The 57,671-nt window shown below is 45.1% G+C and carries 57 protein-coding genes (2 of these 57 cut by a window edge); 9 read left to right on the forward strand and 48 right to left on the reverse strand.

The annotated features are described in order from the left end of the window. Both tagD and SFC25_RS15460 read left to right on the forward strand, forming a co-directional pair. Positions 1 to 391, forward strand: partial view of a glycerol-3-phosphate cytidylyltransferase gene (gene tagD, locus SFC25_RS15455; RefSeq protein WP_095220892.1) — the 3' portion only. It extends 8 nt beyond the left edge of the window; the window shows 391 of its 399 coding nt (coding positions 9-399); its start codon lies beyond the left edge, outside the window; its stop codon occupies positions 389 to 391. Between the two features lie 112 nt (positions 392 to 503). Continuing rightward, the gene (locus tag SFC25_RS15460; RefSeq protein WP_411216151.1) at positions 504 to 1,583 is read left to right on the forward strand and encodes a CDP-glycerol glycerophosphotransferase family protein; all 1,080 of its coding nucleotides are present in this window, start codon (positions 504 to 506) and stop codon (positions 1,581 to 1,583) included. A 60-nt stretch (positions 1,584 to 1,643) separates the two neighbouring features. Here the strand turns inward: SFC25_RS15460 and SFC25_RS15465 are convergent, their stop codons facing one another. From SFC25_RS15465 to murJ, 5 genes are all read right to left on the reverse strand, one after another. Continuing rightward, positions 1,644 to 2,735, reverse strand: coding sequence for a glycosyltransferase family 4 protein (locus tag SFC25_RS15465; RefSeq protein ID WP_411216152.1), 1,092 nt, complete (start codon positions 2,733 to 2,735; stop codon positions 1,644 to 1,646). A 196-nt stretch (positions 2,736 to 2,931) separates the two neighbouring features. Then, positions 2,932 to 3,411, reverse strand: coding sequence for a PssE/Cps14G family polysaccharide biosynthesis glycosyltransferase (gene pssE, locus SFC25_RS15470; protein ID WP_411216153.1), 480 nt, complete (start codon positions 3,409 to 3,411; stop codon positions 2,932 to 2,934). After that, on the reverse strand, positions 3,408 to 3,884 hold the full coding sequence (gene pssD / locus SFC25_RS15475; RefSeq protein WP_038564163.1) for a PssD/Cps14F family polysaccharide biosynthesis glycosyltransferase: 477 nt from the start codon (positions 3,882 to 3,884) through the stop codon (positions 3,408 to 3,410). The genes pssE and pssD overlap by 4 nt, the downstream gene beginning before the upstream one ends. A gap of 34 nt (positions 3,885 to 3,918) precedes the next feature. Further along, entirely contained in the window at positions 3,919 to 5,304 is a 1,386-nt protein-coding gene (locus SFC25_RS15480) for an O-antigen ligase family protein (RefSeq protein WP_411216154.1), read from the reverse strand. 33 nt (positions 5,305 to 5,337) lie between these two features. Then, positions 5,338 to 6,849, reverse strand: coding sequence for a murein biosynthesis integral membrane protein MurJ (murJ, locus tag SFC25_RS15485; protein ID WP_411216155.1), 1,512 nt, complete (start codon positions 6,847 to 6,849; stop codon positions 5,338 to 5,340). Between the two features lie 292 nt (positions 6,850 to 7,141). On the opposite strand from murJ, the gene SFC25_RS15490 reads away from it, so the two are divergent. Genes SFC25_RS15490 through SFC25_RS15505 form a run of 4 tightly spaced genes read left to right on the forward strand, consistent with a single transcriptional unit; the run spans position 7,142 to position 10,487 of the window. Then, positions 7,142 to 8,110 carry a glycosyltransferase family 2 protein gene (locus tag SFC25_RS15490; protein ID WP_411216156.1) on the forward strand — a complete coding sequence of 323 codons (969 nt, stop codon included), beginning with the start codon at positions 7,142 to 7,144 and terminating at the stop codon, positions 8,108 to 8,110. Then, the gene (locus SFC25_RS15495; RefSeq protein ID WP_411216157.1) at positions 8,110 to 9,858 is read left to right on the forward strand and encodes a DUF6020 family protein; all 1,749 of its coding nucleotides are present in this window, start codon (positions 8,110 to 8,112) and stop codon (positions 9,856 to 9,858) included. The genes SFC25_RS15490 and SFC25_RS15495 overlap by 1 nt, the downstream gene beginning before the upstream one ends. Further along, complete coding sequence (locus SFC25_RS15500) at positions 9,824 to 10,180, forward strand: EamA family transporter (protein ID WP_411216158.1); 357 nt, start codon at positions 9,824 to 9,826, stop codon at positions 10,178 to 10,180. The genes SFC25_RS15495 and SFC25_RS15500 overlap by 35 nt, the downstream gene beginning before the upstream one ends. Before the next feature lie 7 nt (positions 10,181 to 10,187). After that, positions 10,188 to 10,487, forward strand: a complete 300-nt coding sequence (locus SFC25_RS15505; RefSeq protein ID WP_411216159.1) for an EamA family transporter — start codon at positions 10,188 to 10,190, stop codon at positions 10,485 to 10,487. 16 nt (positions 10,488 to 10,503) lie between these two features. Here the strand turns inward: SFC25_RS15505 and SFC25_RS15510 are convergent, their stop codons facing one another. Continuing rightward, positions 10,504 to 11,118, reverse strand: coding sequence for a TetR/AcrR family transcriptional regulator (locus SFC25_RS15510; RefSeq protein WP_411216160.1), 615 nt, complete (start codon positions 11,116 to 11,118; stop codon positions 10,504 to 10,506). Between the two features lie 190 nt (positions 11,119 to 11,308). On the opposite strand from SFC25_RS15510, the gene SFC25_RS15515 reads away from it, so the two are divergent. Continuing rightward, positions 11,309 to 12,079, forward strand: a complete 771-nt coding sequence (locus tag SFC25_RS15515) for an SDR family NAD(P)-dependent oxidoreductase (protein WP_411216161.1) — start codon at positions 11,309 to 11,311, stop codon at positions 12,077 to 12,079. 44 nt (positions 12,080 to 12,123) lie between these two features. On the opposite strand, the gene SFC25_RS15520 is transcribed toward SFC25_RS15515, so the two are convergent. The 10 genes from SFC25_RS15520 to fabZ all read right to left on the reverse strand — a co-directional run bounded on the left by SFC25_RS15520 (position 12,124) and on the right by fabZ (position 26,051). Continuing rightward, positions 12,124 to 12,402 carry an AbrB/MazE/SpoVT family DNA-binding domain-containing protein gene (locus SFC25_RS15520; protein WP_411216162.1) on the reverse strand — a complete coding sequence of 93 codons (279 nt, stop codon included), beginning with the start codon at positions 12,400 to 12,402 and terminating at the stop codon, positions 12,124 to 12,126. Between the two features lie 110 nt (positions 12,403 to 12,512). Then, a complete protein-coding gene (locus tag SFC25_RS15525) occupies positions 12,513 to 14,912 on the reverse strand; it encodes a cell wall-binding repeat-containing protein (protein ID WP_411216163.1) in 2,400 nt (799 codons plus the stop codon). A gap of 179 nt (positions 14,913 to 15,091) precedes the next feature. Next, positions 15,092 to 16,180, reverse strand: coding sequence for a glycosyltransferase family 4 protein (locus tag SFC25_RS15530; RefSeq protein ID WP_411216164.1), 1,089 nt, complete (start codon positions 16,178 to 16,180; stop codon positions 15,092 to 15,094). A gap of 97 nt (positions 16,181 to 16,277) precedes the next feature. Further along, positions 16,278 to 17,522, reverse strand: coding sequence for an efflux RND transporter periplasmic adaptor subunit (locus SFC25_RS15535; RefSeq protein WP_411216165.1), 1,245 nt, complete (start codon positions 17,520 to 17,522; stop codon positions 16,278 to 16,280). 13 nt (positions 17,523 to 17,535) lie between these two features. Then, positions 17,536 to 18,210 carry a hypothetical protein gene (locus SFC25_RS15540; protein WP_411216166.1) on the reverse strand — a complete coding sequence of 225 codons (675 nt, stop codon included), beginning with the start codon at positions 18,208 to 18,210 and terminating at the stop codon, positions 17,536 to 17,538. Between the two features lie 102 nt (positions 18,211 to 18,312). After that, on the reverse strand, positions 18,313 to 22,785 hold the full coding sequence (locus SFC25_RS15545; protein WP_411216167.1) for a PA14 domain-containing protein: 4,473 nt from the start codon (positions 22,783 to 22,785) through the stop codon (positions 18,313 to 18,315). Between the two features lie 217 nt (positions 22,786 to 23,002). After that, positions 23,003 to 24,118 carry an acyltransferase gene (locus SFC25_RS15550; protein ID WP_411216168.1) on the reverse strand — a complete coding sequence of 372 codons (1,116 nt, stop codon included), beginning with the start codon at positions 24,116 to 24,118 and terminating at the stop codon, positions 23,003 to 23,005. Between the two features lie 193 nt (positions 24,119 to 24,311). Further along, positions 24,312 to 24,938, reverse strand: coding sequence for a hypothetical protein (locus SFC25_RS15555; RefSeq protein ID WP_411216169.1), 627 nt, complete (start codon positions 24,936 to 24,938; stop codon positions 24,312 to 24,314). A gap of 88 nt (positions 24,939 to 25,026) precedes the next feature. Then, entirely contained in the window at positions 25,027 to 25,512 is a 486-nt protein-coding gene (locus SFC25_RS15560) for a competence protein ComK (RefSeq protein WP_411216170.1), read from the reverse strand. Between the two features lie 116 nt (positions 25,513 to 25,628). Next, positions 25,629 to 26,051 carry a 3-hydroxyacyl-ACP dehydratase FabZ gene (gene fabZ, locus SFC25_RS15565; RefSeq protein ID WP_411216171.1) on the reverse strand — a complete coding sequence of 141 codons (423 nt, stop codon included), beginning with the start codon at positions 26,049 to 26,051 and terminating at the stop codon, positions 25,629 to 25,631. Positions 26,052 to 26,173: 122 nt separating this feature from the next. On the opposite strand from fabZ, the gene SFC25_RS15570 reads away from it, so the two are divergent. After that, positions 26,174 to 26,332, forward strand: a complete 159-nt coding sequence (locus SFC25_RS15570) for a lmo0937 family membrane protein (RefSeq protein ID WP_286160647.1) — start codon at positions 26,174 to 26,176, stop codon at positions 26,330 to 26,332. Between the two features lie 36 nt (positions 26,333 to 26,368). Here SFC25_RS15570 and SFC25_RS15575 read toward each other — a convergent pair whose 3' ends face one another. The 31 genes from SFC25_RS15575 to upp form a co-directional block, all read right to left on the reverse strand. After that, positions 26,369 to 26,632, reverse strand: coding sequence for a DNA-directed RNA polymerase subunit beta (locus tag SFC25_RS15575; RefSeq protein ID WP_411216172.1), 264 nt, complete (start codon positions 26,630 to 26,632; stop codon positions 26,369 to 26,371). Positions 26,633 to 26,652: 20 nt separating this feature from the next. After that, complete coding sequence (locus SFC25_RS15580) at positions 26,653 to 27,450, reverse strand: flagellar hook-basal body protein (protein ID WP_411216173.1); 798 nt, start codon at positions 27,448 to 27,450, stop codon at positions 26,653 to 26,655. A 12-nt stretch (positions 27,451 to 27,462) separates the two neighbouring features. Continuing rightward, the gene (locus SFC25_RS15585) at positions 27,463 to 28,281 is read right to left on the reverse strand and encodes a flagellar hook-basal body protein (RefSeq protein ID WP_411216174.1); all 819 of its coding nucleotides are present in this window, start codon (positions 28,279 to 28,281) and stop codon (positions 27,463 to 27,465) included. Positions 28,282 to 28,410: 129 nt separating this feature from the next. Further along, positions 28,411 to 29,412 (reverse strand): rod shape-determining protein, encoded by a 1,002-nt coding sequence (gene mreB / locus SFC25_RS15590; protein ID WP_411216316.1) that lies wholly within the window; start codon positions 29,410 to 29,412, stop codon positions 28,411 to 28,413. 180 nt (positions 29,413 to 29,592) lie between these two features. Then, a complete protein-coding gene (spoIIID, locus tag SFC25_RS15595) occupies positions 29,593 to 29,862 on the reverse strand; it encodes a sporulation transcriptional regulator SpoIIID (protein ID WP_038564118.1) in 270 nt (89 codons plus the stop codon). A 215-nt stretch (positions 29,863 to 30,077) separates the two neighbouring features. Continuing rightward, a complete protein-coding gene (locus SFC25_RS15600; RefSeq protein WP_411216175.1) occupies positions 30,078 to 31,145 on the reverse strand; it encodes an AimR family lysis-lysogeny pheromone receptor in 1,068 nt (355 codons plus the stop codon). A 221-nt stretch (positions 31,146 to 31,366) separates the two neighbouring features. Continuing rightward, positions 31,367 to 32,314 carry a stage II sporulation protein SpoIIQ gene (gene spoIIQ / locus SFC25_RS15605; protein ID WP_411216176.1) on the reverse strand — a complete coding sequence of 316 codons (948 nt, stop codon included), beginning with the start codon at positions 32,312 to 32,314 and terminating at the stop codon, positions 31,367 to 31,369. A gap of 75 nt (positions 32,315 to 32,389) precedes the next feature. Next, entirely contained in the window at positions 32,390 to 33,427 is a 1,038-nt protein-coding gene (gene spoIID / locus SFC25_RS15610) for a stage II sporulation protein D (RefSeq protein ID WP_411216177.1), read from the reverse strand. 106 nt (positions 33,428 to 33,533) lie between these two features. Beyond that, a complete protein-coding gene (locus SFC25_RS15615; protein WP_411216178.1) occupies positions 33,534 to 34,421 on the reverse strand; it encodes a C40 family peptidase in 888 nt (295 codons plus the stop codon). Continuing rightward, a complete protein-coding gene (locus SFC25_RS15620; protein WP_411216179.1) occupies positions 34,418 to 35,515 on the reverse strand; it encodes a mandelate racemase/muconate lactonizing enzyme family protein in 1,098 nt (365 codons plus the stop codon). Before SFC25_RS15620 ends, SFC25_RS15615 begins: the two co-directional genes overlap by 4 nt. Next, a complete protein-coding gene (locus SFC25_RS15625) occupies positions 35,512 to 36,435 on the reverse strand; it encodes a S66 peptidase family protein (RefSeq protein WP_411216180.1) in 924 nt (307 codons plus the stop codon). The genes SFC25_RS15620 and SFC25_RS15625 overlap by 4 nt, the downstream gene beginning before the upstream one ends. A 74-nt stretch (positions 36,436 to 36,509) precedes the next feature. Further along, positions 36,510 to 38,135 (reverse strand): peptide ABC transporter substrate-binding protein, encoded by a 1,626-nt coding sequence (locus tag SFC25_RS15630; protein ID WP_411216181.1) that lies wholly within the window; start codon positions 38,133 to 38,135, stop codon positions 36,510 to 36,512. Positions 38,136 to 38,158: 23 nt separating this feature from the next. Continuing rightward, positions 38,159 to 39,148 carry an ABC transporter ATP-binding protein gene (locus tag SFC25_RS15635; protein WP_411216182.1) on the reverse strand — a complete coding sequence of 330 codons (990 nt, stop codon included), beginning with the start codon at positions 39,146 to 39,148 and terminating at the stop codon, positions 38,159 to 38,161. A 4-nt stretch (positions 39,149 to 39,152) separates the two neighbouring features. Next, positions 39,153 to 40,106 carry an ABC transporter permease gene (locus SFC25_RS15640; protein ID WP_411216183.1) on the reverse strand — a complete coding sequence of 318 codons (954 nt, stop codon included), beginning with the start codon at positions 40,104 to 40,106 and terminating at the stop codon, positions 39,153 to 39,155. A 1-nt stretch (position 40,107) separates the two neighbouring features. Next, complete coding sequence (locus tag SFC25_RS15645) at positions 40,108 to 41,043, reverse strand: ABC transporter permease (protein ID WP_038564096.1); 936 nt, start codon at positions 41,041 to 41,043, stop codon at positions 40,108 to 40,110. Positions 41,044 to 41,055: 12 nt separating this feature from the next. Next, positions 41,056 to 41,880, reverse strand: a complete 825-nt coding sequence (locus SFC25_RS15650; RefSeq protein ID WP_411216184.1) for a M55 family metallopeptidase — start codon at positions 41,878 to 41,880, stop codon at positions 41,056 to 41,058. Between the two features lie 165 nt (positions 41,881 to 42,045). Beyond that, positions 42,046 to 43,353 (reverse strand): UDP-N-acetylglucosamine 1-carboxyvinyltransferase, encoded by a 1,308-nt coding sequence (murA, locus tag SFC25_RS15655; RefSeq protein WP_411216185.1) that lies wholly within the window; start codon positions 43,351 to 43,353, stop codon positions 42,046 to 42,048. A 33-nt stretch (positions 43,354 to 43,386) separates the two neighbouring features. Continuing rightward, a complete protein-coding gene (locus SFC25_RS15660; protein ID WP_411216186.1) occupies positions 43,387 to 44,094 on the reverse strand; it encodes a YwmB family TATA-box binding protein in 708 nt (235 codons plus the stop codon). Between the two features lie 78 nt (positions 44,095 to 44,172). After that, entirely contained in the window at positions 44,173 to 44,406 is a 234-nt protein-coding gene (locus SFC25_RS15665; protein ID WP_411216187.1) for a DUF1146 family protein, read from the reverse strand. 192 nt (positions 44,407 to 44,598) lie between these two features. Then, entirely contained in the window at positions 44,599 to 45,003 is a 405-nt protein-coding gene (locus SFC25_RS15670; protein ID WP_411216188.1) for a F0F1 ATP synthase subunit epsilon, read from the reverse strand. A 38-nt stretch (positions 45,004 to 45,041) separates the two neighbouring features. Next, positions 45,042 to 46,436 carry a F0F1 ATP synthase subunit beta gene (gene atpD, locus SFC25_RS15675; protein ID WP_095220932.1) on the reverse strand — a complete coding sequence of 465 codons (1,395 nt, stop codon included), beginning with the start codon at positions 46,434 to 46,436 and terminating at the stop codon, positions 45,042 to 45,044. Positions 46,437 to 46,459: 23 nt separating this feature from the next. Further along, positions 46,460 to 47,326: an ATP synthase F1 subunit gamma gene (atpG, locus tag SFC25_RS15680; protein ID WP_411216189.1), complete on the reverse strand. Its 867-nt coding sequence runs from the start codon at positions 47,324 to 47,326 to the stop codon at positions 46,460 to 46,462. Between the two features lie 59 nt (positions 47,327 to 47,385). Next, the gene (gene atpA, locus SFC25_RS15685) at positions 47,386 to 48,891 is read right to left on the reverse strand and encodes a F0F1 ATP synthase subunit alpha (RefSeq protein ID WP_411216190.1); all 1,506 of its coding nucleotides are present in this window, start codon (positions 48,889 to 48,891) and stop codon (positions 47,386 to 47,388) included. Positions 48,892 to 48,909: 18 nt separating this feature from the next. Next, a complete protein-coding gene (locus SFC25_RS15690; RefSeq protein ID WP_411216191.1) occupies positions 48,910 to 49,455 on the reverse strand; it encodes a F0F1 ATP synthase subunit delta in 546 nt (181 codons plus the stop codon). Positions 49,456 to 49,458: 3 nt separating this feature from the next. Further along, positions 49,459 to 49,917, reverse strand: coding sequence for a F0F1 ATP synthase subunit B (gene atpF, locus SFC25_RS15695; protein WP_411216317.1), 459 nt, complete (start codon positions 49,915 to 49,917; stop codon positions 49,459 to 49,461). Between the two features lie 182 nt (positions 49,918 to 50,099). Further along, positions 50,100 to 50,306, reverse strand: a complete 207-nt coding sequence (atpE, locus tag SFC25_RS15700) for a F0F1 ATP synthase subunit C (RefSeq protein ID WP_077307123.1) — start codon at positions 50,304 to 50,306, stop codon at positions 50,100 to 50,102. A 33-nt stretch (positions 50,307 to 50,339) separates the two neighbouring features. Beyond that, the gene (atpB, locus tag SFC25_RS15705) at positions 50,340 to 51,068 is read right to left on the reverse strand and encodes a F0F1 ATP synthase subunit A (RefSeq protein ID WP_411216192.1); all 729 of its coding nucleotides are present in this window, start codon (positions 51,066 to 51,068) and stop codon (positions 50,340 to 50,342) included. Between the two features lie 21 nt (positions 51,069 to 51,089). Further along, a complete protein-coding gene (locus SFC25_RS15710; RefSeq protein ID WP_411216193.1) occupies positions 51,090 to 51,461 on the reverse strand; it encodes an ATP synthase subunit I in 372 nt (123 codons plus the stop codon). A gap of 446 nt (positions 51,462 to 51,907) precedes the next feature. Then, positions 51,908 to 54,091, reverse strand: a complete 2,184-nt coding sequence (locus SFC25_RS15715; protein WP_411216194.1) for a S8 family serine peptidase — start codon at positions 54,089 to 54,091, stop codon at positions 51,908 to 51,910. 66 nt (positions 54,092 to 54,157) lie between these two features. Beyond that, the gene (wecB, locus tag SFC25_RS15720) at positions 54,158 to 55,318 is read right to left on the reverse strand and encodes a non-hydrolyzing UDP-N-acetylglucosamine 2-epimerase (protein ID WP_411216195.1); all 1,161 of its coding nucleotides are present in this window, start codon (positions 55,316 to 55,318) and stop codon (positions 54,158 to 54,160) included. Continuing rightward, entirely contained in the window at positions 55,305 to 55,934 is a 630-nt protein-coding gene (gene upp, locus SFC25_RS15725; RefSeq protein WP_411216196.1) for a uracil phosphoribosyltransferase, read from the reverse strand. Before upp ends, wecB begins: the two co-directional genes overlap by 14 nt. A 309-nt stretch (positions 55,935 to 56,243) precedes the next feature. Here upp and SFC25_RS15730 point away from each other — a divergent pair, with 309 nt between their 5' ends. Further along, the gene (locus tag SFC25_RS15730; RefSeq protein ID WP_411216197.1) at positions 56,244 to 56,549 is read left to right on the forward strand and encodes a hypothetical protein; all 306 of its coding nucleotides are present in this window, start codon (positions 56,244 to 56,246) and stop codon (positions 56,547 to 56,549) included. A gap of 94 nt (positions 56,550 to 56,643) precedes the next feature. On the opposite strand, the gene SFC25_RS15735 is transcribed toward SFC25_RS15730, so the two are convergent. Then, positions 56,644 to 57,671, reverse strand: the 3' portion of a protein-coding gene (locus SFC25_RS15735; RefSeq protein WP_411216198.1) for a serine hydroxymethyltransferase. It continues 208 nt past the right edge of the window; the window shows 1,028 of its 1,236 coding nt (coding positions 209-1,236); its start codon lies beyond the right edge, outside the window — the gene reads right to left on this strand; the stop codon is at positions 56,644 to 56,646.

The raw sequence follows: 57,671 nt of genomic DNA on the forward strand, positions 1-57,671 counted from the left end.
AGTAATTACGTACGGTACATTTGACTTGTTGCACTGGGGCCATGTGAACTTACTTCGCCGCGCGAAAGAAATGGGTGATTATTTAGTAGTGGCAATTTCTTCTGATGAATTCAACAAGCTGAAAGACAAGAAGTCTTATCACAGCTTTGAAAACCGCAAAATGATCCTTGAAGCGATTCGTTATGTGGATGAAGTTATCGCAGAAGAAAGCTGGGATCAGAAAGTCCACGACGTAGTGGACCACAATATTGATGTATTCGTCATGGGCAGCGACTGGGAAGGCAAATTCGACTTCTTGAAAGAGCATTGTGAAGTCGTTTATCTTCCGCGTACAGTTGGTATCTCCACTTCTAAGATCAAAGACGATCTTTTAGAAGTGAATAATGGTTAGAGAATTTGCTATTTCTCTCTATCTAGCATTCTTTAAAATGCTATTTATATGTTTCAAGCTATTTCCCCAAAAGAACAAAACCACCTTGGTTTCCTCTTTTGGGGATAATGTTTTGTATACGGCAAAATCGCTTGAAAAATGGAATGCGGGAGAAATAGTCATATTAAAAACTTCTTCCTGCCGGGAAGAATTCACTGATCTGGATGCGGAGATTGTACCATTTGCCATGACGAATATCAGTGCTTTTGTAAAAGGCATCTATCATCTGGCCACTTCGCGCGTCGTGATGGTAGATAATTATTTCGGCTTCCTTGCCGTAACGGATTTCAAACCGAATGTCACATGTATTCAGCTATGGCATGCAGCAGGTGCAATGAAGAAGTTCGGCTTGATGGATCCTTCTGTACAGACTAGAAGTGCAAAGGCACAGGAACGATTCAAACAGGTGTACAGCCGTTTCACATATGTTACGGTCGGTTCGGAAAAAATGGCATCCATCTTCCAGCAAAGTTTTGGTCTGTCGAATGCCAATATGCTGCGAACTGGTATGCCGCGAACAGATTTCTTCTTTGACGATAATCAGATCGAACAAATCGAAAAAGAAATTTCTGAGCAATACCCGATCATCAAGAAACGTAAAGTCATCTTGTATGCTCCGACTTACCGAGATGATGAGCTGGCCAAGCCTAAGATTGAACTTGACATCGAACGTCTATACCGTGAACTGGGGCAGGAATACGTATTGTTCCTTCGCCTCCATCCCGCTGTTACATGGGATCTAGCAAACTATTATCCGAATTTCGTAATCGATGTGACGCACTATAAAAACATCAATCCGCTTTTATTAGTGACGGATATCTTGATTACCGATTATTCATCCATACCATTTGAGTATTCGCTGCTCAACCGTCCGATTATCTTCTTCACGTATGATTTGGAGGACTATCAGAAAAAACGCGGTGTGACAGACGAATACCTTGAGTCATTGCCTGGACCAATGGTCAGGGATACAAAGTCAATCATTAAAGTGATTAAAAAGAGTGACTTCCAGCTGGAGAAGGTACAGGCTTTCTCCAAGCAATGGAACCAATATTCAAACGGACATGCCAGTGAGCAGCTTGTACAAGCAATGTATACGTCCAACCCTGCTGTTGCTGCTACTGCCAATCCGTCGACACAGACTACACGCTGATTTTATCAGCGTGTAGTTTTGTACATAAAAAGACCTTCTCCATTGGAGAAGGTCTTTCATTTATTGCTGATGCTCTTTGCGCCGTTCTTCTTCTGTCACTTTCGGGAAACCTACCATATTGAGTAATGGACGATAGCGGTCACTGATCAATCCTGTAATCTCTACGATTAGTTCGATTAGTATTGCCAAGGCAATAATCAGGATAGTCGAGCCCCACATGGTTGCTTCCGTGTAAAGGACACCTGTAATGCTGAAGATTCCGCTGATCGCATAGATGACAATAACAGTCTGGCGATGCGAGAATCCTAGATTCAGAAGACAATGGTGCAAATGCAGCTTATCTGGTGCTGACAAAGGCTTCTTCTGTACAATCCGGCGGATGATGGCAAATGTCGTATCCAGGATCGGTACGCCAAGAATGATGATTGGCACAATCAAGGAGAACAATGCAACGTTCTTAAACAGACCGCTTACGGATAGGACAGCAATCATATATCCGAGGAATAAAGCTCCTGTATCCCCCATGAAAATCTTAGCTGGGTGGAAGTTGAAAACCAGGAAGCCGAGTGTGCTGCCTAAAAGCAGGACGCCCATCATTGCCGAGATGGGGTTACCCATGCTGATGGCGATCATGGCAATGGTGAACAGCGCGATAGCTGAAACTCCTGCTGCCAATCCATCCAACCCGTCGATCAAGTTGATCGCGTTCGTTATGCCGACAATCCACAAGATCGTGATAGGAATTGCCCAAACCCCGAATTCAATCCGGCCAGTGAATGGCAATGTTACAAAGTCGATCTGGATGCCGCCCAAAACTGTTACAGTCGCGGCAGCAATCTGTCCAACTAACTTCACCCTTGCGGATAGCATGAACTTATCGTCCAAAACACCGATTAAGGTGATCATCGTGGCACCAATCAGGATTGGTGCTGTATTCGAATCATGTGGCATGAAAATCAGGTATCCGATGATGAAACTGATGTAAATGGCCAATCCGCCTAGTCGCGGCATGATTTTCTGGTGTACTTTTCTAGCGTTTGGTTTATCCGTTGCTCCGATTGCGAATGCCAGCTTTTTCACCATAGGCGTCAGCGCGATCGAAAGGATGAAACATGCTGCCAACGCTACGATTAAAGGCGTTATGTGTACCATTTGTATCCTCCTAAATAGCTTGCAAATCGTTCCAAAAATTCTTTTATAATCCAAGTATCATAAATTACTAGATTTCGACAGTATTCTGCGTAGGTTCTGTACTATTATAATGTTTCTGTTGACAAAACACAATTACACACAATGTAAATTTTACACCATATCCAGGTCAAGTGCCTTTACATTTCATTAACATTTATCAAGCTTCTTTGATGAAGTTGCTTAGAATCGTGAACATTCTCTCTTTTCCTGATTGGAATGGCTCTGGCTCAAAGCTCTCTGTTTCCTGTATTACCTTGCCCAGGTCTTCCCCTTCTCCCCAGCTGAGGATATGCTTTTGTTCCAGGAAGATTGACAGAAGCTGCAGCTGATGATCATCGTTATGTTCCCCATACTTTTTCAGTCTGGCTGCCGCGATGACCTTTTTACCCTTTTTCAAAGCGGAAATAACCGAACCGGTGCCTGCATGTGTGATGATAAGACGTGCATCCTCCATCAGCTGGTCCATGACCTCGTAATTAACGAACGGTTTAATCGTCAGCAAATCACTTTGAAACTTCGTATGTCCAGCTTGGACGACAACTTCTTCGGTGATGGTTCCTTCCCGTTTCAGCCTTTCCACTTCTTCAAGCAGACGGTTGAACGGAAGCTCGTGCGTACCTAAGACGACCAGTATCAATAGATGGACCCCCCATAGACCGCTTTTGGATAAATCTGTTTCATCGTCTCCCATTGCACGATGAATAGATCGGCAATTGGGTAAATCAGCTTCCCTGAGATGGTCGGCGAAGTGGACTTTGCAAAGCTTTCAATGAAGATGACACGTTTCCCGAACAGCTTCGCGATATAGCACATCGGCACAGATGTATGTGCTCCCGTGGAGATGACAACATCGGGACGATGCTTCAAGAATAAGAAAATGGATTTAATGATGTTATAACTGAACTTGAATATATAACGAAAAGGATAATTACGTGCTCCATAAACAAGGAAGCTCATCGGGTGCTTGCCCTTCATTTGCTCCGTGATCTCGGATTTCTCTGTCACGATATGATAGTCATATTCCTTGAATAGCGGTTCCAGCTGCAAAAGCTGTGTCAAATGTCCGCCAATGGAAGAGATCAGAAGCAATTTTTTCTTTTTCTTTTTCATCACAGATTCGCTCCATTTCAGTTAAGGTGAGATGCTATTGAAAGAACTTCTCCGGCTTCTGCTTGAGCAATCCATACAGGAACCCGAGGAATAACGCCAGATAAAATCCGGATGCCGGTGACGATAAAATGTGGCCGGCAATGAATGCTGCACCAAGACCAATACAAGCTCCAACACCGCTGAACAAAGCAGTTGGGCTTACGGTGCGGAATCGCTGCTTGAAGATGAATACCAGGATACTGCCGGTAACGAACAGCAGCGGCAGCACGAGGATCAAAGTTCCGAGATATCCAAAACCGAAGAACCAATCCAGGATATCCATTTCGATGATCCGTGGTTCTTTCCCGGTGTAGTTTCCGCCGATTCCCATGCCGAAAACTTTTTGAATGACGGGTGCCCGTTCAAAGTAATAAAGTACTGTGCCAAAAAATTCTTCCCGTCCATTCAATGCCATGAGCTGCCAGGAACTCCACTGCCTAACACTGCCAGGAGGCGGAACTTCCCCCTCTTCCGCTTCCTCCGGCAATGGTGGAGCTTCTGCTTGTTCCTGCTGCTGTGCTGCCTTTTCATTTGCCATATCCACTGATAATCCGAGGTTATTGCCGATCGGCATCTCAGGCGAGATAAATATGGTTACTGCTAACAGAACCAGGACGACACCAGCTTGAATGAAGCTATCCCGCTTGATGATCGCTTGGATGAGAAGCAGCAGAAATGCCATGCCCAATACAAGCAGGGCGGCCCCGAATGCGACTTTCGTTCCGATTGTCAGCATCGCCCATATCATGACGGCTATAAGTGCTGTACAAATAATTTGCGCCGCAAGCCCCTTCTTTATGAACAGATAGTAGATGATCGCCCCGCAGAAACCCATACCTAAAATGGCACTGATTTCATTACCGGAAAAGAACCAGCCAGAATGACCTTGCTTTGCCAAGTAATCGTAGCTCCGCTTACCTGTTCCAGTGAGCTCCGCGATGAGCATCACGACACTGACGACACTTGTGTTAATAAATAGATATTTTGGTACAATCACTTTCCATTCCCGATTTTCTCCGATATGCCGGAAAATCATCACATAAACAAGCAAAGCCGTGATGAAGAAGAAAGTCTTCAGAATAAATGTCAGCTCCCCTGCTGCTGACACGGGATCTTTGTAGATCATACTGATGCCGAAGTTGATAGCAAAGTACACAGCAAGCACCAGCATATAAATGAGGGTATTCCTGCTCCAGCGCCGGTTTGGATAACTGAGCATATACAGCGCTCCTGCCGGTATCACAAGCAGGCGGACAGGATTGGAAATGGGAATCCCAAGGTACGACAGCAAATCAAGAAACGGCTGAGCCAGTATGAAGAAAATGAACAGCTTTTCGAATATATGGTGATTATCTTTAAGTTTCTGTATCAAAGCTTGCAAAATGGTTGTCCTCCTTCGTGCCACTCTTGCCAATTACTTAGCAGCGGAGCCGCCTCTTCCCAATAGGATGTAGAATGATTTGATTTTCATCAGGAATACGCAGATCAGAAATACGATGACTCCTGCTGCTGAACAGATAAGAATTGTCAGGATAGGCTGCATGTCGTTCAAATTCTCTTTGATCAAGAGGACAGCGATTCCCATGATAAGTACACTGGCAGTCGTCTTGGCGACATCCGCTAGCATCCCTTTAATAGGTATTCCACCTGTGAGCTTCCGGAATAGTAGGAAGCAGGCGACTGCATAGATGAAGCCAGTCACAGATGAAGAGAGCGGAATACCGATGAAACCGAAGCTTTCTGTAAATAAGTAGTTGAGCAAGAGCTTCAAACCGATAGATAAGAACCCGAGCCGCATCATATAATGTCCCTTTTCCATCGTATAAAAACCATTGTTGACGATGATGACCAGGCTGTAGAACAAGATGGTGCCGAAATAGTAATAAGCTGCGATACTCGTCTCTTCTGCATGCTGTGCAGTAAATTCCCCGTTTACAAAAAGCAGGGTGACAATCTCTGGCATCAGCAGCATCATACCTGTCAGTACTGGCAGCAGAACGAAATACATAATCTGCAAACCGCGTGTGATATTCTCCTTAAAGCTTTCCATGTCCTGCTTCGCATACGCGGCAGCTAGCAGCGGAAATACGATTGTACCGACTGTGACGCCGATGATATTCTGCGGGAATTGCGTTAAATTCTTTGCGATATTTAAGTATGTAACAAAGCTTCTGCCAAGCATATTTGCAAAGGACGTATCAATCAGTAAGGTAATTTGACCGATCATCGCCGTCAGCGCCACTGGTATGAAAATATGGAAGAATCGCTTATTATCTTCCCAATTTATTTTGCCTTTCCATGTAAGTGTCCGTTTTGGCAGTAAGAGCAGAAGCTTGAAGAGCAAGCTCAGGATCACGCCTGCCATGTTACCAAATGCAAAAGCATAAGCCCCGATTTCATCCGCGAAGAGCAAGGCGCTTCCGATTGTTCCTAAGAGCACGATTGCTTGTGCCAGTACCGATAAATAGTATTTGTTCTCGGCATCGAAGTAGGCTTCGAGCACCGCATTGACACCGACGAATAATAACGAGGAAAGGAATATGATCGTCATGATCGTTGCCATCTGCGCTGTATCGCCTGTCAGATTCGGATATAGAAGACGGATATATACCGGCGCGATAAAAATGAAAACAACCGAGATAAGTAAACTGAACAGCAGTGTCCCCTTCCATACATCCTGCAGATGTGAAAGTCCTCTGCTCTTTTCTTTGTATTTGATATAACTTGGAACGAACGCACTCTTCATCCCTGTTGTCAGGAACAAGATAAACATGTTCGGCAGTGCGAATGCCGCGTAGTAGGCATCCGATTCACTGCTGGCTCCGAAATAATTGGTTATGAGCATATCCCGGATCAACCCTGATACCTTCAGCACGAGGGTTACGAGCAGCAGCAGCAGACTGGCGATGCGAAGTTTCGACTTCATGATAGGACCTCTCTCTATTTGCCCATGCAGATATAACTTATGGGATGCGTATTGCTGGCTAAATTATAAGACTGAACAGAAAGCCGTTTCAAGGCAATTTACAGTATCTTAACGTACCGCATAGTATACAACACGCCTTCATCCCTTCCAGTAACTGGGCTCGGGCATAACTTTACAAAATATTCGTATATTCATACTATTTACAATTACTTCACCATTGGTTAACAGTTGCACAATAATCCTTTGCTAGACTTGGTTCGACATATCCTAGAAAAGGAATGGAGTGTACGTATTGAAAATAGCTGTATTGATTCCATGCTATAACGAAGAACAAACAATCGGTGATGTTATCGATGCTTTCCGGAACCAGCTGCCTCAAGCAGATATCTATGTGTTCGACAACAATTCAAAAGACAAGACGAGCGAGGTTGCCCGGAGGCATGGCGCAATCGTCCGCCACGAATACCAGCAAGGCAAAGGACATGTTGTACGTTCCATGTTCCGCAATATAGAAGCCGATTGTTATGTAATGGTCGATGGGGATAATACCTATCCTGCTGAATTCGTCCATGACCTGATTGCACCGATCCAGGAAGGCCGTGCCAATATGGTCATCGGTGACCGCCTGTCGAATGGCACATATGTTAAAGAGAATAAACGCAAGTTCCATAACCTTGGGAACACACTGGTGAAAAATTGCATCAACTTCCTATATAAAAAGAAGCTTAGCGATATCATGACTGGCTACCGCGCCTTTGACCGTCTTTTTGTGAAGACAATGCCCATCATGAGTCCCGGATTCGAGATCGAGACCGAGATGTCCATCCATGCACTCGACAAGCGGCTTGCAATCGTCGAAGTACCTATCGCTTACCGGGACCGCCCGGAAGGAAGCTATTCAAAATTGAACACATTGGCTGATGGCCGCAAAGTGCTGTACAAGATCTTCACCCTGTTCAAGGAATACAAACCAATGCTCTTTTTCACAGCATGGTCCCTTCTGTTTCTCGTACTCGGACTAGCTGTCGGAATTCCGGTCATCGCTGAATATTTCGCGACCGAGTTCATCACGCGGGTTCCATCGGCCATTCTCGCTGTCGGATTGGTTGTCCTGTCGGTGTTGAGCTTCGCTTGCGGCGCCATATTGGATACTGTTGCTTCCAATCAGCGTAAACAGTACGAATTGGAATTGAACCGGATCCAGGCGGAAACGAAACCGAAACCTGTCCAAGGTATGACCAGAACTGGAGGCTCCATGTAATGACGCTTGTTCGAAACCTTTTGATCAGTGTGGCTGCAGGTCTTGCAGCCACTATTTCTGTATTGGCTATTATGCAGGAAAGGCAGGATACATCACTTCTGAAATACGCTGTCCTTTCCGTTATCAGTATCTGTTTCTTTTATGCTTTCCTCTGCTTTCGAAAACAAATTTCCCAGGCAGTCCTGGAGAAGCGCTACATAATGATAGGCATTGCCCTGCTGTCCATTTATACGCTGATCAGCTTGATTGACTGGCCGCTGTTCGTCAATCGACCTTGGTACGAGACGGTGCTTGTGGACCTTATCTCGCTTGCTGCGATCTTCTGCTTCTTTTCCTTCATCGCTTTTCTCCTGCTGCGTGGAGGTTATATGTGGCGGAGGACGATGGTAAGCAGGTGGCAGATCCTGTGGTATATGCTGCCGATGATACTTGTCTGGATGATCTACTTGCTCGCTTTCTTCCCGGGAAATATGAGTCCCGATTCGTTGAATCACTGGCGTCAAGTAGAGAATATGGAATTCAATAACTGGCATCCGTTTGCTTACACAATGGTGATCTTAGTATTGACCATGATTTGGGATTCTCCGGCTATCATCGTCATATTCCAGATACTGCTTATGTCGTTTGTGTATTCCTATGGCATTTATTCTTTCCGCCAATATGGACTCGGAAAAAGGATAGCTTGGATTGCAGCCCTCCTATGGGCAGTTCTGCCGGTCAACGGCATTTTCTCCACCATTCTTTGGAAGGATGTCGTATATAGCACCTTCATCGTGTTCTTGACAATCTTTGTTATGAAGACGGTATTGCAGGAAGGGAGAAACTTGCGGACTTGGAATGGTATTGCGACATTTACGGTTGTGCTTCTCGGCATTGCATTTTTCCGGAATAACGGATTGCCTATCGCCGTATTGACGGCTTTCGGCATGCTCATTGCTTATCGACGGAACTGGAAACAGTTACTCACACCGCTAGTGCTGGTTTCAGCGCTTTATATCGTTGTAACAGGACCCGTATTTACGGCTTACAACATCCAATCAGCAAACCCGAATGAATCCATGAGTATACCGACGCAGCAAATTGCAGCCGTCGTGTCCCAGGACGGCGAGCTGACGGAAGAGCAGCTGGCTTATTTGGATACGATACTGCCGATTGAAGACTGGGATGCATATAATCCATACCTGACAGACCGAATCAAATTCCACGATAACTTCAAGGATGATGTCATTGTAGCCGATATGGGCAAGTACTTGTCCGTCTGGTTCGATATCGTGAAACAGAACCCTGCTATCGTTATCGAGGCATATCTAAAACAGACTTCCCTCGTTTGGCAAATCAATAAGCCTGTGGATGGATACACAAATCCATATACGATAGATGTGGATCCAAATGAGATGGGACTGGAAACAAAGCCAGTAAGCCAAACCTTGTATAACGTAGTGGAATACGGTCTGGAAACGTCACGCTACCATACCGAAGAACTCTTCTGGCGTCCGGCAGTCTTCAGTATTCTCATCATCTTGTTCAGCTTGATCGCTTCCCGTAAGCTCGGACCGATTGCTTGGCTGCCGATATTGCCAGTGCTCTTCAATACGGCAACAATTTTTGTCGGACTGCCGGCTCAGGATTATCGCTACCAAGTGAGCAACAGCATGGTAAGTATCTTCTTCCTTCTCTTCGCTTGTTTGTATAAGAAAGGAAAGGAGCCAAGCCATGGAGAACTCCCAAACCGAACACAACAGTCATAGCAAGCAAAAGCTTGGTATAGCTATAATCTTATTGTCAGCTGTCTTTACAAGTGTCGGTCAGTTGTTATGGAAAATTGCGGACGGAGGTATCAATATTCCCCTTCTGATTGGCTGTGTATGTTATGGAGCAGGAGCAATTACCATGATGATTGCCTTCCGTTTCGGCAAGCTGAGTGTGCTGCATCCAATGCTGAGTCTCGGCTATATTTTCGCATTGGTGATGGGCTCCATCTTCTTGGATGAGCATATTTCTGCCATGCATATCTTCGGGACGGCGCTGATTATCGTTGGGGCAATCCTGATTGGGGGTGGGGAGAATTAGCTGGATATTGTTAATCTCCTGTACGATGCTTGGAGCTGGTGGCGGATTCTTCTTTAAAAGGGCCAGCGATCCATCAACGCATACATACCGTACACTTCTAATTGGTCTCACTTGTTATGGATCTGCTGCATTGATCAACATCTATGTGCTCACATTGCTGCCTTATTCCGTCGTTTTTCCACTGACGGCCATTACGTACGTGTGGACACTTTTGCTGTCGTATTACTTCCTACAAGAACATATCCGCATGCGGCAAATAATTGGCGTTGGCCTGCTGGTTGCAGGCGCTGCTTGCCTTGTCCTATAAAAAAACGACTCCCGCTTCAATCGTGGGAGTCGTTTTCTTTTTGTACAGTCTTATTGACAAGCCTGTAGGGTCTTACCCGAACCAATTCTGTAAATTGTTCCGATAGATGCAAGGTGGAGAATTTAAAGTTCGAATCTGCCCAGCGCATGATAAAGCCGACAGTAGCTGCCATTTGAAAATGGATCATCAGGTCATAATCAACTGGAATCCTCGGCGTTTCTGTTTCCATATAGAAATCACCTGACAAGCACTCAACGAATACACGCAGCATTTTGTCCGCTATGTCAGGATAAAGAATCCGCAGTGCTTGTAGTACACGCCTTTCTTCATATATATGCGTGAATATGCGCATCGTGGAAGGGGCCTGCTCCTGTAAATCGACATAAGCGCTTTCCTTGTAGGGTTCCAACAATGCGACGGCAATACCATCCAGGAAATCAGTCAGGATACTTTCCTTCAAGCTCTCTTTATCGGCAAAATGCTTATAGAAGGTACCGCGGTTATAGTCAGCCTGATCCGCTATTTGCTGAATGCTGATTCGCTTATCTTCTTCCTCCAATATCAAATCGATATAAGCCTGTTTAAGTGCTTTCACACTTCTTTTGCTCCGTCGGTCCGTTCTTAATTTCATCAACAAAACCGCCTTTTTTGTTTATTAATTTCATCTATATTACATTTCTTTTATTTCTTTGTTGGTTAGGTTACAATACCTAGATTATTGAGCATTGTTACCTAGTTGTCAATGCGCTAAGATTACTATGACATAACCTGCTCAAAATCTTCAGGTAATACCTTCTATATATAATAAGGGGGCTCGCACAGTGAAGGAATTCCAAGGACAGGTCGTTTTGATCACTGGTGCTGCCGGCGGAATCGGATCAGCTGCAGCGGAAGCTTTTGCAAAAGCAGGTGCCAAGCTTGCGTTGATCGACCTTTCAGAGAAAGCATTGGAAAGGACTGCTGCATTTATTGATGCAGAAAAAATTCTGCTTGCTGCAGACGTCACAAAAGAGGCAGATGTAGAACAATTTGTGGAAAAGACACTGCAGCGATTTGGAAGAATCGATGTGTTGATCAATCAGGCTGGATTAAGCGGTGATTTTGTTCCGATAACAGAACAAACTGCTGCGAGCCTGCAGGAAGTACTTCAAGTAAATGTAGTCGGCGCTTTCCTCGGTTTAAAGCATATACTGCGTGTCATGATCGAGCAAAAAAGCGGTGTAGTCGTAAATACTGCATGCAGCGGCAGCTTACTGGGCGGACCCGGGATGAGCACGTATGTCGCATCCAAGCACGCTATGCTCGGTCTCAATAAGACAGCAGCCTTGGAAGTTGCAGACTACGGTATACGCGTAAATGCAGTATGCCCGTCGGCTCTAGATACAGAATGGATGGAAGATATCGAAACGAAAGCAGCCAAAGGTAATGAGTACGCGGCACGCCGAGGCTTTGAAGCAAGTGTTCCGATGAATCGGTATGGAGAAGTAGAAGAGGTCATTGGATTGATGCTCTTTCTCGCTTCCGATCGTTCCAGCTTCATCAATGGCTCTTATTTTCGAGTTGATGGAGGACAAGGTACAACCTCTGTATAAAAAAAAGAAAGACGAGCGACAGATACCTGTCAGCTGCGTCTTTTTTAATTGGATTCAAATTCTTCTTTCAGCTTGTCGAAAAGGATGCGGGCACCTTCCGGACTTAAATACAGATTGTCTGCATATTGCTTGTTCTCCGGTGTGATCTCTCCCGTTATGGCACAAGTAAAACCAGGCTGATACTTTCGGAAGATGATCTTATCACCTTCGACAAAAATTTCCACAGGATCTTTTTCTTCAATGCCGAACTCTCTTCTGATTTCTTTCGGCACGACGACACGCCCTAGATGATCGACCCGTCTCGTAATCCCGGTACTCTTCATGAAAACGCCTCCTTTACTGTGATGTTAACACTATACTATATATTTCTAATTATTGAAAATATTATTGTCGTAAAAAGGGTACAAACACTAGTATGTTTGTACCCTCTGTGCTACTGAAGGATTCCCTCGAGTTCCTTGCGTGTCCTATCTGTAATTGCAGCATCAGAACCAAGATAGAAGATTTCCGGCTGATCGGTAATCTTATTGAGGAAAGCTCGTGTCGGCTTTGTGACGGCATCCGGTCTGGTAAGAACGATCGGTGCATCATACTTAGCTGCCAGCGGTGCACCCGACAGACTATCTACCGTCGTTTGGCCGTTTGCAAAGAATACTTGATCTGGATTGGATCCATAATACTTTGTGATGACTGCAGCATTCGTCGAATAGCGATCTGCTCCATATACGCGTTCTACAGAGGCACCGAGCTGCTTGACTGCATCGGCAACACGTTTGGATACAACTGTCTCACTGCCGATAATCGTCACCTTTTTGATACTATTGCGCTTGATATAGTTCCTCACTTCATCATGCAGTTCCCCTGTTCTTGTCAGCAAGATCGGTATTCCTTCATTACCAGCATGAGGTCCGATCGTCAGCGCATCCGGGGACTTCTCATCTCCGACTGCCAGGAAGATCTCCGATGGTTTACTCGCAACAGAAGCTACCTCCTCAGCTACCTTTACAGCTGTCGCATAACGAGTAGAACCGGCTACCCGTTCAATTGTGCTATTCGGAAACTTATTGCGCAAATCGTTCTCGATACTTTTCGAAATGGCTGGTTCTGCACCGACAATATAGATGACGGACGGATTCAATCGATCTATTTCGGTAACTGTTACTTCCTCCAGCTTACTCTGATCCGTCAGCAAAAGCGGAGAATCCATTTGAGCAGCCAAGACACTTCCTGTAAAAGCATCGATTGGCAAATCACTTCTTCCAAGTACAACTGCTTCAGGAGAATCCAGATGCCAGCCGTAGTTGGAAATACTCGCACTAGTGGCATTTCGTCGGGAGCCTTCGAGATTGTGTACGACAACAGGTGCTTTGCTCAAGTACCCGCTGGCCACATAACCTGTCTTGCCGCTGCTTGTGCGCACTGGGTACCAGACATAATGATCCACATTGGAATTATTAGCTGTGTAGCCGCCAGTGATTGTCAGCTTCTCCCCTCGCGGCAAGGAACCGATGGAAGAGCCATTCGGGCTATTGCGCAGCGTGAGCTGGTCAGCTGTAACGTAGACGGTGCTGCCATTGCCATAGTTTTGCGTGCTTTCATGCAAAGGTCCTGGCGTGGATACTTGGTTAGTCTGGAATGAGAAATAAGAGCCAAGCTTTCCGCTGATCCGTCCAGGTGTTAAAAGATGCGTCGGGAACGGTGTCGTTGTTATCAGCGACTGATTCTCCATTTCCTTATAAACAAGCTCTTGATAAGCTGTTTGCGGATTTGCTATTGGATCGTTCCGCTCCAACCGGCCATTATATGCCAGAATGGCAAAGTACCAGTTTTCCAGCTTGTCAGGGTTTCCGTCGTTGACCTTCGGAATCAGATTATATGCTAAAGTGGATTCAGCTTTCGAGTTGGCTTCATCCCATTTGTCTTTCAGAATACGCATCCCGCGGTCGATATTATAATCGATATCATGCATCAGGCGCTCGATTTCCGCAGTGTCGTTGCGGTTATAATCTGAAACCTGCATGATTCCGATACCAATACAGTCATAGCCGATCACGACATTGGATCCGTCCGCAATGCTGCAGGATGCCTGATAGGATGGTGTGCTTCCCGTCCAATACTGTTTCCAGCCGCTTTCACGGAAAGCAATTGATTTCACGATCTCTGCTGGCACATCATATTTAACTGCAGCAGCAGTCAGTTTACGGCTGATTGTGTCATAGCTTGGGTTTGTATAGCTGGCAGCACTGGCACGGAACATGCGTGCTTGCGCTGTACTGGCCGTCGGTTCTGTTCGCTTATCTGCTTTCGTCACTTGCTGGGGTGCTACTTTGAATGCCTCGATATATACTTCTTGAGGCTCAGCAAGAGGGACATCCTGTTCGATCTTCGGGTAGCTGACTTCAAGCTGTGCCCCTAGCTCGTCGACAGTCAGTCTCGCTCCTTCATATAAATCGGATTGATAAATGCTTTCCAGTTTTTCACTTGTAACAAGCAATACTTCAAATTGCAAAGCTTGGGCAGTCCCATGCGTACGATACTCCAGAATCAAATAAGAAGCATTATCCATTTTTGTTTCTTGAACAGAAGCAATATCTGCATCTGCGATCGCGGATTCATAAAGTGTCCCAGAATCTCCGGTAATACGAATTACTCCATTATTATCATTCGTCACTTCGACAGTCTTACCATCTGACAATTGCACCGTGGCAGTACCCTCTGAAAAAGTATGACTGCTCGAATCTGCTTGCACATCAGTCGGATGGATGAATGCTAAGCATGCGAGAAAAAGACCAGCAATAAAAACAAATGCGTATGTCACTCTGCTTCTTTCCACCTGTTACCCTCTTTCTTTTACTAGATTCACAATACAATATACTTATGTCGAATTTTGTATTGCCTCTTTTAAACTATAAAAAGGGTAGGCGGATTTTACTAGACACTCTGAACAAACTTAACAATGAAAAGCTCAATTTTACATTCTCTTAATAAAAAAAGCCCAACTGCAGTTGGACTTTAAACAGAAAATATTTTCGTCAAGCGAGGCTTGATTGCTTCCACTTCATAAGCTGCTGCCGTCTGTTTTGCTGCTTCCCGCATCGACTGCTTCGCTGCTTCCGGCAGCTCCATATAAGTTGTGAGGCAGCCAGCCAGCTCTTCCGCTGATCCTGGTTCAAAAAGGAAGCCATTCCTGCCATGCTTCATGTAGTCCAACAGTCCTGCCATCCGGCTGCCAATCACAGGTGTTCCGCAAGCCATCGCCTCAAGACCTACAAGCCCGAGGCTTTCGCCCTCTCGCATTGTTGGGAAACAGAACACAGTCATACTATTGTATACACTGTTCAGCTTTTGCTGGGATAAAAGTGGGAAATGCACGAGATCATCCCGTAATCCATAATCGTCTACCAAGTTACCGAAGCTTTCTTTTTCCAGACCATCGCCAATGAATAATAGCTTATGATTCTCTAATTTGCCTTTTTCCTTCAGCAGCTTAGCAGCCTTCAAATAGATATCCCAGCCTTTTCCTCTATCAATCCGGCCAACAAATCCGATATAGCTGTATGCCTGATTGATCCCCAGCTCCTGGCAGGCAGACCTGGTTTCCTTCTCATAGAAGGTATCTTTGTTGATGCCGCCAGAAGGAAAAATTTCGATTCGATTCGTTAAACCATATTTCTGCTGCACAAGCTGCTTATAATAAGCGCTTGGTGTAATGACAGTTTCTGATACTTCCAACAGCCGCTTTACATAGGGCTGGTATTTCTGGCGTTTTTGAAACTCGGGCACAACATCACTGCCGTGCACATTTGTGTAGACAACCATCTTCTTATTCAATTTCTTGGCAATCAGGACCGGAATCGAATTATGCGTTGCATAATGTACATAGGTGACATCGTATTTCCGGAATACTGATTTTCCGATTACCTTGATAAAGTGACTGGCATAGGCAATCAGTTTCCCGACGGAGCTCGATTGCTTTGTAACGACAGTACGGTCGAATGTCACTCCCGACTGTGCCAGAATCTTCTCTGTATTTTCGACAAACACCCCATAGTTGGGATGCTGCTTGCTTGGATACATATTTGCGATTAAATGAACTTTCATACAATGTGCCCCTTACGTACTTAATTGTAAACAAATTGTACGCTTATTCGACAGTGCTTGCAGTAGAATCGTCTACTTCTTTAGAAATACTTAACAATCAATGATCCAGGAGACCAAGCAGGAATTCATAGCTCGTGAAGGAATCACTCCATGTCGACCAATTCACTTTCTGCGGTTTCCATGGCGTAACAAAAGGTTCATTTTGATAATGATCACCTTGATTCACAGGAATGAATTCTCCCGCTTCCAGACCCGTTGTGATAGCAGCCTGTTTATCATTTTGTGCTCCAACCTCCACCTTGGTGGTGAACAGCTGCCCGTTTGCCATTTTCCAAACTTGATTATCCTTTATCTGTTCTGGTTTAACGGCAGGAGCTTGACTGGCATATGCAAGTATAATATCGGCATCCAAGTGATAGCCGGCTAAAAGCTTATCTGCTTGTTCATCTTCTGCAAAATAAGATGCTTCATATTTATATGTGCTTTCCTTTTCGACAGTAGCAGCAGGCTGTTCAGCCAACTCCGTGATTTCCCCTTCCAAAGCAGGACCATCTTCAAGCTTTGCCTCAATCGTCATAGCATGCTGTACTTGTTTCCGCTCTGCTTCGGTCAGTTCCCCGGTAATGACGAGTTCACTGCCCTGGATGGTTATAATAGGTTTATTCCCTGATCCATCGATGGATTTCACAGTGCCCGACGACGGACTTGTGACAGTCACATATTCACCTGTCTCCTCCAACCCTGCCAGCTGGTCTTCTGCTGCTGTCAGTTCCGCATTTCTATCGGCAAGCTCTTTTTCCAGACTGATCAGGTATTGCTCCTGCAGTTGGGCAGTTTGTTCTTCGGTTGCCTGCTGCAGCGCTTCACTTGCTGTAACCGCGTCTTCTTCGTTTTCAGGCTCTTCTATCGTTTCTGGAACAATCACATCTTCAGAAAATGCACTTGCAGCAACATCAGACTCACCCGCTTCTGAGATAGCCTGCTCCACCGCCGCCACCTGCTCATCCAGCGAGGTGATGCTGGCTGTCAATTCACGGTATGTCTCCGCATAATCGGCCACTTGATAGGTGAAAAGGTCCTCTCCCTCTTCTACCGTATCGCCCGGCTCCACAAGCATTTCCGATACAGTTCCTGCATCCGCCTCCAGATAGACTGGCACTTCGTTTGCAGATGTCAGTACACCTGGGACAGTTAGCGTCTCTTTGACATCCTGCGCTGTCACCTGCTCCCACTTTTGTATAACATTTGTCCTGCCCACCCGGCCATCATCATCCAAATAAAGGATAGCAATGTTGACGAGTACAAGGACGATTCCTAACGGCAGTATCAGCTTTTTTATCATCCTTCAAGTCCTCCTATATGAAGATGAATGCAACAATTTTATTCCCGATTCCGCCAAGCAGTGTCAGCAAAATCATATAGCAGATATAAATCATGCCGACAACAGCCCAAGCATGCCAGCGTTTTGCCGGGAACAGTACAAGCAGGCATCTAGTCTGGAAATACAGGATAAATAGCTGGAACAATGATACTGCACCAAACAAGCTGATGACCCAGGGTCTGTCTGTGAACAAATCGGCAATGACTCCAAGTGAAAACGGCGATCGGTCCCATTCCAAGCCGGCCGCTGGCAATAGCAGCAGCCAGGATAAAGCTTCCAGCAGGAATACGACCCCGACACTCAGCTGGATAACAACTAGTTTCTGATAAGGAATTTCATAAAACAGATAGAATACGAGAGACACAACAAAGATGACGAGCAGTCCCAGTCCTAATCCCCAGACGAGACGGCCAATGATGAACCAAAACTTCGCGTATTCATAATCCGTACCTATGTAGTTTGCTTTCAATTGATTCAGCGTCTCTGTTCCGGCCCCAACCCAACCTAGCGCTGCATAAACGAGACAGAAAGCAAGCAGGATCAGGACAGTCCATAACCAATGACCACGCAGCTGCTCTGCTTCCCGCAGTTTGAATAATGTCTCCTTCGGGTTAGTCAGGAGACGGAAAGGATTCGTATGATATGTCATGTTCTGCCATCCTTTTTCTATGTATATAGTAAAAGATTACCGTAATTTTTCAAAATTTGCACATATATTTACAATAAAAAAATAGACTGGCAAAATGCCAGTCTATTTCACATTCACATATGTGCTATAAACATATGCTGTACCGTTATTATAATAGATTTTTGAGAATCCATTTTCCATTACGCGGTTTTCATTACTATCTAGGACAGCTGCGACATACGCCCCATTAGATAGAGCACCTACACTGCTGCTACTTGTTGAAGCTCCAGATCGTACATTTAGTGTTCCTGAATCTAGTTCTACTTGAAGCAGATTCTTAATGGTCACATAGCTTCCTGAAACCCAACCAGTTTTACCATTAGCTTTTACTTGTAGCCAGCCATTGCTGTTTTGACCCAATATTTCTAGTTTTGAACTAGTACTTAAGCTGCCGATAATTCCATAATTTGTACTTGGACCGCTTCGGAAATTCAAACTAGTTGTAGGATATCCAATGACATTATCAGGATACTGTACCTCTGCGTCCCCATTATCGTTGTCATCTGGTGAAGTTCCTCCAGAAGGCTGGTTAGAATAAACTGGTTCTTCATAAGTAATACTGTAATTCGAAAGCAGCTTATACACGTTTTGAATTCTAGTAGTCTGCTTAACTGCCCAGCCTATATCAGTGGCATATTGGTGTGTAGCGGGTGCTTCAGGATTCCATCTCATTTCATATAATGTATTTTGTCCCTTATTGATGTAGTTATCCCTTATCCACTTGGCACCACCCTCAATTGCCTTTTCGACAGTGAACCAACCTTGTCTATAAGCGTAATTTGCACCAGCTTGGTCAGGATCTGCATCAACTGCACCTATTCCATAAACGTTATAAACTTTTTGCCCGTTAACTTTCATTTCACCAGTAGCCAATCTAGATTTTCCGTTACCAGACTCCAGCAAAGAATGCGCCAGCAGGTATACTTCGTTGACATTATAGTCCTTACCTGCTTTTACATAGGTACTTGCTTTACCTGCTAGACTACCCTTATCTTTAAGTACTTCATTATTAACTTCCTTGACATTTAAATTAGCATTTCCATCTAAACGCATAAATTGGAAGTAACTACTTGTCCCCTTTTGAAAATTCTTCGGGTTTAAGTAATAGGATACTTGACTTCTAGAAGCTGCATGCCAGTATCCTCCAGAATCTGTTTGTGGTGGTGGATTCTTTAATGCCATTTGTTTATCAAGAATGTTATCAAATGAATAGTTATAATTTTTTTGTTCATATGTTTCCGTATGCTCTGCTAATTGTAGATTCAAATGCGCACCCTGGGTTCTTTCAAAGTAATGTACTTTGATTGTACTTGTTCCCTTAGGTAGATCTATCGTCTCCTTGATGCTATGATCTCCATTCGACCACTTTTCTGCAACTAGCTTATTATTCACCCACACACGTACTCCATCATCCGATTTAACGTTTAGTACAAAAGATTTGGCTTCTGACAATGTCATTTTCTTTTGTAGCCTTACAGAGAAATTATCTTTATCAATACCTGATATTGGTGCCTTAGTTCCCCAATTAAAATCTATTTCACTAATATTATTTAAAGAATTCTTACCGCCTACTAAAATAGCATTCCCTGCAAATTCTCTATTAGCGAAGTATTCAGCAGTCCATCCTTTATCCGTTTCAATAATATCATCGTAATTCTCTATAGATACATCGAATTTGTGCTCATTGATGTAATCATAGCTTTGAATTTCGATAAAGTGGATATCCTTCTGATCTGCTGGAACATTCGTCCTGTCTTTAATATCAAGTGTAATAGCGTCTTCTTTGTATTTACTATTTTCCCAACGATCAATAACTGTTTTACCATCAACTATAACTTTAATACCATCATCAGCTTTGGCTCGAATGACATACTTTCCAGCCTTTATTTTCTCAGCTGTTACATACTTAGATGAGAAATGGTCTTTATTAATACCTGTTGTTGGACTGTTGTTTGAATAGTTTTGATTTAATCCTAAGTCATTACCAGATAATGTTTCGGTTTTTATAGGAGTTCCATTAAGATCCTCATTATTATAATGATATGCCTTCCACTGTCCCAATCTAAGAATATCTGCATATAGGAAAGCCTGATTTCTTACTTCCTTATATTCTACCGTTGCGGTATGAGCCCCCGAACCTAGATCTGTAAGTAAAGCTTGACCATCTTTACCCCAGGCATTATTCCATTTATCTAGATATGCTTTATTGTCTACTTTAACTTTGACTCCATCATCAGCAATAGTATGGATAAAGTAATCACTTCCACCTTGAATTGTTTTCATGGCCTTAGCGGAGAAATGATCATTAGACATACCAGATGGAGACCCATAATTCCAATTAAAGGAAAGCGCTGAGCTAGATGCTACTTTTGTTCCTTTAGTACTCTGTGATAGAGTTTCATTTGGATAATACAGCATTAACCAATCTTTTTCCGAAAGCTTCTCTTTTACAGGTATCATAGAGAAGTCTAAGTTTGCTTCATTCGTGTTATCCTTGTACTCTAGTCTAATCTTATGGGTTTTACTGTTATTAATATTATCGATTTTTATTATGTTCTCTTCTGCAGATTTATAATTTTTCGAATCCCATCTATCAAGAACAACTTTACCATCGATTATTAACTTGAACCCATTATCTACCTTCGTATTAACAACATACTCTCCAGGTTCTAGAACTTGAGCAGTTGAATAACTAGCTGAAAAATGATCTTTGTTCACTCCACCCGCTGGTGCTCCATAACCATAATCCACTTTTAAGCTCTTGCCATCCCCGTCCAACTTTCGTGTTGCTGTAGGTACACCGGAAAGGTTGGAATTATTGAAATAATACACTATCCAATCGCCAAACGGGACTATATCAGCGAATACATACGCATCATTATAGTTCTCGAAGTATTGAGTTTCCACTGTATGGGTTCCTTTACCTATACCTGAAATCACAGCTTCGTTAAGCTTGTTCGATGAATATTTCCATCTATCAATGACAGTTTTATCATCAAATTTCACTCTAATTCCATCATCTGCAAAGGTCTGCATGTAGTAATTATCGCTACCACTTATATTCCTCTTATAAGAAGCAGAGAAATAGTCTTTGTTCAATGCTTTTTGAGGAGAACCACTCCCCCAATTATAAGCAATTTCTTTATCACGCGATACTTCCGTAACAGTAGAACCTTTTAATTCTGTTCCCTTATAATAAAGACCTTGCCAATCAGATGTTGAAATAGAACTACTAGCCGGTTGGACCTGAAGATCTAGAATACTAGCGTTACTTTTCTGCATATACTCTACTCTAATATTATGTATATCAGAATTACTCTTCTTAGAGATGGTAACTAAACTCTCAAATGGTTTAGTCACTTTCGAATAATACCATTTATCAATTACTAGTTTATCATCTACATAGACTCTAACTCCGTCATCTGCTGCATATTTGAAAATATATTGGCCTGGTTTTATAACCTTATAAGTATTGAAAACCGCAGAGTAATTCTTTTGAGGAATAATACCGCCTGGTGAACCTTGTTCATACTCAAAACTCAATCCATCCTTAGCATTACTAGAGAAAGTTTTTTTGGCGATAGGAATACCCTTCATATCTAAATTATTGTAGTAATATCCGACCCATTTCCCAAACTCTTCTACATCTGCATACAGTGCCGCATCGTTAACAACTTCTTTGTATTGAAGCTTAACTTTATGGTCGCCACTGCTAAGATTTGTGATAGGTGCACTGACTATGGAAGGATCATATCCGCTCCATTTATCTATTATCCTGGAATCATCAATATATGCACGAACTCGATCATCTGCAAATGATTGAACAAAGTAATTCTTCCCGCTACTTAAAGATGTTTCGAACGTTGCCGAAAAATGGTCTTTAGGTATCTGCTTTAAAGGTGATCCATTTTGCCAATTGTAAGCCAAAGTCCCAATGCCTTTTTGGTAATACGCACTTCCTTCAAAGTTCTCATTACCGTAATATTTCGCAGTCCATTTCCCTTTTTCTACCACATCATTAAAAGGGGAGATACCAAACTCTAGACTGCTGTCCCCAGTTTCCTCATAATACTCTACTTCTATCCAATGTTCCGAATGCAATGGGCTGTCCAAAACATTAACTAAAGTGGAGATAGATTGTTGCCCTGAGGAAGACTGCCAATTATCCAGAACTAACTTTCCATCTAAATAGACCCTTATCCCATTATCAGCTTTTGCAGTAAACATATAAGTACCTGTTGATAATTGTTTTTTAGTTACATATCTTGCAGAAAAATTATCATTGACAACTTTACCAGGTACCGGTGAACTTTTTCCAGAATTCACACTCAACTTACCTGCATTTTCACTGATTGAATTCTTTGTCACAGGAGTACCATTTAATGTTTTGTTATTGTAATAGTAACCAACCCAATTACCTTGATTGATATTAGTAATAGGATTGTTTATGGAACCACCTGTGTAATGAGTTCTATGAAAAGTCGTTTTAAAGTAATCTTCCTCACTCCAACTACTTGCAGCTGCTTGGACATTCATGGTCGTTATTAAGAAAGATAATGATACAAACAATATAATAACGAGCCAGCGACCACTATTAAGTTGTGCTTTAAAGATAATAAATTCCCTCCCTTATAACCGTATAACTTACATACTTATTATATCGGCTAAAAAGGAGGGAAGTTTAATATTTTGTAAAAAAAATAATATTTAATTGAATCTAAACACATCAATGTTATGTTATCGTAAATTCTTTTCAGGTTCTTCCTAAACTTGTTAATAAAGATTTTCTCGCTTTTTCAGTATTTTTATATTGTGGGTTTAATAATTTGTCTTTAACAGCCTGTACTCCTATATAAGATAATAAGGATATGACATACAAGACAGGTGCATAAAGCAGTCCCCAAACAAATGTATGAGTCGCGGCTGAGTAATCAAGTGCCTGATCAAAGATGCTGCGCCACAATGTATGAATCAAGTAAATACCGACTACATTTTTAGCAATTATGCCTACATAGCGATGCTTTCCTATATTACGTGCTTTCAAAGTGAACAGCAGAAGGAATATTGTCAGAGGAATAGTACTGATAAGATACTCTCCCTGCGGAAGGTTCAGCCCATAATATAGTATGGAACGCTCGATCAGCTGCAGTGCAAAACCAACAGCGACTAGTATGCCGATTGTTCTCGCATGGATTGCCTGAACTGCTTGAACGATTTGCTTTTCATAAAGGCCAAAGCAAGCTCCTAGTGCTGTATAGAATAAACCGAAGTAAATGCCGTTTCGTGTTGTCTCCTCCATCGTAACATGAAAGAGTGCTCCATAAGATTGTCCCAAAAGACCTACCAAATTAAGTCCAAGACCCACGAGTAATGTAAGCTTCATCAGGCGTAATCTGTAAGCAGCATAAATGATGATGATTGAAAAAATCAAAGCGAACATGAACCAAAGTTGAAATTGTGTGTAAGAAATTCCATCTAATAAAGTGCGCCATTGGAAGGTATCCTGGAAGTAAGCAGACAGCTCGGCTTTTTGTTCGCTCATGGTTCCGTTTGACGTAGTTATTATTTTTATAAAATCATATACCCAATAAAAAGCAAACCATGCTGCAAGCAAGCTGATCAGCTTTCCAGTATAGCGTTTGAAGTATGCGTATGTGTTGTCTGTTCGCTGCAGTTTCATGGCAAATAGATAGCCAGATGCAGCAAAGAAGAATGGGACTGAGAAGCGCGCGATTGTATCGATGATGAAAGCCCAAGTTTCTCCATTTCCGAATGGGACAGCGGTGTCTCGGAATGTATGTGTATGAATACAAACAACACCGAAGATCGCCAGGCATTTGAAAAAATCTATGGAGTAATTTCTCGTCATGTGCATCTACCTGCTTTCTAGATTCTAAGAAATCATATCCGTCTTTTTCTCTTTATATACCCTGTGAACGGGGTGCCGCAATGGTTTTAACAGAACTGTAATGACAACACAATCTTCACGCAATATGATTACAAACTCTATCCAGTTAGTCCTAATTTTTCCCACAAAAAAAAGCACTTACGATGGTAAGTGCTTACGTGGTTTGGCTGAATGCCTGCACAAGCAAATCTAACTTCTTGGCATCACTTGGAGGCTCGTAACCGGGACTCTCAAAATGCTCGTCGAATGCAGCAGCCAATGCAGCAAAACGGCTGTTCCGCAAAATGGATTGGTAAAATTCGAAAAGCTGACCGTATTGTTCGATATAACGTGTCATCTTCTTATCGAATCCAATTAGGTGATTGGCTGATGGCATACCGAGGAATGCGATTCTTGCAGGATCATATATTGGATAATGCACATTCAATAGATGCAGCATATGCGTAACGAGGGGAAATTGCATCGAAGGGTTGCCCCGGCGGTTTCTCACTTCATATAACGCTGCTGTCAATCCGACGATTTTCCGCTTGTCCGGCTGACGTGCGGCCTCCTGGAACAGACGGAAAAAGGTGTGTTCGAACGCCTCTGTCAGATTGGGATTGACCAAGCCTATGTAGTGCTTCAGTACATACTGAAATACTGGATTATGATCAGGTCGTCTCGCTTCTTGGCGTAAAAACGCATCGAGTGCGATATCCTCCCGTCTGATTGATGTAAGAAGCTGTTCTTTATGAAGCAGCAGCTGCTCCAGAAGATCGGCTCCGGTGTATGTGTCGCGCATAAGACAGGTTTCCTCCTCCACTCCAAAGCTGGTAATTATAGATTACATGATAACATAACCGCTTTGTGAGAAGAAGTGATTGATAGTTTCAGGATAAGCTCTGTCCCATGAAAAAATGTTCATTATTGAGTAACGCGATGACAGTGCCTGTCCTTTTATACTGCTGGTCAAACGAACGCTCTGACGTTTCCACAAACAGTGCCGTGCCATTATAGAAGCTGACTTGGGTGCGGCTTTTTGTTTCTTTATAGGATTGAATATGATAGAAGGACAGCCAGACGCAATGGGTGTTCGTAGGTGAGGAAGTTGGGAGCATAAAAACGCCATGAGCCGGATGAACTGGAATAGGCACTTTTTTGTCCGTCCGCAGCAGTCTGCCAATCGCATGTACTCTGCCCTCATAAGAGGATCCATACTGCATGCAGCTATGATCAATGATCGAAAGAGGTGATTGTTCCACGAATATCTCTTTATCGGCTTCAAGTACGCGGGATTGATACACCGGATCGTGCAAACGGAAGACAGCAATGGTATTGCGGGTAATGATGTACTGTTCCCTTTTTTCTATTTGCATAATTTCCCCCTCCAATATTGACTGATACAAGACTATATTACTATAAACAGCGCTTCTAATATGTAAAGGGGATGTAAAAAATAGTAAAAAAGAACGAAGCATAATGCTTCGTCCTCTTATTTGATTGCAAATGTGATTTCAGCTTCGCAGGCAAGCTCCCCATCAACAGTCGCGATTGCTTTCCCTTTTCCGATTGGCCCCTTCAAGCGGACAATCTCCACTTCCAGCTTCAACGTATCGCCTGGTTTCACCTGGCGTTTGAAGCGGCATTTATCAACCCCCGCAAGGAAGCCGATTTTCCCTTTGTTTTCTTCTTTCATCAGCATGGCGAATGCACCTGTCTGCGCAAGGGCTTCAATGATCAGGACACCTGGCATTACCGGATAATCTGGGAAATGTCCTTGGAAGAATGGTTCATTGATTGTGACATTTTTCTTGCCGACAGCGCGTTTGCCTTCTTCGATTTCAGTTATTTGATCCACAAGCAAAAATGGATAGCGATGCGGGATTATTTCTTGGATTTGTTGAACATCATACATAATATGGTGAGCCTCCTGAATGGTTGTCTTTCCTAACGTATTATACCAAAAATGATGCTTGCATGTTTAACGCGTTTTGCGTTAAGGGTATTGTTCCATAAAACTGCTGGGAGGGAAGCCAATTGCTTAATCTTTTATTATGGATCGGCATCATCGTAGTCGCGTTTTGGCTTATTGGTGTCATTTTCAATATCCTCGGAGGAATCATTCACATCTTCCTTATCATTGCTGTGATCCTGTTCGTTATCTATGCAATCAGGAAAAGCAGGGGAAGGAAATAGAAAAAAGGCTTGCCCGGTAACCGGAGCAAGCCTTTTTTATGACTTCTGGTTGATTAAATCATAGATGTGCGTCCATGTATCTCGTTTAAGGACGTCCAGCGCATTGCCATCTCCCAATACGCCATACCCGAACAGCAAACCGAGCAGCAGGAAAATGATCAGGATAATCGGCACAACAAGCAAGCGGAGCCATATTGGAAACAATCTTCTCCGTTGTTTTTTCGGCTTCTTTTCCCCTTCTGCCTGCTTCTTTTTATCATGTTGTTCTTTTGTTTGGAGTTTGGATGCATTACTCGACATAGCGTTCTGGCTCCTTATTCTTATCTAATCTGATTAATGAGACCGCTCATCTGATCACTCATGGAAATCGACCGTGCATTGAACTGATAAGCGCGCTGCGTATTCACCATTGCCGTCATCTGTTCACTAAGATCGACGTTTGACCCTTCCAGGCTGCCTGCCTGAAGTTCAACGTCCCCTGCACCCAGTACTTGGGCTTGCGCAGGATCAGCAAGTTCAAAAGCTGTATCACCTGTACGTGTCAGTACGCGTGGATTATCGATGGCTGTAACTTGAAGAGCTGCTTCCACAGCATTTTCTCCATTACGCTCTACAACGATCTCTCCGCGGTCATTGATTGTAATACTATCAAAATCGGAACGTAATGCAATAGGTCCATCGACACCGTTCACCAAATTTCCATCTGCTGTCGTCAAAGCAACAGTACCATCCTGCTGGGGCTGGAGATAGAAGTTCCCGGAGCGTGTATAGAGCTGCTGTCCGTCATCGCCAGTGATCGTGAAGTATTGGTTGTCGTTCATAAGCGCTGCATCGAGATTGCGATCCGTCGTCTGGATCGTCCCCATCGTCATAAGCGGGTTCGTACTGCTCATGTATGCTCCTGAACCGATACGGATGCCGTCACTCGTGCTGCGGCTTGTCGTATTCGCCTCATCATTCGGCGGGTTGTTCATCTGCTGATAAAGCAAGGAAGAGAAATTAGAGGTCTGTGCCTTATAGCCTGATGTATTTGTATTCGCCATATTATTCGCGATCAAATCCAATCGCTGCTGCAGCTGCCCCATAGTTACGGCAGCCTGTGTCATCATCCTGCTCATTCTGCTCCTCCTTTACAGCTTCCCGACTTCATTGACTGCTTTTCCCAGGCTTTCATCATATGCTGTCATTACCTTTTGGTTCGTTTCAAACGTCCGATAAGCCTGCATCATGTCTGCCATTGTCTGCTGCAAGTCCACATTGGAACCTTCCACTGCGCCTTGGACGATATTATACGTCACACCAGCTGCAGCCCGGGCGTCTGCCGTCTGGGCTTCTTCACTCGCGGTATAAACGTTTTCACCCTGCTTGTCCAGCAGACATGCATCCTGTACGTATGTCAGTCCTATCTGGATGTTCCTGCCGTCGGCAAATTGCATTGCACCATCCGCGGACATGGTATACGTCTGATTGTTCGTCTGAATTGGATTGCCAGCCGTATCCAGCACATAGCTGCCTTGATCATTCGTCAGAAAGCCTTCTGCATCAATGGTAAAATTGCCATTTCGAGAGTATGCTTCGCCATCTGCTGTCTGCAGATTGAAAAATACAGAGCCGTTTTCATCCGGATATGCTCCATCCACCAAGGCCGTATCTGTACTGATACCTGTTTCACGTAAATCTCCCTGGACAAAGTTCGGAATCGTCTCTTGCACATAAACACCGGAATTGATGCTGCCGATTTCCTTGGAAGTCGTTACATAACGGGAGCTATCCATTGATGTCTGTTTGCTCTCCATCGACTTCAAAAGCATCTCCGGAAAAGCCCGCAGCTGCCCTTGATCTGCTTTGTATCCATTCGTATTGGCATTGGCTAAGTTGTTAGAAAGAACTTCCTGTCTGCGCTGCTGGGCAAGCATACCGGATGCAGCTGTATATAATCCTTTAAGCAATGTTTCGGTCCTCCTAGGCAGTTAGATTGCCAAAGTTTTGGTTTCTATCTATTATATCGGCAGAATCCTAAACGAATTGAACCCCTTCCGTATACAAAAGAGATCAAAGTATACAGAAGAGGCCAATTATCATACTACTTTTCGTTTTTCCAGTTTGTCGATGTTTTCAAGCATGATGCCAGTACCTTTTGCTACACAATCCATCGGATCTTCTGCAATGAATACAGGAACCTTCAGTTGTTCAGCAAGCAGCTGGTCAATACCGTGAAGCAGTGCGCCGCCGCCAGTAAGGATGATACCTCGGTCAATGATGTCTGCAGACAGCTCAGGAGGTGTCTGTTCCAGCACTGTACGCGCCGCTTGTACAATCATAGCGACTGACTCACGCAGTGCTTCTTCTATCTCTTGCGAATGCACAGTAATTGTACGCGGAAGACCGCTTACCATATCCCGGCCGCGGATATCAATGGATTCCTGACGCGCACCTTCGAATACTGTCGCAATTTCAATTTTGATATTCTCGGCTGTGCGCTCACCGATCAATAGCTTGTATTTCCGTTTGATATACTGCAGGATTTCCGCATCGAATTTATCCCCAGCCATCCGTATGGATTGTGCTGTGACGATGTCACCCATGGAAAGAACAGCAACATCTGTTGTACCGCCGCCGATATCGACTACCATATTACCGCTCGGCTGGAAAATATCCATTCCTGCACCGATTGCAGCAATTTTTGGTTCTTCCTCCAAATATACTTTCTTACCGCCGGATTTTTCGGCAGCTTCCCTGATTGCTTTTTGTTCCACTTTTGTGATGTTGGTAGGGCAACAAATCAGCATGCGCGGTTTGGATAGAAAACCTTTTACATTGATCTTGTTGATGAAATAGCGGAGCATCGCTTCAGTTACATCAAAATCAGCGATTACGCCGTCCTTCAACGGACGAATCGCCTCAATATTTCCAGGTGTTCTGCCTACCATGCGTCGTGCTTCTTCCCCGACTTCAAGTACGTTTCCTGTAATTCTGTCCATCGCGACAACGGATGGTTCATTCAGAACGATTCCTTTTCCTTTTACATGTATTAGTACGTTAGCCGTACCGAGGTCAATTCCTATATCTCGTGCCAATATCCTCAGATCCTCCCTGTAAAGATAGAAACTTTGTCGCATCCGTTCGAGAACATAATGCTACTTATTTTATAGTGTAGCACAAAACATGGAGAATAGTAGCAATTTCTGAAAGAAAAGAAGGATAAAAGTAGGAATATTGGAAAGGGATTGGATGGACTTTTACAGGATGAAAGTTGGGTTTTAGGCAGGAGCGTCGGTATTCGTTTCCAGTTTATACTTCAGTTTGGTTGCTTCCCCGCCCCTCAAATGACGGATAGCTTTGTGATAATCAAGGATCTCCTTCACTTCATTGGCCAAATCGGGATTGATTTCCGGCAGTCTCTCTGTCAGGTCTTTATGAACGGTACTCTTGGATACACCGAATTCCTTTGCAATCACGCGAACTGTCTTCTTCGTCTCCACAATGTGCTTACCTATGCGCACCGTGCGCTCCTTGATATAATCATGCACAGCCCATGCCTCCTTAAGTTGACGGTTCTTGATGTTCATGAGACAAGATGAGAAGCGATGAAGTAATTCGGATATGTATTTTTCTTGTGAAAGTCATAGCTGTTTAGGCATCTGCCGCGTTGAGCGCTTCACACTCGTTCCCCTTCAAACACTTGCTTTGGTTTGTAACATCTTATTAGCTGCAAAGCTGTTTTATTCCATAAAAAAAGACCCTCTCAGCTTGTAGAGGGTCTGTCGTTATCTATTTTTTGGATTGCATACATAGGTAAACGGGAAAAATAGAAGTCTTTATGTCTGCGGATGAATTGGTGATAGGATGCTACTAAATAATCCTTATTTTGGTGGATGAGTCCATCGAAATATTTATAAAATGCCGTCTGTTTTTCAGGCCTCCATTTAGGATAACGCTTTCTTGCACTATCCACCTCGCCAAGCTGGAACTCAATATAAGCAAGCGCAATCGGGTCATCTGTCAAATACGTATGCAAAATCCCAAAGTGCGCAGCCACAATCGGCAGCACTTGCCGGTCGAGCAACTGTGTCAGCCATGAAATGTTATACTGTTTTGCCATCTTGCTGCCTTCTGCGAGATGAGAGAAGCTGGAAATCTTGTCGTCGAAAAGGAAGGTTAACCCCATCTTGTAATGCTGTACGGCACGCTGGCCTGGCAGATATGTATGTTGGAGAATGTTTCGGCTATGTTTTCTGGCTATGATCAATTCATTCCGTTTCCAATGGTACTGGAACAAGAGCTTGTCCATTCGGACAGTCATCATGATACGCAGGAAATAATCTTTGATGAGCATGATCGTCTCCTGTAATTCATCCAGGTAGTATCCGAGAGTATGATAATCGTGGCGATGAAAATGCTGATAAATCCTCCCGAACAAAACCAGAGCCTTCGCCTCCGGATAATTGGCTTGGTGGCGGCTCACCTGTCTTTCAAACTCATCACCTGGCAGCTTGTACGCCTGGTACTGGATTATCAGTTCGTACAAATGAGCATACGATCTGTTTCGCTGGTGCAGCGAGTTCTTATTTTTTTGTATCAGCAGCTGCAGTTCTTCTTCATAATAGTTCATCCCAAGAAAATCCATTGCCGCCAGCTGAACATCCGCAGATACAGAATGTACACAGAAACTCGCCGCCTGATCTACAACCTGCTTCACATCATGACTTGTCTCTACCAGCTGAATGAAAGACCAAAGATCTGACACCCTGCTTGATGCTGCTGAGAGCTTGCCCAAGTCAGTCGCATCCTTACGCAAACTGGATTGATTCAACGTTCCTTTCTCCTCTCACATTTCCCAATCTTACCTCCATGGAATCTCTTGACTTCGACTTTCATCTTGTGTTTTGCACCATTTCATTATTCCATCTTTTCAGATAATTACAAGCGGTTTCAAGGCTGATTCGTTCGACAAATTCTTAGGTTTCCTGGTTTTATTGTTGGACTGCTTTCTGCCTAAAAAAAGCACCCCGGGATCGGGGTGCTTCTGTCGAATCAAGTTTGTGCGGAAGAAGAGGAAGACGTAGCTTCGTCCTCTGGCTGCTCATCTTGTTCAGGGGATTTCTCTTCATCAGATGCGTCAGGTGTTTCTTCTGTATCACCAGATTCATCTGCAGGCGTTGCTTCAGCATCTGCATTTTCTTCTGCTGGAGCTTCAGCGTCCGTATTCTCTTCCGCTGGAGCATCTGTCTTAGGCTGTTCGTTCTGACCAGCTGTATCAGCTGTGTCTTCTTGTACTGCTTCTGTTTCTGTTTTCGCTTCCTGCAATTTGCTTACAGGCTGGTTGAAAAAGCTTTCCGGGTTAACAGGTGTATCGCCGTTCAGCACTTCAAAGTGTAGATGTGTCGCTTTATCTTTTGCAAATAGGCTCTGTCCTGCTGTTGCAAGGACATCGCCTTGCTTCACTTCTTGTCCTGCTTCTACTTTTACATCTTCCAGACTAGCATAGTATGTCACTACTCCGTTTTTATGCTCGATCTGCACAACGTTACCGTGCAAGGCATCTTCCTTCACTTCTGTCACAGTTCCGCTCAATGCGGCCAGGACATCGAAGGCTTCGCCATCAGCTGCAGCGTAATCCACTCCGGTGCTTTGATAGTATTTGTTGTCGTAGAGTACGAGTGCATTCTCTTGGGCTTCGCTGTCTGCTTTGTGATCATAGAATTTCGTCACGACTGTCGCTTCTGCATCTTCTGCTACAGGAGCTTTCACTACTTCATCTTGTTCTGCTACAGGAGTTGCTTCTTCATCGCCATTGAACCCTAGTGAATCGAAGATACCTTTATCTTCTTCTGCCTGCTCAGGCTCGTTTGTACCGCTCTGATACCACAATACTGCTGTTAAAAGCAAAGCGGAAATACCAAGATACAACGCTGGGAAAAACCATTTTTTACGGAAAAGACGTTTCCACTTAGATTTTGAAACGCTATTTTTTTCCTTCATAGATCATCACCTCTGCAACCATTGTCGTCACAAAGATAGATTCCTATACATGCGTTTCAGAAAAATTTTCCAACACTACTTGGACACAAGCTTGGCGCCCTCTGCCGGCAGTTTATCAATCTCGATATCCTTGTAATAGTACGTCAGGATATCCTTATACGATTTACCTTCAGCAGCCATGCCATTCGCACCATATTGGCTCATTCCGACGCCATGACCATATCCCTTCGTTTGGAAGACGAGATGCTCATCCTTCATCGATAAGGTGAAATCTGTCGATTTAAGTCCCAGTTTTTCGCGAATCTCTCTGCCAGTGAAGTGCTTGCCGCCAATTTCCACGTCAGAAACGCGCTGGCTGCTATTGCGTTTGAGTTCACCTGGTGGTTTATTCGGATCGATTTCAACACCGAGAAGCTTCTCTGCTTCTTCCATTCCAATCACTTTTTGATCTTCAAATTTCGGTGATTGCAAATCCCATGGACTTTCCACCGATTTTAAATATGGCAGCGGATTTTCCCAATAGTCCTCCGCGTTTTCCGTGTACCCATTGCTTGTGGAGAAAAAAGAAGGTGTAATCGGTTCCCCGTCATACGTGATAATCTCACCGCTTGTTCCTTCTACAGCTTCTGTCAGTTTCGTCATTTTGTTCTCATAATCCTTGCCCCATGCCTGGCGGAGTTCCTCTTCATTCTTATATACTTGGTCGCTGGTAGAATCGGATACCTCGATTGCTTCCGGTTTCTCTGCTTGATGATCTTCCATATAACGCACAACATATGTCCGTGCCGCGACAGCTTGTGCTTTGAGAGCTTCCAGTTCGAAGTCGGCGGGCATCTCGGAAGCGACGACACGTGTCACATACGTCTCAAGCGGCACCGTTTCCACTGTGTTGCTTGCTGTGCGGCTCACTTCCACCGCCACACTGGCTGTTTCTTTAACCTCTTTTTCTTGTTCCATTGCTGTAGCCGTCCTCTCCATTCCACCGGGGTCTATAAATGGTACTACAATCAATGTGGGGAGCGCCACGATGACAGCGAATAAACAGACAATCAACATGGTGATGGTGACGTGGGACTTGAGACGCCGCTTTGTGCTGGGTTTCTTATTTTGCATAGAGGACCTCCTTATCTGCCTGCTGGTCTACTCTTTACTCTATGTATCTTCTGTGGATTGCTAGAACATCTGCCCATAAAAAAATAGAGTACCCGCGGGCACTCTATCAGCTCCAATATCTTCTGACGGCACAAAGCTCTGTTTCATACTCTGTCCCAGCCAAATGCAGCACTTCAATTTGTTTTCCTGTTTTCGGGGCATGCAGCATTTGCCCATTTCCATAATAGAAGCCAACATGGTGGACACGGCCTTTGCCATTTTCATAAGCGAAGAATAGCAAATCCCCCGGTTTTGCTTGATCCAAGCTCACTGCTTTCCCTTGCAGAGCCTGCGCACTGGCATCCCGTGGAATGGCGTACCCGCCGGCAAGATGCATATTGTGGGCAAATCCGGAGCAATCGTAGCCCCAGCTGCTCATACCGCCCCATAGATAGTCGAGTCCAATGAATTGTTCTGCATACATAATCAGGGCCTTGCCATCTTCCTGACGCGCAGTCCAGAGGCGGCTTTCCGACTTGGAAATCCTTCCCCGGCCAAGCGGTGTCAAAACAGTAAATGCCGTTCCTGAATCTTCAACTAAAGGAAGCTTTGTCAAAAAACTGAGCTGCATTACTTCACTGGTATCTTCTATCAGAATCGTGCTTTGCTTTGCTCGCACTTCAATCATATGTTCTGATTGCGGCAGCGGATCTGCAAGCTGACGGGCAGGTACCCAGCCCGGATAGCCTTGTGGATTTTTGGGCGTTGACTGGGAAGGTATCACTACTTTAACCCAGTCATCCTTACTTTCCGTTTCCCATACTGTCATACCGAATAGCACTTGGGATTGAAGCAGGTTGTTTTCATGCAGCTCCAATTTGTCGGTATGGGAAAGCTCATGCACCCAGCGTGATGGATCAGATGGATTAGCCACAATCGATGTATCTATTTGCCTGGAGGAGTCCGGATCTGTCCAAAGATTAGCGACGGAAACAGCGATTACCCTTTCTTTCATATAACCTCCTCTCCTTGGACATCCACTGCCAGGATACCGAGCCCTGGCGATGCATTGAGCAGCAGTCTGCTACCTTCATATCGGACGCCGCCTGTAACGATATCCTCCCGGAGCATGAGCGGTGCATCAAAATCGACCCGTGTAATATGCTGCTGACTGGCAGCCAGATGCGCTGCTGCACTGATACCAATTCGGGATTCGATCATACAGCCGACCATGCATTCTACACCATAAGAGCGAGCGATACGGGCGATATCCAGTGCAGGCTGAATGCCGCCCGCTTTCATCAATTTGATATTGAGCAAGTCAGCCGCACGCATTTCCAGCAGCGCAAGGGCATCCTGCGGGGAAAATAAGCTTTCATCAGCCATGACTGGTGTCTGGACATTTGCTGTTACATACTGTAATCCCTTCAAATCTGCAGCAGCTGTGGGCTGTTCCACAAGTTCGATAGCAAGGTCCATATCCTCCATCCTGCTGATGGCACGGACTGCGGTTTTCCTATCCCACCCTTGGTTTGCATCAAGACGAAGCGTGATACTGCTGCCAACTGCCTCCCGAACTGCTTGGAGCCGTCTTAAATCCGTTTCGATATCATCTTTGCCAACTTTTATTTTTAAGGTGCTGAAACCATCCCCTGCATAGCCTGATGCATCTGACGCCATTTCCGATGGTGTATTGACGCTGACAGTATAATCTGTTTCCAATGTATCCTGTGCCCCGCCAAGCAGCTGATATAACGGCATACCAGCATATTGTGCAATACAGTCATGCAATGCCATATCCACTGCCGCTTTGGCGCTTGTGTTCCCAACAAGGCAGTTTTGCAGTTTATCAAATAAAACATCCCGTTCCAGTAATGACATGCCGATGATGGCTGGTTTGATAACTGCTTCCACAGCATAACGAATGCTTGCTAAGCTGTCCCCAGTGATCACATGCGTCGGTGGTGCTTCCCCCCAGCCAATCACACCATCATCTGTTGTTACTTTCACAACGACAGCCTCTGCAACCGTTACTGTTCGCAATGCTGTCTTGAAGGCTTTTTTCAAAGGGACGGCTGATTGGTATACATCTATTCTAGCTATCTTCATGCTGTAACTCCTGCCTCTACGCGCAGAGTTTTTGTTTTGGTATCCATCGTTGCTTCCGTTCCAAGCGGCACTGTGATATTCGGATTGCAGTGCCCGATACGAAATCCTTTCAATACTGGTTTTTCCAAGTCAGTCAGGTAATCAACAAGGACTTGGTCAAATGAGAGCGATGTTTCCGGATCTTTTGACTCACAATCAGTAAAATCCCCGATAAGGATGCCTGCCGCCTGCTCCAGTTTGCCTGCCATCTTCAGTTGATTCAGCATACTGTCGATTTTATATGGTGGTTCAGAAACATCTTCCAACAAAAGCAGCTTGCCCTTTGTATCAATTTCATCTGGTGTACCGAGCGTGCTAGTCAGCAAGGATAGATTCCCGCCGACTAATGCTCCTGCAGCCTTGCCATGTACAATAGCCTCCAGCGGGGAAATTGCTGTAGTATAGACAACATCCTGGGGTGTAAAGAACTGCTGCAGCAAATCATAGCTCAGTTTGGCAAAGTCAGATTCCCCCATGTCGTGAGCCACCATAGGACCATGGAAAGTAATCAGCCCCGTCCGCTGCCGGATCACTGTATGTAGATACGTTATATCACTGTACCCAAGCAGTACTTTCGGGTTTTCTTTGATAGCTTCATAGTCAAGCATTTCGACAATCCGACCAGAACCATAGCCGCCTCTGCTGCAAATGATTCCTTTTACTTCATCATCTTTGAACATATCGTTCAGATCTGCGGCTCGATCACTGTCAGTACCGGCAAGATAGCCATTTTTATCATACACATGCTTTCCCAGCTTCACATGCAGACCTAACGCTTCCACAATCTTGATCCCCTGCTCGAGTTCCTCGCGTTTAATCGGACCTGCTGGTGATACAATCCCGATTGTATCTCCTTTTTTCCACACAGATGCTTTCATCATTATCTCCTCCCAGTCTATATGTATGGTATGACAGACGGAAGAGAAGTGGTTCTCACCACTTCTCTTCCTCTGCTTTATTCAATATCCGCCCATTTCAGCTCCAAGTAGCCGACTGGGTGCATGATGACATTCTTTACATTCGTCTTTTGCAAGTACACATGCTGATAAAAGTGAAGCGGTACGATCGGCATTTCATCCATCAATATTTTCTCTGCTTCCATCAGCATCTCGTAACGTGCTGCCTCATCGCTTTGTGTTTTCGAATCCGCAATTAATTTATCGTATTCTTCATTGGACCAGCCTGTACGGTTAGAAGAGGATTCCGTTGTAAAGCTTTCCAGGAAGTTAACCGGATCACCGTAATCCGCCAAGAAGGATCCCCGGAACAACTGATAGACAAGTTTCGTCTGCTCTTCGCTGAACACACTGGATTCAACTGTCTGCAATGTTACGTCAACACCTAGGTTTTCGGAAAGCATATTCTGCACGCCTTCTGCCAAGCGTTCATTTTCTGTATTTGTACCGTATGTCAGTGTCACAGCAGGCAGTTCATCCCAGCCTTCTTCCGCCATGCCTTCTTCCAGCAATTTCTTCGCTTCGGCTGGATCATCTTGGACCAAGTCCCCATTCTCTTCACGGAAATCGCCGCCATCTGGTGTTTCAAAGCCATATGGTACGAAGCTGCGTGCAGGCTGCTCGCCAATACCGCGGACAAACTCGACGATATCATCACGATTCATTGCCATTGCAAATGCTTTACGGATTTTCTCATTTGTAAAAGGTTCTTTTTGTACATTGAAGCGGAGGAATTGGTCACCGGCCTGTACCTCGGTTACCAGCTCATCACTTTCCATCAGTTCCTTCGCATTATCTGCCGGGATGGAGGATCTATCCAAGTCACCGCTCTGATACATCTGATATTCTGTATTTCGATCGGCAACCATTGCCCAGTTCACTTGATCAAGGTTCACCGTGCCAGCATCCCAATATTCCGGGTTTTTGACCATGATCAGCTCTTTATCATGCGACCAGCTGTCGATTTTGAATGGACCGTTGCTCACGTATGTGTCTGCTTCTGCGAACCATTCCGGGTTTTCTTCTGCAACCTTTTCATTGACTGGGAAGAAAGCAGGGTTAGTCAATAGGTTCAGGAAGTATCCTGTAGGTGCTGTAAGTGTCACCTTGAATGTCTTTTCGTCGACTGCCTCAATGGCAACATCATCCGCACTGCCTTCACCGCTGTTAAACGCTTCGGCTCCTTCGATCACATATGCCAGGAATGCCGGCTGATAAGCTTGTTCCGGATCAAGCATGTGCTTCCATGCGTAGACAAAATCATTAGCGGTAACGTCATCACCGTTGGACCATTTGGCATCGTCACGAAGATGGAACGTATACTCCTTGCCGTCTTCGCTGACATCCCAACTCTCCGCAATCGCTGCTTGTGGCTGGTGCGTTTCATCAAGACGTGTAAGCCCCTCCATCAAGTTGTTGACCATGACCCACGATACGCTGTCGAAGCCTTCAGGCGGATCAAGAGATGTAGGCTCCTGTCCGTTATTAAGACGCAGGACTTTCTTGTCCTCTCCTTCCTCCCCACCGCCGCTGCCGCCGGCGCTGTTGTTCGCAGTACACGCAGAAAGTAAAAGGACCAATGCAGCAAGACAAGCAATCATAGATAATTTCCAGTTTCTTTTCATCACTTTTCCCCCTTGAAATATGATCAGACTGGCTGCCGTTTGGCGCGTGCATCCTGCAGCCAGCATTCCACCTGATGTGAATCGGAAAGATAACTGGTGCCAGGATGCACATTCGCACATACTTGCATCGCATGTGCACAGCGAGCAGTAAACGGACAGCCTTTCGGCGGTGCAAACAAATCCGGCGGTGTCCCGTCGATTGGCTGCAGGATATCTTCCTTCATATCGAGTCGAGGCACAGATTGCAGCAACCCGATTGTATAAGGGTGCTGCGGACGATAGAAGATATCCTCTTTGTCCCCGGTTTCAACGATTTTCCCCCCGTACATGACAGCGACACGGTCTGCAACACGGGCAACAACACCAAGGTCATGTGTGACAAGAATGATCGATACTCCTGTCTTTTCCTGGATTTCCTTGAACAGCTCCATGATCTGTGCCTGGATGGTCACATCTAGTGCTGTCGTAGGTTCATCAGCGATGAGCAAATCCGGTTCGCATATAAGTGCCATGGCTATGACAATCCGCTGCCGCATCCCGCCGCTGAATTGATGTGGATACTGCTTCAGCCGGCTTTCCGGATTGGCTATACCGACTAAACGGAGCATTTCCAAGGCCTTTGTCTTTGCTTCGCCTGTGCTCGCTGATGTATGCTGCTTCAGGCCTTCAGTCAACTGGTCACCGACAGTCAAAGTAGGATTGAGTGCTGTCATCGGATCCTGGAAGATCATTGAAATGTCCACACCCCGGATAGCGCGCATTTCCTTTTTAGATGTTTGCACAAGATCTTTACCTTTGAAACGAATGGAACCTCGGACAATCTTACCTGATGGAGATGGGATAAGCTGCATGATGCTGTTGCTCGTGACGCTTTTTCCGCTCCCCGATTCTCCGACAATGGCCAGTGTCTCTCCTTTTTTCAAATACAGATTTACACCTCTGACAGCCTGGACAGTTCCGCCATATGTCGAGAAATGCACATGCAAGTCTTCAATTTCAAGTATCTTTTCCATTCTGTCACCTCCTCAGCTTCGGATCGAATGCATCCCGTAAGCCATCACCCAGTACATTGAAGGCGAACATTGTCAAACTGATGAACAATGCCGGGAAGAACAACAGCCACCAATCTCCAGAGAGAATTGCGGACAGACCATCATTGGCCATCGATCCCCAGCTTGCATTCGGCGCCTGTATACCAAGGCCCAGGAAACTCAGGAACGCTTCAGCGAAAATTGCCGATGGTACAGTCAGCGTGATCTGTACGATGATCGGGCCCATCGTATTTGGCAGTAAGTTCTTGCGGATGATTCGACCGGTACTTGCTCCTAATGTTTTGGATGCAAGCACATATTCATGGTTGCGCAGCTGCATCACCTGGCCGCGGACGATCCTGGCCATGCCTATCCAGCCCGTGATCGTCAGAGCTACAATGATTGTGAATAGACTCGGTCCCATCACAACAAGCAGCAGGATAACTACTAGCAAATGCGGCAATCCGTAGAGCACTTCGATGATGCGCATCATGACACTGTCCGTACGCCCGCCTTTGTAGCCGGCGACACCGCCATAAATGATACCTATAAAGAGATCGATCAAGGCAGCTGCTACACCGACAAACAGCGAGACACGTGCTCCGTGCCAAAGACGAGTGAACACATCACGTCCCAAATTATCGGTGCCGAACCAATGCGCTGCAGATGGTGCCAAGTTCTGGTTCCGTAATGCCCCTTCCGAGATGGAGTACGGCGAGAAAATCGGAGCAAAGACTGCTGCGAGGATCAGCACGATTAGAAAGAATAGCCCAGTTATAGCTAGCCGGTTTTGCTTCAACCGCAGCCATGCATCTTTGTAGAAAGACAAACTTGGACGGGATACTTCTTCCGCTTTGTTCAAATCCTTCTCTATCGGCTGGAACCATTCATCCGGAATTTGCTCTCCAGTCGTCCCGATTGGTCTATTTGGATGTTCCATATCAGCTGCCTCCTTTCTTATGCAGCTTGATTCTTGGATCCAGGATGCTGTACACGATATCGACTAGGAAAAGCATAAAAATGAGAAAGGCACTGTAGAAAACAGTCGTTCCCATAATGACCGGATAATCACGGTTATTGATACTTTCAACAAAATACTTTCCCATACCAGGTATGGCAAAAATACGTTCTATAACGAATGTACCTGTCAGAATCGCCGCCACTAATGTTCCAAGAATGGTCACTACGGGCATCAATGCATTGCGCAAAGCATGCTTGATCACGATTTTAGCAGGGGACAGGCCTTTTGCCCGTGCTGTCTTGATATAATCCTGTGTCAGGACTTCCAGCATGCTCGATCTTGTCAAACGCGCAATGATTGCTGTAGGCCCTGTAGCCAAAGCAATAATTGGCATGATCATATGCATCGGTGAAGACCAGGTTGCTGCTGGCAAAAGCTGCAGATTGACAGCGAGCTGCTGAATCAGCAATGTTGCCAGGATGAAGTTCGGAATGGAAATACCCAATACGGCCAATGTCATCGCAATATAATCTATAATGCCGTTGTGTTTTAACGCGGCCAGGACACCTAATGTAATACCGGAAATAAGGGCGATGGTAATTGTCCACATGCCGAGTTCGGCTGATATCGGGAACCCGCGGCCAAGCAAATCATTCACTGTTTCTGTCGGCTGCTTGATGGATGGCCCGAAATCGAAGGTTGCCAAGGATTTGAGCCAGATACCATATTGAACGATCATCGGCTCATCCAAATGATAATGTGCATTCAAGTTTTCCTGAACAGCTTCACTCGTACTCCGGTCCTGTGTCGTGAACGGATTCCCCGGAATGCTGTGCATCAAGATGAATGTCAGTGTCGCAATAACGAAAATGGTTGCTATCATGATTACAAAACGGCGAATCAGATATATCGCCATAAGCTGTCACTCCTAACTGAAGGTCGTATGCATTGCCAGCTCTGTCATGACGAGCATGGCACGATACGCTTCGATGATGTCTTTGGCAGGAAAAGCGACTATGGTTGTACCTGGCTCGATAGAGGTGCCTGGCATCAAATGGGCCCACTCTGCTTGACCGTAGTTGGTGAATTCGATACGCAGGACAATTTCATCCGGCGGAACGAGCGGTTCCGCTACCGCGACTCTTTCCATCGCTTTTTTCACCTTTTCACGAAGAAGCTTGCTGGCCTTCTTCGGCGTCAGCGTCAAGACGGCAGAGCGCGATAATGTCTGTTTGACTGGTGCTGTCACAACGCCTGGGATAAGATGTTCTGCTTCCATGCACGCTTGATCATCACCTGCGACCAGCAGGACCGGCACACCGCAATGGCCAGCGACATATGCATTGAAACCCAGTTCTCCGATTGGCTCATCATTCAGAAAAAAGTTGCGTACCCCATGAATCATGCTGTGGGACATCACACCGAACTGTCCTGCTCGCGCATGATAGCCGGAAAACATCGCACCTGAAAAGCTTCCGTCCAGACTTTGAACCATTGAAAGCGGTTTCACTTCACCAGATATCAAATAAGCCTCTTCATGTAATTCCTCTACCAACAGGTTGTTCATTTTAGAATGGCTGTCATTGACAAGAACATATTCTGCACCTGCATCAATCGCTGCATCGATGATGCTATTTGTTTCTGCTGTCATAATCCGTCTTGCCCGTTCATAATTATGTTTTGAGCTATCCACATATGTATAGTCCGGTAAACCTACGATTCCTTCCATGTCTACCGATAAGTATAATTTCATCCCATCCCTCTCTCCTGAACTTTCTATATTAGTTGAATTTTCTAAATAATTATAGCATAGCCCAATACAGTTAGGAAGAAGAATTACCAATTTGTAGGGAAGGCTTTCTTACAAAGACATAAAAAAATAAGCCCCTTCTTACAAAGGGACTTATCTTTATCAGCATTAATAAGTTGTCGTTTCTTCGATTGCAGCAGCTGCTTCTTCGAACACTTCATCATTCACGCGTTCGATGTCTGCACCAAGTGCTGCCAGTTTACCATGGAAATTAACGTAACCGCGATCCAAGTGCTTAAGCTCTGTAACACGCGTATAACCATCTGCAATCAAACCTGCCAGGATAAGAGCTGCTCCAGCGCGCAAATCTGTTGCTGCTACTTCAGCACCTTGCATGTTTGTTGGACCTTCCATGATAACACTGCGGCCCTCGATTTTAATCTTAGCATTCATGCGGCGGAATTCCTCCACATGCATGAAGCGATTCTCGAATACTGTTTCTGTGATGATGCTGGTGCCTTCTGCACATAGCATCAAAGCCATCATCTGTGACTGCATATCTGTCGGGAATCCTGGGTGTGGCAGTGTTTTAACATCTGTCGCTGTCAATTTGTCAGGACCGATAACACGAATGCCATTTTCTTCTTCCTTGATGATAACACCCATTTCTTCCATTTTGGCAGCAGCAGCACGCACATGCTCCATTTCGATGCCTTCAATCAGGACATCACCTTTCGTGATTGCGGCTGCAACCATGAAAGTACCTGCTTCGATTCGGTCCGCGATCATGACATGCTCAGCGCCTGTCAGTTCTTCGACACCTTCGATGCGGATTGTTTCTGTACCAGCGCCAACGATTTTCGCACCCATCGCATTCAGATAGTTTGCTAGATCGACAATCTCAGGCTCTTTCGCACAGTTTTCCAGAATCGTTGTTCCTTCAGCCAATGCGGCTGCTGTAATGATGTTCTCTGTTGCACCTACACTAGGTACATCCAGATATATTTTAGCGCCCTGCAGGCGTCCTTCAGTACTTAATTCTACATAGCCGTTGCCGACCTGTACACTAGCTCCCATCGCTTCGAACCCTTTCAGGTGCTGATCGATTGGCCGGGAACCAATTGCACAGCCACCCGGCAATGCAACTTTCGCATGACCGAAACGTGCCAATAATGGACCTAGAACCAATACAGATGCCCGCATCTTCCGGACATACTCGAAAGGTGCTTCTGTTGTCATCTGCTTTGTGGCATCGACAGTGATTGTTCCATTGCTGAATTCCACCTCAGCACCCATGCTGCGTAACACTTCATTGATCGTAAATACATCGGCTAAAGCCGGGACATTAGTAATAACACTTTTTCCTTTACTTGCAACTATACTTGCTGCGATGACAGGCAGTACGGCATTCTTCGCACCTTCGACCTTGACAGATCCTTTAAGCTGCCTTCCACCACGGACGATGATTTTTTCCAAGTTACATTCTCCTCCGCGTCCAATTTCACTATATTAATATTCAGTCGTTATGATAGGCGTTCCTACAGTTACGGTTGATTGCCCATTCCCATCATGCAGCGCAAGCTGGATATTCATGTTGTCTGCTAAGGAACGGCTGGCTTTCAATTGTGTTGTATATCCTGTTGTCGTAGTGTAAACGTTATCTTGCATATTCGTTAGTGGTTGAACATCTAATTTTTCCATGACATTCTGAAACAAAATACCACCGCTTATTTTATCACCGAAACCCGCTTTGAGACAAGCGAATTTTGTCGCATTATACGTGAAAAATCGCGATTCTGCCGCAGCTGTCAGGTCTTGGACAGATTGTTGCACATTTTCTGTCCATTCCGAACCGGAAACAGTATAGATAAGTTCTGCTTGGTATGCCTTATCTGTAGGTACTACCAGCAATATACGTTCGGCAATGGCATTTTGTTTATGGGGGGTATGTACCAGAAATTTTGTAGCTTTTTCCGTTTTTTCTTTCACAATAGTCCCCGTGCTTTCTAATTCCATCATTCTTTCTTTGATATCATCCCGGGAAATAGCCTCTCGTATTGTAATTTCAAAGGATAAAAGCTCGGTCCCTTCACTATCCAATACGTCATACATACGATTAACATCCTCCGTTACGTCAGCTGTTACGGCTCCGCGTGATTCGAGACTGTTACCTACCAGCATAATGATGATTACGATCAAACCAAGATAATGTTTCATTTTTCTTTCTCCCCTGTCCGCCCATTTTAGAAACAGTATGAACAGAGAGAAAAAAGCTTATACATGTATGCTAGATTACTAGAGTAGATACTGGAGCTGTTTGGTCCAGTTGACCAGTTGGAGGAATACGTTGCTTACAGTTGTCCCGATAACAATCGTCAGGAGAATAAGCAGCATCCGGGCTTCAAAGACTTTCCCTTTCTTTATTAATGCATCTACATTGACCCCCATCAATATACGCCAAGTAATTGCCATAAAAGCTATGTGGGAAACTATCCCCAGCATCGCATCCTGTCCTAATACCGCAAACATGAAATACAGCTCCTTCACGGATAAACAGGTTTACGCGCGCTATTTGGCACATAATACCTTGATATCCTAATTTCCGTACTATTAAACTCGATTCCTTCAAATTATAACGGCATTTGCCAAACCCCGCCATCATTTATTGCCCAGGAAATGAAATAAAAAAAAACAGCATTCCTTGTCGGAATGCTGTTTTTATCAACGGGCATGGGACGCGACTTCAAGTCGGTTTATTGCCCGGTTAAGCGCTTGTTCAGCGCGGATTTGGTCCAAGTTAGCCTGCTTATCCTGCAGACGTTTCTCAGCGCGTTGCTTCGCCTGTTCTGCACGGTCCACATCAATGTCACTTGCTCTTTCGGCTGATTGAGCAAGAATCGTGATCCTGTCCGGACGGACTTCAAGAAAACCGCCGCTTACAGAAACATAATCTGTGCGACCTTGGATCTGTAGACGAACCGAGCTAACCTTCAATGGCGCTACCAACGGAATGTGACCTGGCAAGATACCAAGTTCACCATTTTCCGCTGTACAGCTAACCATTTCATAGTCTTCTTCCAGAACAGGGCCATCAGGAGTAACAATGCTTGTTGTTACGGTACTCATCAGGAGCCCCTCCTATCCTACTATTACATGATTGCTGCTTACTGGTTAACGCCAGCTTTTTCAAGCACTTCTTCGATACGTCCAACAAGACGGAAAGCATCTTCCGGGATGTGATCGTATTTACCTTCAAGAATTCCTTTGAAGCCTGCAACTGTTTCTTTTACAGGTACATAAGAACCTTTTTGGCCTGTGAACTGCTCCGCAACGTGGAAGTTCTGAGAAAGGAAGAACTGTACGCGGCGTGCACGTGCAACGACAAGTTTGTCTTCTTCGCTAAGCTCATCCATACCAAGGATTGCAATGATATCCTGCAATTCACGGTAACGCTGCAATGTTTGCTGCACTTGACGTGCAACATTGTAATGTTCTTCTCCGACTACGTTCGCATCCAATGCTCTGGATGTAGAAGCAAGTGGATCTACGGCAGGGTAGATACCTTGTTCGGATAGTTTACGGTCAAGGTTTGTTGTTGCATCCAAGTGAGCGAAAGTTGTAGCCGGAGCCGGATCTGTATAGTCATCGGCTGGTACATATACTGCTTGGATGGAAGTAACGGAACCTACATTTGTAGATGTGATACGCTCTTGCAGCTGACCCATCTCTGTAGCAAGTGTCGGCTGGTAACCTACTGCTGATGGCATACGGCCAAGCAATGCGGATACCTCGGAACCTGCTTGTGTGAAACGGAAGATGTTATCGATGAACAGAAGTACGTCCTGACCTTCTTGGTCACGGAAGTGCTCTGCCATTGTCAAACCAGTCAAGGCAACACGCATACGTGCTCCAGGTGGTTCGTTCATCTGACCGAAGACCATTGCAGTCTTCGCGATAACGCCGGAGTCCTTCATCTCGAAGTACAAGTCGTTACCTTCACGAGTACGCTCACCAACACCAGCGAATACGGAAATACCGCCGTGTTCTTGTGCGATGTTGTTGATCAATTCCTGGATAAGTACAGTTTTACCTACACCTGCACCACCGAAGAGACCGATCTTACCACCTTTGATATATGGAGCAAGCAAGTCGACAACTTTGATACCTGTTTCAAGGATCTCAGTTTCTGTTGCAAGGTTTTCGAATGCTGGTGCTTCACGGTGGATAGGATCTTTCTTGATTTCGCCTTGGATAGGCTCATCCAAGTCAATTGTTTCACCTAATACGTTGAAAATACGTCCTAGTGTAGCTTCCCCTACAGGTACGCTGATAGCTGCTCCTGTATCCACTACTTCTTTCCCGCGCTGTACGCCTTCTGTAGAAGACATCGCGATTGTACGAACACTATCGTCACCAAGGTGAAGAGCTACTTCCAATGTCAAAGAAGAAGTTTCGTTCACTTGGACAACTAGTGCATTATAGATGGCAGGCAGGTGGCCGTTAGGGAAACGTACGTCCACAACCGGACCCATAACCTGCGTAATGATACCTTTGCTCATCTGGACCCCTCCTATCTGTATTCTTAGGATTGCTGCGCAGCCGCTCCGCTGACAATCTCACTGATTTCTTGTGTAATAGCTGCTTGACGTGCCCGGTTATAAGTAAGCGTCAGATCATCAATCCGTTCGTTAGCGTTGTCTGTCGCGCTTCTCATTGCTGTCATACGTGCAGCGTGCTCACTTGCTTTCGCATCAAGCAACGCGCCGTAAATCAAGCTCTCGGCATATTGAGGCAGCAATACTTTTAAAATTTCTTCTGCATTTGGTTCGAACTCGTACATGCTCTGTACGGAACGCGGACCTTCCGAAGAAAGATCTGTTAATGGAAGCAGCTTCTGGGAAGTTACTTCCTGGGAGATAGCACTGTTGAAATGGTTGTAGAATAGTACCAATTCATCAATTTCTTCTTCCAGGAACATTTCCACTGCTTCAGATGCGATCTGCTTGATATCAGCAAAGTCCGGCTGATCAGGCAGTCCGATGATTTCTTTGGCGATCGGCAGATTGTTCTTCTTGAAGAAGTCCCGTCCGAAACGTCCGGCAGCAATCACCGTATATTCATCTGGAGAAGCGTGCTGATGCTGGATGGTACGATATACTTCGCGGATAACGTTGTTATTGTAACCGCCAGCCAGACCGCGGTCAGCCGTGATGACAAAATAACCTGTCTTCTTGACTGCACGTGTCTGCAGCATTGGGTGTGTCGCGTCGCCTGATGCGGCTATCTGCGTCACAACCTCCTGTATTTTCTCGCTATATGGTACAAAAGCTTTTGCATTCTGCTCTGCCCGTGTCAGTTTGGACGCGGAAACCATTTGCATTGCTTTTGTGATTTGTTTCGTCTTTTTGGTAGAGTTGATTTTACTCTGGATATCTCTTAAGGATGCCAAGGCGCATGCAGCCTCCCTTCGTAAGGAATACGTGCAGCATTCCGAAATTTATAGAAATGTTAGTTTACGACGAATGTCTTCTTGAATGCTTCGATCGCATTGTTAAGCTGATCAGAATCAGCTGGGTTGCCAGTCTCACGGATGCCTTTCAGCAAGTCCGCTTGATTTGCAGCAAACCAAGTGTGGAATTCATTCTCGAAACGAACAATTTGCTCAACCGGAATATCATCCAAGTAGCCATTTACTAGTGCGTAGATAATCGTTACTTGCTTCTCAACGGATAGCGGCTGATGCAAGCCTTGTTTCAGTACTTCTACAGTACGTGCTCCGCGGTTTAGACGGGACTGGGTAGCCGCATCCAAGTCGGAACCAAACTGTGCGAATGATTCAAGCTCACGGAATGCAGCCAAATCAAGACGCAATGTACCGGCAACCTTCTTCATTGCTTTGATCTGTGCTGATCCACCTACACGGGATACAGATAGACCTGGGTTGATCGCTGGTCGTACACCTGAGAAGAACAAATCGGACTGCAAGAAGATCTGTCCATCCGTGATGGAGATAACGTTTGTTGGGATATAAGCGGAAATATCACCAGCTTGTGTTTCTACGAACGGCAATGCTGTGATGGAACCGCCGCCTTTCGCGTCACTTAGCTTCGCTGCACGCTCCAACAGACGGGAGTGCAAGTAGAATACATCCCCTGGGAAAGCTTCACGGCCTGGAGGACGTTTAAGAAGCAAGGAAAGCTCACGGTATGCTGCTGCTTGTTTGGAAAGATCATCGTATACGATCAAGACGTGCTTGCCGTTGTACATGAACTCTTCACCCATAGCAACACCTGCATATGGTGCCAGGTAAAGCAATGGTGCAGGATCGGAAGCACCTGCCGCTACTACGATTGTGTAATCAAGTGCGCCATGCTTACGAAGTGTTTCTACTGTACCGCGTACAGTGGATTCCTTCTGTCCGATTGCTACGTAGATACAGATCATATCTTGATCATGCTGGTTAAGAATTGCATCAATAGCAACAGATGTCTTACCAGTCTGACGGTCACCGATGATCAGCTCACGCTGACCGCGGCCCACAGGTACTAGTGCATCGATCGCTTTGATACCAGTCTGAAGCGGCTCATGAACGGATTTACGATCCATTACGCCTGGTGCCGGGGATTCGATTGGACGAGTGCTGCTAGCTTCGATTGGACCTTTGCCATCGATCGGCTGCCCTAACGGGTTAACAACACGGCCGATAAGCTCTTGGCCAACAGGAACTTGCATGATGCGTCCTGTACGACGAACTTCGTCTCCTTCACGGATGCCTTTGTATTCACCAAGAATAACGACACCGACATTTGATTCTTCCAAGTTCTGTGCAAGTCCCATGACACCGTTAGAGAACTCGATCAATTCTCCGGACATTACATTGTCCAAGCCATGGACACGTGCGATACCGTCACCAACTTGAATAACAGTACCAACATCACTTACTTCTATTTCAGCGTCATAACTTTCGATTTGCTGTTTGATCAACGCGCTGATTTCTTCAGCTTTCATGCTCATGCGGTCTCACCTCTATCCTTATTTGCTCACATTTACTAGATTTCGTTCGATACGATTCAGCTTGTTTTTAATCGAGCTGTCGTAGATTGTATTGCCGATCCGTACTTTCAAACCGCCTAGCAGTGTCGGATCAATCTTGTTATCGATGGAAACAGCTTGTTTGCCGAGCTTTTTCGCAAATGTCTCCGCCACTGTCTGACGCTCCGCTTCGGAAAGCTCCCGGACAGAATAAACTGTCGCTTGTGCAGTTCCTTGCTTTTCGTCGTACAACATTTGGAAAGCATCCGCCACTTGCGGGATGCTGCTGATACGTCCAGCATCCAAAAGCAGTTTCAGCGTATTGCGAACTTCGATGCTTCCTGCAGCGAAGCTAGTTTCGATCAATGCTTTCTTTTTGTCCAAGCCAATCTTAGGCTCTGAGAGGAACCGGAGGAAAGCAGCATCGTTTTGTGCCACTTGCTTCGCTGTGTGCAATTCCGCTCGCACGGTTTCCACGATATCGCGGTTCTCTGCTACTTCGAACAGCGCTTCTGCGTATCGTTTTACAATGGTCACATCACGCATAGCTTATCGCTCCAATTCTTTCACATAGTCACTGATAAGCTTGTCCTGATCGTCGGAAGAAATTTCTTTCTCGATGATTTTGCTTGCGATCTGTACGGAAAGGGATGCCACTTGTGCTTGCAATGCCTGCATTGCTTTTTCCTTTTCGTTTGCGATATCTTCGACCGCTGCGTCTTTCAGGCGCTCAGCTTCACGGCGCGCTGCAGCGATGATATTCTCTTCCTGCTGCTGTGCCGCTTTTCTTGCGTCTTCTATGATAGATTGTGCTTCTGCACGTGTTTGTTTCAATTCCTCTGCTGCAGTTTTAGCTGCTGCTTCGGCTTCCTTGCGGCTAGCTTCTGCCGTATCAATCTCGTTAGAGATATATTCCTGGCGGTCCTGCATGACTTTCAATAATGGTTTCCATGCGAACTTCTTAAGAAGCGCCAGCAGGATGATGAAGCTGATAAGTTGAATCAACATGCTACCGATAGGTAATCCACCTACTGCAGCACCAATCGTAAGTGTTTGCAACTGTGCCACTCCTTTCGAGCTGAACTGTTCTTTTCCCAGTCATATCTGGGGCTTTACAAAAAGAATGGCGAATATTCAAGATATAGAATTTCGCCATTCATTCAAATTATAGAGTACTTGCGATAGGTGAATTACATTACCATGAACGCGATAACTAGGGCGAAGATAGGAATAACCTCTACTAGTGCGACCCCGATGTACATTGTAGTTTGAAGTCTTCCAGCAAGTTCAGGCTGTCTAGCGATCCCTTCTACTGTGCGGCTAACGATCAGACCGTTACCAATACCTGCGCCTAGTGCGGCTAAACCAATTGCAATTGCAGCTGCTAATGAACTCATGTTTAAATTTCCTCCTTGTATTTGAAAACTAAATTAATGTGCTTTTGAAACTTTGTGCGACATGTAAACCATTGTCAGCACTAGGAATATATAAGACTGGATTGTCCCGATGAAAAGACTGAAGCCCTGCCATGCGATCATTGGCACGAATGCCAATACAGTCGTAAACGGCGGGTTAACCCCAGCAAGAGACTCCCCAATCAAGGATAACAATACTTCCCCTGCGAAAATGTTACCGAAAAGTCGCAATCCGAGTGTCAGTGTATTCGCTGCTTCCTCGATAAGGTTCAATGGAAGCAAGAATGGCACCGGACGAATGTAGCCCTTGAGGTATTCTTTTCCGCCAAGTATCTTGACACCATAGAAGTTGGTGAGCAAGATGACCATCACTGATAATGTTAGTGTGGTTGCTGCATCGGATGTCGGTGATTTCCACCAAAGATCGTGGCCAACGACAACCATGATGATGACACCAAGCATGTTACTCACAAAGATGTACATGAAGAGCGTCAGACCGAGCGGCAGGAATTGCTTGCCTGTTTTCCAGTCCATTGCGTCGCCAATCACTTTCTTTACGAAGTCGACTAGCATCTCCATCACGTTCTGGAAAGCACGAGGTCTGCGCTGCAGATTCCTGCTGCCCATTACACAAAGGATAAAGACGATAACAGAGGAGATGATGGTCATCAAAGATGTCGACAAGTTAAAGTCGAGCCATTCGATACCGAATGCATTATTCCACATTGGTGATCCGTGATTCAATTAATTTCACCTCTTTCATTACTAGTCTTTTAAACTCGTGAAGAAACTATCTATAAAGATAATGATGTAGCCAGCAGCTAAACCAATAACTACTGCAATAAGATGGAAATAAGCGTCAAAACGAAGTGCGAGCATCACAGCCAGCACAGACGCTGCCATGCGGGAAAAGGTGCCTAAGGCTGGTATTCTGCCATGTGTAGCGACAGATTCAGTGAACTGTCTTATCTTCCGTTGAAGAAGCCACATGGAGAAGGAGCTTACTGAGGCCCCAAGAAACAAGCCGAGGAAAATGCGCTGGTACGGTGTAAAACCTGCCCCAAGCATCAAAAGTGCCAGTAAATATAGCATCCATTTGAGTTGTCGTGCATGGATCATCTTATTGACTTGCTGCATCTTCATTACTCCCATGCGTGAAAGACGTACATTACTGCTTATACTTATGTATGGAAAGCGGTAAATACGAGAAAAGATGGATCAACCTGCAAACCACATATAAGACAAATAATTGCTTGTCCACCATTGTTCTATCTTTCTTGCGCCGGTGTTTCACATGATCTGTAGGGACGCTGCGCGCAAACCACGCCTCACTTATGATACAAGCTGCCTACCACACGCAATTTATAGAATACAATAGGCCTATTCGCGGTGTCAATACAAGATTGTGAAATAAATTACAAAGTTAATAATTACCTTCCACAACAACGTTGGATGCGCTTCCACGAATAAAAGTAAGCAAGAGACTATCCGCCATTAATCGCATAGACCTCCGCTTACTATTATATAGGATAATCAGCTGTTCATATATGACAATTCTGTGACATATAATTCACTTACTTGTACTATTTCATGAGCATCTGGTCTGACAAATAAAGCGGCAGCTCCGTGGTTACGTATTTTCCATCCTTCAGCCGCAGCTGAATCAATGCCAAGTACACACCAGGTTTTCCGGCTTCCCTTTTGCTCATGCTGCCCTTCAGCAGCCCTGCATCCACTTGTTTCTTCGTCAGTAGCTGTCTGCGATATATAAGTGTGTCCGGGTCATACAAATCTATCCGAAGTTCAGCTGCACCTTCAGGCAAATAGATTTGATAGTGATAAGCGCCTCTTCTGTTCAGCGGTTTCCATTCCATTTCGAGTCCCATTGCCTTCGGATAATCTGCGTGCTTTAAGAGGAACAAGTACGGTAGCTGCATTTCTTGTTTCCCAAATTGGGCCGATACATACCCTTGGTGGACACCTGCTTCATTAATATCAGGATTGACAGAGATACTGATTTTTATCCGTTTTGTTTCATGTGGAGCAAGTTCCTCTGCCATTGGCATTTTCCAGCGTATCCCCCCCACCGCTTTTGGCTGATCAAATTGCAGCAGCTGCTGGGTTTCGCTTACATTATGGACAGTCAGTACATATTCCGCTTCTTGCTTTGTATCAATCTTGCCAAATCGAAGCAGTGGGTTTTCTATAATCACTGGCGTGGTGATTGCTTTGGATGGCTGCATTTTCCCCATCCCTTGCTCAATCGGATCATATGGCTGACCGTTTGGCTTCTGTAGCAGCTGCGCCGTTGTGAGCAGTGCACCAACCTGCTGCTCATCCGTCCACTCTGGATGAGCTTCTTTAACGAGTGCCAGCGCTCCTGCTACATATGGTGCCGCCATACTCGTACCCTGAAGAGCCTGATAGCCGGATTGGGGCACGGTACTCCATACAGGTGCGCCTGGTGCCGCTATTTCTGGTTTGATGGCCCAGTTCCTCGTGACAGGCCCCCTCGAACTGAAAGCAGCCATTCTGTTCTGGAGTTCGATATGCTTTGCTGACAGCTGTGCTGTCTGCTTATTTTTAAGAAGCCATAGTCCATCCTGTTTTGTAATAGCTGCAACAGGGATTGTAACTGGTTTGCCGCCATCTTGAATGGAGGCTTCCAAGGGGCCGCTCCCATCATTATAAATAAGAACAGCAGCAGCATTTGCGCGTTCCGCTGCTCTGGCTTTCTCTGCAAAAGGTATCTTCCCTCTTTTGAAGAGAACAATTTTACCTGTTGCGTCCGGAAGCTGCCTTTCTCCTGTACCAGCGTCCATAATCGGCAACGATCTGCGCTGCTTCCACTCTATCGCTCCTTGAAGCGGCAAGATCGGAATCATTTTTTTATAAAAGCGCTCGTATAAAACAGCTGTTTTCTGCGGCGTGGTAACAGCTCCGACAGACAATGCTTTCGTAGCAGTTGCAGGAGAACCGACTGTCCAGTTAGCAGGTCCTTCATTTCCGTTTGCTGTCACGACACTAACGCCCATCTCCACTGCTTTATTCACTGCCAGGCTTGTTGGCCAATCCGGTCCGTTAACAGAGCTTCCCAAAGATAAATTGATAATATCCATGTTATCTTCAACTGCTTTTTCAATAGCAGCAATCACTTGGACCGACGTTCCTGTCCCGCCTGGTCCCAATGCACGGTAGCTATAGATTTCAGCGTCCGGGGCTATACCTTTCATTTTGCCATTGGCACCGATGATACCAGCAACATGCGTGCCATGAATAGTCGCTTCTCCTTCTTCTGGTGTTGTCTCCATCGGATCGTCATCCCAATCGACAACATCAAAGCCGCCTTTATAGTTCTTTCTTAAATCAGGATGAGTGTAATCAATTCCCGTATCTATGACGCCGACCTTAACCCCTTGGCCTGTCACACCGGCTGCACTTGTCCCGAGGAACTCCTGCGTCACAAATGGCACTTCTGTTTTGCTTGTTTCTGCTTTGTAGGTATGCACCTGATGCATATTGAGCAGATGGCTATGCTGAGATAATTCACTCAGTTGGGCGTCCGTTGCACGCAAAGCCAACCCTTGGAACAAGGTATCGAACTCTTCCACGATTTCAACAAATGGATGGTGCAACTCCAAATATTCCCGATAGTCAGATACGTTGCCTTCCAGTTCAATAATGACCGTCCTCTGCTCCGCTGCTTGAACCGGCTGAAAACCGAAGATGATGCATACACATATGAATAGTATACTTAATCGCTTCACAGCCTCTCCCCCTTTGTGCCATTAGGATGCACGAGTGAAGATTCAATATACAAAAAACCAGCTGCCCTATTCAAGGTCAGCTGGTTGGAATGATAGTGGCGGCTGTGATTGCAAGCCGAAATAATATTGAAGATATTCAGCAATACGAATCGAAGCTTGTCCGTCTCCATAAGGATTGGACGCTTGTGACATTTCTGCATGCGCTTGTTCGTCACGAAGAAGTTTGTCTGCCATATCAAAAATAGTTTTTTCATCCGTACCGGCAAGTTTCAGTGTGCCGGCTTGGATTCCTTCCGGTCGTTCTGTCGTATCACGCAGGACGAGCACAGGTACACCAAGTGATGGCGCTTCTTCCTGGACACCGCCTGAATCTGTCAGGATCAAGTATGCCTGGGAAGCAAAATTATGGAAATCAATCAGCCCTAGCGGTTCGATCAATTGAATTCTTTCATGGTTCCCGAGGATGCGATTTGCTATGTCCCGTACGGCAGGATTCAAGTGCACGGGATAGACAATCAATGTATCTGGATGTGCATCTGCAATCCTTCTGATGGCAGTGAACATATGCTCCATGTTTTCTCCAAGATTTTCCCGGCGATGGGCAGTGACAAGCACTAACCGGCGGCCGGCAGCTTGTTCCAGGATAGGATGCTGATAATTTGGATCCACAGTAGTCTGTAACGCATCAATAGCTGTATTACCTGTAATAGCAATAGCTTCTACATTCTTATTTTCGTCAAGCAGATTCTGCCTCGCTTGGACTGTCGGAGAAAAATGAAGATCTGCTATCACACCAGTAAGCTGCCGATTAAGCTCCTCCGGAAACGGTGAATACTTGTTCCATGTACGCAATCCTGCTTCCACATGACCGACAGGGATCTGGTTGTAATAAGCCGCCAGCGATGCTGCGAAACTTGTTGTTGTGTCTCCATGGACTAGCACGATATCCGGATTAACCTTCTGATAAACCTCATCCAGCCCTTCCATCACTTTTGTCGTGATATGTGCCAGGCTTTGCCGTGCTTTCATGATATTCAAATCATAATCAGGCTGGATATCAAATATGCTTAGTACTTGATCGAGCATTTCCCGCTGCTGTGCAGTCACCGCGACAATTGTTTCGAACTGCTCTTTCCGTTTTTTCAGTTCCAGCACAAGCGGTGCCATCTTGACTGCTTCAGGGCGTGTCCCGAAGACAAGCATGACTCTTTTTTTACTTGGTGCCATACAAACGATCCCCAGCATCGCCAAGACCTGGTACGATATAACCGTGATCATCCAGTTTTTCATCCATCGCAGCTAGATAAATATCTACATCCGGATGTTCTTTCTTGATCACTTCCACGCCTTCAGGAGCAGCAATTAAGCACATTAGTCGGATCTGTTTCGCGCCGCGCTTTTTCAAAGAGTGGATAGCATCATTCGCAGATCCACCTGTTGCAAGCATCGGATCAATGACAATCAATTCACGTTCTTCAATATCAGATGGGAGTTTGATATAGTACTCCACTGGCTGCATTGTTTCCGGATCACGGTACATACCGACATGCCCTACACGCGCAGCAGGAATAAGGCGTAGGATACCTTCCGTCATACCAAGACCGGCACGCAAGATCGGAACAAGTCCGATTTTCTTCCCAGCAAGTACCTTTGTTTTCGCTTCTACGACAGGTGTCTGAATCGTTGTCTCTTCCATCGGCAGATCACGTGTGATCTCAAACGCCATAAGCGCCGCAACTTCATCCACCAACTCACGGAACTCCTTCGTTCCTGTATTCTTATCACGTATGTACGTAAGCTTATGCTGAATTAACGGATGATCCAAAACAAAAACATTACCCATTTCCGAACACTCCCTCTAAAAATATTCAAATCTTAACTAGTATACAGAAAGAGAAAAAGGAACGCAATGAAAATACGAAAAGCGAAAGAAACCGCTTAGAAACGGAGAAGCAAGTAAGAAAGCCCGGAGAGGGGTTCGCAGGGATTTACCGCTTGCACCGCAGTTTCTGGTTCCTTTCTGATTATACAGAAGACCACATAACTGCATGAAACAAACACATTTTATGTTATATTGGAAGCACGCACCAATTCCAATTAACTGGAATTCAAGACTTCTTAGATAATGAATATAAGGAGGGTCCATCACTAAATGAGTGCACTAATTGTAGTTCCATTGTATCTTGTCGCCATTTATATTATCTTCAGCTTTTCTCGAAGTAAGGATTCTAAAAGCACGAAAGGCGAATTAGTACAATTTAAAGCATTGAGCTGTTCAGCAGTTGTTTTTCCAATTGGATGGTTATCCATGGAGATTTTTCGTCATTTTAATGAAACCGTTTCGTTAGAAAACTATCGCGATTTCATGACTATGTTATTACCAATTACAATCATAGTTTATGGTATTTCCATAGTATTATTGCGAAAAGGACTAAAAGAGACAAAAGCAATGAAATGAAAAACTGCTAAGAAAAATGCCCTCTATCTTTTTCCCTCCAACTAGATATCATCCATACAAAAAGACAGCCGCTCACACGGCTGTCTTTCTTCGTTTACTTATAAAGCGGGAAACGATCAGCCAACGCTTTGACGCGGCCTTTCACTTCTTCCAATTTAGCTGTATCATCATGATGCTTCAATGTTGCAGCGATGATACCAGCTAGCTCGTCCATTTCCGCAAGCTTAAAGCCGCGAGTAGTGACTGCTGCTGTACCTATCCGCACACCACTTGTGATGAATGGACCTTCTTTATCGAATGGAATCGTGTTTTTGTTCGTTGTCACACCGACTTCATCCAATGCATGCTCCGCATCTTTGCCTGTAAGACCTAGTTTGCTTACATCGAGAAGCAGCAGGTGGTTGTCTGTACCGCCGGATACAAGACGGACGCCTTCTTTTGTAAGACCTTCCGCAAGACGCTGTGCGTTATCTACAATCTGCTGCGCATAAGCTTTGAAATCATTATCCAGGATTTCTTTGAAGCTCACTGCTTTTGCAGCGATCACGTGCATCAGCGGGCCGCCTTGCATTGCCGGGAAGACGGCTTTATCGATCTGTTTTGCGTACTTCTCTTTTGTCAGGATCATACCGCCGCGTGGTCCGCGCAATGTTTTATGCGTTGTTGTTGTCACAACATCAGCATAAGGAACCGGTGATTGATGTACGCCTGTTGCGACAAGACCAGCGATATGCGCCATATCGACCATAAGATAAGCACCGACTTCATCAGCAATTTCGCGGAATTTCGCAAAATCGATCTCCCGCGGGTAAGCACTTGCTCCAGCTACAATCAGCTTCGGCTTTACTTCAAGTGCTTTTGCACGTACAACGTCGTAGTCCAGCTGCTCTGTTTCTTGATCCACACCATATTCCGTGAAGTTATACAGCTTACCGCTGAAGTTCACCGGACTGCCGTGGGTCAAATGGCCGCCATGACTAAGGTTCATACCAAGAACCGTATCGCCTGGCTCCAAGAATGCGAAATAGACTGCCATGTTTGCCTGTGCACCGGAGTGCGGCTGTACATTGACATGCTCTGCACCGAAGATTTCCTTTGCTCGGTTAATTGCGAGATTTTCTG

Origin of the sequence: Terribacillus saccharophilus (assembly GCF_046592595.1) — a bacterium.
Lineage (GTDB): Bacteria > Bacillota > Bacilli > Bacillales > Amphibacillaceae > Terribacillus > Terribacillus saccharophilus_C.

Excerpts from the sequence above, each read along its gene's own strand:
- SFC25_RS15465 (WP_411216152.1), bottom strand. The coding sequence starts at position 2,735 with ATGGTACACATAACGCCTTTAATCGTAGCGTTGGCAGCATGTTTCATC.
- pssD (WP_038564163.1), bottom strand. The coding sequence starts at position 3,884 with ATGAAAAAGAAAAAGAAAAAATTGCTTCTGATCTCTTCCATTGGCGGA.
- murJ (WP_411216155.1), bottom strand. The coding sequence starts at position 6,849 with ATGAAGTCGAAACTTCGCATCGCCAGTCTGCTGCTGCTGCTCGTAACC.
- SFC25_RS15495 (WP_411216157.1), top strand. The coding sequence starts at position 8,110 with ATGACGCTTGTTCGAAACCTTTTGATCAGTGTGGCTGCAGGTCTTGCA.
- SFC25_RS15500 (WP_411216158.1), top strand. The coding sequence starts at position 9,824 with ATGGAGAACTCCCAAACCGAACACAACAGTCATAGCAAGCAAAAGCTT.
- SFC25_RS15510 (WP_411216160.1), bottom strand. The coding sequence starts at position 11,118 with ATGAAATTAAGAACGGACCGACGGAGCAAAAGAAGTGTGAAAGCACTT.
- SFC25_RS15520 (WP_411216162.1), bottom strand. The coding sequence starts at position 12,402 with ATGAAGAGTACCGGGATTACGAGACGGGTCGATCATCTAGGGCGTGTC.
- SFC25_RS15530 (WP_411216164.1), bottom strand. The coding sequence starts at position 16,180 with ATGAAAGTTCATTTAATCGCAAATATGTATCCAAGCAAGCAGCATCCC.
- SFC25_RS15535 (WP_411216165.1), bottom strand. The coding sequence starts at position 17,522 with ATGATAAAAAAGCTGATACTGCCGTTAGGAATCGTCCTTGTACTCGTC.
- SFC25_RS15540 (WP_411216166.1), bottom strand. The coding sequence starts at position 18,210 with ATGACATATCATACGAATCCTTTCCGTCTCCTGACTAACCCGAAGGAG.
- SFC25_RS15545 (WP_411216167.1), bottom strand. The coding sequence starts at position 22,785 with ATGAATGTCCAAGCAGCTGCAAGTAGTTGGAGTGAGGAAGATTACTTT.
- SFC25_RS15550 (WP_411216168.1), bottom strand. The coding sequence starts at position 24,118 with ATGACGAGAAATTACTCCATAGATTTTTTCAAATGCCTGGCGATCTTC.
- SFC25_RS15555 (WP_411216169.1), bottom strand. The coding sequence starts at position 24,938 with ATGCGCGACACATACACCGGAGCCGATCTTCTGGAGCAGCTGCTGCTT.
- SFC25_RS15560 (WP_411216170.1), bottom strand. The coding sequence starts at position 25,512 with ATGCAAATAGAAAAAAGGGAACAGTACATCATTACCCGCAATACCATT.
- fabZ (WP_411216171.1), bottom strand. The coding sequence starts at position 26,051 with ATGTATGATGTTCAACAAATCCAAGAAATAATCCCGCATCGCTATCCA.
- SFC25_RS15575 (WP_411216172.1), bottom strand. The coding sequence starts at position 26,632 with ATGTCGAGTAATGCATCCAAACTCCAAACAAAAGAACAACATGATAAA.
- SFC25_RS15580 (WP_411216173.1), bottom strand. The coding sequence starts at position 27,450 with ATGAGCAGGATGATGACACAGGCTGCCGTAACTATGGGGCAGCTGCAG.
- spoIIQ (WP_411216176.1), bottom strand. The coding sequence starts at position 32,314 with ATGAAGGAAAAAAATAGCGTTTCAAAATCTAAGTGGAAACGTCTTTTC.
- spoIID (WP_411216177.1), bottom strand. The coding sequence starts at position 33,427 with ATGCAAAATAAGAAACCCAGCACAAAGCGGCGTCTCAAGTCCCACGTC.
- SFC25_RS15615 (WP_411216178.1), bottom strand. The coding sequence starts at position 34,421 with ATGAAAGAAAGGGTAATCGCTGTTTCCGTCGCTAATCTTTGGACAGAT.
- SFC25_RS15620 (WP_411216179.1), bottom strand. The coding sequence starts at position 35,515 with ATGAAGATAGCTAGAATAGATGTATACCAATCAGCCGTCCCTTTGAAA.
- SFC25_RS15625 (WP_411216180.1), bottom strand. The coding sequence starts at position 36,435 with ATGATGAAAGCATCTGTGTGGAAAAAAGGAGATACAATCGGGATTGTA.
- SFC25_RS15630 (WP_411216181.1), bottom strand. The coding sequence starts at position 38,135 with ATGAAAAGAAACTGGAAATTATCTATGATTGCTTGTCTTGCTGCATTG.
- SFC25_RS15635 (WP_411216182.1), bottom strand. The coding sequence starts at position 39,148 with ATGGAAAAGATACTTGAAATTGAAGACTTGCATGTGCATTTCTCGACA.
- SFC25_RS15640 (WP_411216183.1), bottom strand. The coding sequence starts at position 40,106 with ATGGAACATCCAAATAGACCAATCGGGACGACTGGAGAGCAAATTCCG.
- SFC25_RS15645 (WP_038564096.1), bottom strand. The coding sequence starts at position 41,043 with ATGGCGATATATCTGATTCGCCGTTTTGTAATCATGATAGCAACCATT.
- SFC25_RS15650 (WP_411216184.1), bottom strand. The coding sequence starts at position 41,880 with ATGAAATTATACTTATCGGTAGACATGGAAGGAATCGTAGGTTTACCG.
- SFC25_RS15660 (WP_411216186.1), bottom strand. The coding sequence starts at position 44,094 with ATGAAACATTATCTTGGTTTGATCGTAATCATCATTATGCTGGTAGGT.
- SFC25_RS15665 (WP_411216187.1), bottom strand. The coding sequence starts at position 44,406 with ATGTTTGCGGTATTAGGACAGGATGCGATGCTGGGGATAGTTTCCCAC.
- SFC25_RS15670 (WP_411216188.1), bottom strand. The coding sequence starts at position 45,003 with ATGAGTACCGTAACAACAAGCATTGTTACTCCTGATGGCCCTGTTCTG.
- atpD (WP_095220932.1), bottom strand. The coding sequence starts at position 46,436 with ATGAGCAAAGGTATCATTACGCAGGTTATGGGTCCGGTTGTGGACGTA.
- atpA (WP_411216190.1), bottom strand. The coding sequence starts at position 48,891 with ATGAGCATGAAAGCTGAAGAAATCAGCGCGTTGATCAAACAGCAAATC.
- SFC25_RS15690 (WP_411216191.1), bottom strand. The coding sequence starts at position 49,455 with ATGCGTGATGTGACCATTGTAAAACGATACGCAGAAGCGCTGTTCGAA.
- atpF (WP_411216317.1), bottom strand. The coding sequence starts at position 49,917 with ATGTTGATTCAACTTATCAGCTTCATCATCCTGCTGGCGCTTCTTAAG.
- atpE (WP_077307123.1), bottom strand. The coding sequence starts at position 50,306 with ATGAGTTCATTAGCAGCTGCAATTGCAATTGGTTTAGCCGCACTAGGC.
- SFC25_RS15710 (WP_411216193.1), bottom strand. The coding sequence starts at position 51,461 with ATGCAGCAAGTCAATAAGATGATCCATGCACGACAACTCAAATGGATG.
- wecB (WP_411216195.1), bottom strand. The coding sequence starts at position 55,318 with ATGGCACCAAGTAAAAAAAGAGTCATGCTTGTCTTCGGGACACGCCCT.
- upp (WP_411216196.1), bottom strand. The coding sequence starts at position 55,934 with ATGGGTAATGTTTTTGTTTTGGATCATCCGTTAATTCAGCATAAGCTT.
- SFC25_RS15730 (WP_411216197.1), top strand. The coding sequence starts at position 56,244 with ATGAGTGCACTAATTGTAGTTCCATTGTATCTTGTCGCCATTTATATT.